This is a genomic window from Noviherbaspirillum sp. L7-7A, assembly GCF_019052805.1.
In the GTDB taxonomy this organism is placed as follows: Bacteria; Pseudomonadota; Gammaproteobacteria; order Burkholderiales; family Burkholderiaceae_D; genus Noviherbaspirillum_A.
In genome coordinates this window covers 3939964-3990985 of sequence record NZ_JAHQRJ010000001.1, presented here as the reverse complement: position 1 = coordinate 3990985, position 51022 = coordinate 3939964, and the positions used below count along the sequence as shown (strand labels likewise).

At 64.4% G+C, this 51022-nt stretch carries 47 protein-coding genes and 2 tRNA genes (1 of these 49 cut by a window edge); 19 read left to right on the top strand and 30 right to left on the bottom strand.

Features of this window, described 5'->3' with window-relative positions; all coding sequences use genetic code 11:
* Together KTQ42_RS18195 and KTQ42_RS18190 are read left to right on the top strand one after the other, a co-directional pair.
* On the top strand, positions 1-258 hold a 258-nt coding region (locus KTQ42_RS18195; RefSeq protein ID WP_217346745.1), incomplete at its 5' end, for a hypothetical protein.
* Positions 245-1192 (top strand): bestrophin family protein, encoded by a 948-nt coding sequence (locus tag KTQ42_RS18190; protein ID WP_217346744.1) that lies wholly within the window; start codon positions 245-247, stop codon positions 1190-1192. The genes KTQ42_RS18195 and KTQ42_RS18190, both read left to right, overlap by 14 nt.
* 37 nt (positions 1193-1229) lie before the next feature.
* Here the strand turns inward: KTQ42_RS18190 and KTQ42_RS18185 are convergent, their stop codons facing one another.
* Entirely contained in the window at positions 1230-2510 is a 1281-nt protein-coding gene (locus tag KTQ42_RS18185; RefSeq protein WP_217346743.1) for a hemolysin family protein, read from the bottom strand.
* Between the two features lie 96 nt (positions 2511-2606).
* Positions 2607-3425: a metal-dependent hydrolase gene (locus tag KTQ42_RS18180; RefSeq protein ID WP_217346742.1), complete on the bottom strand. Its 819-nt coding sequence runs from the start codon at positions 3423-3425 to the stop codon at positions 2607-2609.
* A gap of 115 nt (positions 3426-3540) precedes the next feature.
* Between KTQ42_RS18180 and KTQ42_RS18175 the strand changes: the two genes are divergently transcribed.
* Positions 3541-4137: a TetR/AcrR family transcriptional regulator gene (locus KTQ42_RS18175; RefSeq protein ID WP_249222815.1), complete on the top strand. Its 597-nt coding sequence runs from the start codon at positions 3541-3543 to the stop codon at positions 4135-4137.
* Between the two features lie 19 nt (positions 4138-4156).
* Here KTQ42_RS18175 and KTQ42_RS18170 read toward each other — a convergent pair whose 3' ends face one another.
* From KTQ42_RS18170 to KTQ42_RS18150, 5 genes are all read right to left on the bottom strand, one after another.
* On the bottom strand, positions 4157-4612 hold the full coding sequence (locus KTQ42_RS18170) for an acyl-CoA thioesterase (protein WP_217346740.1): 456 nt from the start codon (positions 4610-4612) through the stop codon (positions 4157-4159).
* A gap of 4 nt (positions 4613-4616) precedes the next feature.
* Positions 4617-5258, bottom strand: coding sequence for a GTP cyclohydrolase II (ribA, locus tag KTQ42_RS18165; protein WP_217346739.1), 642 nt, complete (start codon positions 5256-5258; stop codon positions 4617-4619).
* 69 nt (positions 5259-5327) lie between these two features.
* Positions 5328-6314, bottom strand: a complete 987-nt coding sequence (locus tag KTQ42_RS18160; RefSeq protein WP_217346738.1) for an LLM class flavin-dependent oxidoreductase — start codon at positions 6312-6314, stop codon at positions 5328-5330.
* Positions 6315-6386: 72 nt separating this feature from the next.
* Entirely contained in the window at positions 6387-7235 is an 849-nt protein-coding gene (locus KTQ42_RS18155; RefSeq protein ID WP_217346737.1) for an alpha/beta hydrolase, read from the bottom strand.
* Entirely contained in the window at positions 7232-7417 is a 186-nt protein-coding gene (locus KTQ42_RS18150; protein WP_217346736.1) for a hypothetical protein, read from the bottom strand. The genes KTQ42_RS18155 and KTQ42_RS18150 overlap by 4 nt, the downstream gene beginning before the upstream one ends.
* 131 nt (positions 7418-7548) lie before the next feature.
* Here KTQ42_RS18150 and KTQ42_RS18145 point away from each other — a divergent pair, with 131 nt between their 5' ends.
* Entirely contained in the window at positions 7549-8460 is a 912-nt protein-coding gene (locus KTQ42_RS18145) for a LysR family transcriptional regulator (RefSeq protein ID WP_217346735.1), read from the top strand.
* Positions 8461-8508: 48 nt separating this feature from the next.
* On the opposite strand, the gene ybaL is transcribed toward KTQ42_RS18145, so the two are convergent.
* The 4 genes from ybaL to KTQ42_RS18125 all read right to left on the bottom strand — a co-directional run bounded on the left by ybaL (position 8509) and on the right by KTQ42_RS18125 (position 12271).
* On the bottom strand, positions 8509-10182 hold the full coding sequence (ybaL, locus tag KTQ42_RS18140; RefSeq protein ID WP_217346734.1) for a YbaL family putative K(+) efflux transporter: 1674 nt from the start codon (positions 10180-10182) through the stop codon (positions 8509-8511).
* A 147-nt stretch (positions 10183-10329) separates the two neighbouring features.
* On the bottom strand, positions 10330-10890 hold the full coding sequence (locus KTQ42_RS18135; RefSeq protein ID WP_217346733.1) for a metal-dependent hydrolase: 561 nt from the start codon (positions 10888-10890) through the stop codon (positions 10330-10332).
* A 118-nt stretch (positions 10891-11008) separates the two neighbouring features.
* Positions 11009-11311 carry an HNH endonuclease gene (locus KTQ42_RS18130; protein WP_217346732.1) on the bottom strand — a complete coding sequence of 101 codons (303 nt, stop codon included), beginning with the start codon at positions 11309-11311 and terminating at the stop codon, positions 11009-11011.
* Positions 11312-11353: 42 nt separating this feature from the next.
* Complete coding sequence (locus KTQ42_RS18125; RefSeq protein WP_249222977.1) at positions 11354-12271, bottom strand: MBL fold metallo-hydrolase; 918 nt, start codon at positions 12269-12271, stop codon at positions 11354-11356.
* 187 nt (positions 12272-12458) lie between these two features.
* Between KTQ42_RS18125 and KTQ42_RS18120 the strand changes: the two genes are divergently transcribed.
* The 3 genes from KTQ42_RS18120 (at position 12459) to hmpA (ending at position 14444) form a co-directional block, all read left to right on the top strand.
* Positions 12459-12653, top strand: a complete 195-nt coding sequence (locus KTQ42_RS18120; RefSeq protein ID WP_217346730.1) for a hypothetical protein — start codon at positions 12459-12461, stop codon at positions 12651-12653.
* Between the two features lie 71 nt (positions 12654-12724).
* The gene (locus tag KTQ42_RS18115; protein ID WP_217346729.1) at positions 12725-13195 is read left to right on the top strand and encodes an Rrf2 family transcriptional regulator; all 471 of its coding nucleotides are present in this window, start codon (positions 12725-12727) and stop codon (positions 13193-13195) included.
* 55 nt (positions 13196-13250) lie between these two features.
* A complete protein-coding gene (gene hmpA / locus KTQ42_RS18110) occupies positions 13251-14444 on the top strand; it encodes an NO-inducible flavohemoprotein (protein WP_217347040.1) in 1194 nt (397 codons plus the stop codon).
* A 17-nt stretch (positions 14445-14461) separates the two neighbouring features.
* Here hmpA and KTQ42_RS18105 read toward each other — a convergent pair whose 3' ends face one another.
* Positions 14462-15247: a hypothetical protein gene (locus KTQ42_RS18105; protein WP_217346728.1), complete on the bottom strand. Its 786-nt coding sequence runs from the start codon at positions 15245-15247 to the stop codon at positions 14462-14464.
* Between the two features lie 201 nt (positions 15248-15448).
* Between KTQ42_RS18105 and KTQ42_RS18100 the strand changes: the two genes are divergently transcribed.
* Positions 15449-15844 (top strand): TraR/DksA family transcriptional regulator, encoded by a 396-nt coding sequence (locus tag KTQ42_RS18100; protein WP_217346727.1) that lies wholly within the window; start codon positions 15449-15451, stop codon positions 15842-15844.
* A gap of 2 nt (positions 15845-15846) precedes the next feature.
* Complete coding sequence (locus KTQ42_RS18095) at positions 15847-16284, top strand: universal stress protein (RefSeq protein WP_217346726.1); 438 nt, start codon at positions 15847-15849, stop codon at positions 16282-16284.
* Between the two features lie 161 nt (positions 16285-16445).
* Here the strand turns inward: KTQ42_RS18095 and KTQ42_RS18090 are convergent, their stop codons facing one another.
* Together KTQ42_RS18090 and KTQ42_RS18085 are read right to left on the bottom strand one after the other, a co-directional pair.
* Positions 16446-18272: an alpha/beta fold hydrolase gene (locus KTQ42_RS18090; RefSeq protein ID WP_283093278.1), complete on the bottom strand. Its 1827-nt coding sequence runs from the start codon at positions 18270-18272 to the stop codon at positions 16446-16448.
* Positions 18273-18364: 92 nt separating this feature from the next.
* On the bottom strand, positions 18365-20008 hold the full coding sequence (locus KTQ42_RS18085; protein WP_217346725.1) for an ATP-binding domain-containing protein: 1644 nt from the start codon (positions 20006-20008) through the stop codon (positions 18365-18367).
* 392 nt (positions 20009-20400) lie between these two features.
* Here KTQ42_RS18085 and KTQ42_RS24270 point away from each other — a divergent pair, with 392 nt between their 5' ends.
* Positions 20401-21723 (top strand): hypothetical protein, encoded by a 1323-nt coding sequence (locus KTQ42_RS24270; RefSeq protein WP_283093277.1) that lies wholly within the window; start codon positions 20401-20403, stop codon positions 21721-21723.
* A gap of 104 nt (positions 21724-21827) precedes the next feature.
* Positions 21828-23192 (top strand): erythromycin esterase family protein, encoded by a 1365-nt coding sequence (locus KTQ42_RS18075; protein WP_249222813.1) that lies wholly within the window; start codon positions 21828-21830, stop codon positions 23190-23192.
* Between the two features lie 92 nt (positions 23193-23284).
* On the opposite strand, the gene KTQ42_RS18070 is transcribed toward KTQ42_RS18075, so the two are convergent.
* The 3 genes from KTQ42_RS18070 to KTQ42_RS18060 all read right to left on the bottom strand — a co-directional run bounded on the left by KTQ42_RS18070 (position 23285) and on the right by KTQ42_RS18060 (position 26222).
* A complete protein-coding gene (locus KTQ42_RS18070) occupies positions 23285-24178 on the bottom strand; it encodes a hypothetical protein (RefSeq protein WP_217346724.1) in 894 nt (297 codons plus the stop codon).
* A gap of 248 nt (positions 24179-24426) precedes the next feature.
* A complete protein-coding gene (locus KTQ42_RS18065; RefSeq protein WP_217346723.1) occupies positions 24427-24699 on the bottom strand; it encodes a hypothetical protein in 273 nt (90 codons plus the stop codon).
* A gap of 134 nt (positions 24700-24833) precedes the next feature.
* Positions 24834-26222 carry a hypothetical protein gene (locus KTQ42_RS18060; protein ID WP_217346722.1) on the bottom strand — a complete coding sequence of 463 codons (1389 nt, stop codon included), beginning with the start codon at positions 26220-26222 and terminating at the stop codon, positions 24834-24836.
* 302 nt (positions 26223-26524) lie between these two features.
* Between KTQ42_RS18060 and KTQ42_RS18055 the strand changes: the two genes are divergently transcribed.
* Positions 26525-27223 carry a hypothetical protein gene (locus KTQ42_RS18055; protein ID WP_217346721.1) on the top strand — a complete coding sequence of 233 codons (699 nt, stop codon included), beginning with the start codon at positions 26525-26527 and terminating at the stop codon, positions 27221-27223.
* Positions 27224-27307: 84 nt separating this feature from the next.
* On the opposite strand, the gene KTQ42_RS18050 is transcribed toward KTQ42_RS18055, so the two are convergent.
* The 3 genes from KTQ42_RS18050 to KTQ42_RS18040 form a co-directional block, all read right to left on the bottom strand.
* The gene (locus tag KTQ42_RS18050; RefSeq protein WP_217346720.1) at positions 27308-29059 is read right to left on the bottom strand and encodes a tannase/feruloyl esterase family alpha/beta hydrolase; all 1752 of its coding nucleotides are present in this window, start codon (positions 29057-29059) and stop codon (positions 27308-27310) included.
* 133 nt (positions 29060-29192) lie between these two features.
* Positions 29193-31331 carry an elongation factor G gene (gene fusA, locus KTQ42_RS18045; protein WP_217346719.1) on the bottom strand — a complete coding sequence of 713 codons (2139 nt, stop codon included), beginning with the start codon at positions 31329-31331 and terminating at the stop codon, positions 29193-29195.
* Positions 31332-31339: 8 nt separating this feature from the next.
* Positions 31340-31780, bottom strand: coding sequence for a CBS domain-containing protein (locus KTQ42_RS18040; RefSeq protein WP_217347036.1), 441 nt, complete (start codon positions 31778-31780; stop codon positions 31340-31342).
* A gap of 306 nt (positions 31781-32086) precedes the next feature.
* Between KTQ42_RS18040 and KTQ42_RS18035 the strand changes: the two genes are divergently transcribed.
* Positions 32087-32389, top strand: a complete 303-nt coding sequence (locus KTQ42_RS18035) for an HU family DNA-binding protein (protein ID WP_323744872.1) — start codon at positions 32087-32089, stop codon at positions 32387-32389.
* 87 nt (positions 32390-32476) lie between these two features.
* On the opposite strand, the gene KTQ42_RS18030 is transcribed toward KTQ42_RS18035, so the two are convergent.
* Together KTQ42_RS18030 and KTQ42_RS18025 are read right to left on the bottom strand one after the other, a co-directional pair.
* Entirely contained in the window at positions 32477-33364 is an 888-nt protein-coding gene (locus KTQ42_RS18030; RefSeq protein WP_217346718.1) for a hypothetical protein, read from the bottom strand.
* A 215-nt stretch (positions 33365-33579) separates the two neighbouring features.
* Positions 33580-33656 (bottom strand) — tRNA-Arg (locus KTQ42_RS18025).
* A gap of 192 nt (positions 33657-33848) precedes the next feature.
* Between KTQ42_RS18025 and KTQ42_RS18020 the strand changes: the two genes are divergently transcribed.
* The 3 genes from KTQ42_RS18020 to KTQ42_RS18010 all read left to right on the top strand — a co-directional run bounded on the left by KTQ42_RS18020 (position 33849) and on the right by KTQ42_RS18010 (position 37579).
* Positions 33849-34364 (top strand): NUDIX hydrolase, encoded by a 516-nt coding sequence (locus KTQ42_RS18020; RefSeq protein WP_217346717.1) that lies wholly within the window; start codon positions 33849-33851, stop codon positions 34362-34364.
* Positions 34365-34703: 339 nt separating this feature from the next.
* A complete protein-coding gene (locus tag KTQ42_RS18015) occupies positions 34704-36104 on the top strand; it encodes a DUF2142 domain-containing protein (protein ID WP_217346716.1) in 1401 nt (466 codons plus the stop codon).
* Positions 36105-36163: 59 nt separating this feature from the next.
* Positions 36164-37579: a hypothetical protein gene (locus tag KTQ42_RS18010; RefSeq protein ID WP_217346715.1), complete on the top strand. Its 1416-nt coding sequence runs from the start codon at positions 36164-36166 to the stop codon at positions 37577-37579.
* Between the two features lie 27 nt (positions 37580-37606).
* Here the strand turns inward: KTQ42_RS18010 and rnk are convergent, their stop codons facing one another.
* The 5 genes from rnk to KTQ42_RS17985 form a co-directional block, all read right to left on the bottom strand.
* On the bottom strand, positions 37607-38011 hold the full coding sequence (gene rnk, locus KTQ42_RS18005; RefSeq protein ID WP_217346714.1) for a nucleoside diphosphate kinase regulator: 405 nt from the start codon (positions 38009-38011) through the stop codon (positions 37607-37609).
* Between the two features lie 577 nt (positions 38012-38588).
* Positions 38589-38664 (bottom strand) — tRNA-Thr (locus KTQ42_RS18000).
* 62 nt (positions 38665-38726) lie between these two features.
* The gene (locus KTQ42_RS17995; RefSeq protein WP_217346713.1) at positions 38727-39737 is read right to left on the bottom strand and encodes a class 1 fructose-bisphosphatase; all 1011 of its coding nucleotides are present in this window, start codon (positions 39735-39737) and stop codon (positions 38727-38729) included.
* Between the two features lie 51 nt (positions 39738-39788).
* Positions 39789-42461, bottom strand: coding sequence for an aminopeptidase N (pepN, locus tag KTQ42_RS17990; RefSeq protein WP_217346712.1), 2673 nt, complete (start codon positions 42459-42461; stop codon positions 39789-39791).
* Between the two features lie 107 nt (positions 42462-42568).
* A complete protein-coding gene (locus tag KTQ42_RS17985) occupies positions 42569-44290 on the bottom strand; it encodes an alkaline phosphatase D family protein (protein ID WP_217346711.1) in 1722 nt (573 codons plus the stop codon).
* A 381-nt stretch (positions 44291-44671) separates the two neighbouring features.
* On the opposite strand from KTQ42_RS17985, the gene KTQ42_RS17980 reads away from it, so the two are divergent.
* The 3 genes from KTQ42_RS17980 to KTQ42_RS17970 all read left to right on the top strand — a co-directional run bounded on the left by KTQ42_RS17980 (position 44672) and on the right by KTQ42_RS17970 (position 48353).
* Positions 44672-45760 (top strand): acyltransferase family protein, encoded by a 1089-nt coding sequence (locus KTQ42_RS17980; protein ID WP_217346710.1) that lies wholly within the window; start codon positions 44672-44674, stop codon positions 45758-45760.
* Between the two features lie 156 nt (positions 45761-45916).
* Positions 45917-46678, top strand: a complete 762-nt coding sequence (locus KTQ42_RS17975; protein WP_217346709.1) for a hypothetical protein — start codon at positions 45917-45919, stop codon at positions 46676-46678.
* 124 nt (positions 46679-46802) lie between these two features.
* Positions 46803-48353 carry a methyl-accepting chemotaxis protein gene (locus KTQ42_RS17970; RefSeq protein ID WP_217346708.1) on the top strand — a complete coding sequence of 517 codons (1551 nt, stop codon included), beginning with the start codon at positions 46803-46805 and terminating at the stop codon, positions 48351-48353.
* Between the two features lie 88 nt (positions 48354-48441).
* Here KTQ42_RS17970 and KTQ42_RS17965 read toward each other — a convergent pair whose 3' ends face one another.
* The 3 genes from KTQ42_RS17965 to KTQ42_RS17955 all read right to left on the bottom strand — a co-directional run.
* Positions 48442-49617, bottom strand: coding sequence for a hypothetical protein (locus KTQ42_RS17965; RefSeq protein ID WP_217346707.1), 1176 nt, complete (start codon positions 49615-49617; stop codon positions 48442-48444).
* Positions 49618-49879: 262 nt separating this feature from the next.
* Entirely contained in the window at positions 49880-50881 is a 1002-nt protein-coding gene (locus KTQ42_RS17960) for a UDP-glucuronic acid decarboxylase family protein (RefSeq protein WP_217346706.1), read from the bottom strand.
* Between the two features lie 23 nt (positions 50882-50904).
* Positions 50905-51022, bottom strand: partial view of a glycosyltransferase family 9 protein gene (locus KTQ42_RS17955; RefSeq protein WP_249222812.1) — the 3' portion only. Its footprint extends 956 nt past the window's final position; 118 of the gene's 1074 nt are visible here — the last part of the coding sequence; its start codon lies off the right edge, out of view — the gene reads right to left on this strand; its stop codon occupies positions 50905-50907.

Here is a 51022-nt window from a genome sequence, read left to right as displayed (position 1 = left end):
GGCGAGATTATGTGGCATTTGCTGTTTGGCGTCAACAGTTTTTTTCGCTTTGCTTCAAAAAAACCGGACCAGCATGCTGCCTTTTTCTGCCCCCGCCGCGCTGTTCTGCAGCGGGAGGCGAACTATAGCAAAGGCCGGTTTTGGAATGCAAGGGGTGGCAGGAAAAATTCTTTAGGATGTCACCACAGGCAGGCGCATGCCCTGGCTGGACGACAACAACGATCAAGACTGGGAGGAATGACTGATGATTCTGCGTGACCGCCCTTCAGGGCTGAAGTTGTTCTTTGCGCTGCGCGGCTCGGTGCTCAAACGCATACAGGCGGTGCTGCTGTTTAATATTGCGTTCGCCATCCTGATTACCGCTGCGCATGGGACTGTATTCGACCGCAAGATCACCCTGACGGCAATACCGTTCACTCTGATTGGCTTGCCGCTCGCTATTTTTCTGGGATTCCGGAATAACGCTGCCTATGACCGCTATTGGGAAGGCCGCAAACTGTGGGGCGGACTGGTGAGCGATACGCAAAACCTTTGCCGGCAATGTCTGGGCCTGATACATATGAATACCGGCCTGGCGGAGGAAACCAATGCGCGGCTGGACGATGTGCGTACGCGGATGATTTACCGGGCTATCGCCTACAGCCACGCCTTGCGCATGCGCCTGAGGGGGCTAGCGGATACCGTTGCGCTCAAGCCGTTTCTGCCGGCGGGCGAATGGAATGTGGTAACAAGCCAGGATAACTTGCCGGCATTCCTGATGCTGCGGATGGGACGGGATTTGCAGGAATGCCTGCAGAAGGGCTGGACGGAAGCTTGCCTGGCAGCGTCGATCGACGCCACCCTGTCGTCAATGACGGCGCGGGCCGTTGCCTGTGATCGCATCAAGAACACGCCCATTCCTTTTTCCTATACCTTGCTGCTGCATCGCACCGCCTATCTCTATTGCTTCCTGCTGCCCTTTGGCCTGGTGGATACGCTGGAATTCATGACGCCGTTCGTCGTGGCGATCGTGGCCTATACATTTTTCGGGCTGGATGCGCTGGGCGATGAGATCGAGGAGCCGTTCGGTGTTTCGGAGAATGATCTGCCGCTGGATGCCTTGTGCAGGACGATAGAAATCAACCTGCGCTCGGCCCTTGGCGATGCCGACGTGCCACCGCCGCTGAGCCCGGTGAACTATTGCCTGACCTAGACGGGCCTTTTCTTCAAGCTGCAGCGGCAGTCGCGTCTTACGCCTGGCGGATGGCGAGCACCTTGTCGATACGCATGCCATCGAGGTCGACAATTTCGAAACGCCAGCTTTCCCAGTCGCAGTAGTCACCGGTCTGGGGCAGCTTGCCCAGCAACTGCATCACCATGCCGCTCAGGGTATGGTAATGACTGCGCCCTTCCTCGGGCACCCTGCTCAGGTCGAGCAGGTCTTTGAGTTCCGGGATCGGAATCAGGCCGTCGAGCAGCCACGAGCCATCTTCGCGCTGCACCGCCCAGGCGTCTTCGGCATGCTGGGTCTTGAATTCGCCGGCGATGACTTCCATGATGTCCTGCGGCGTGATGATGCCCTGCACTTCGCCATATTCATCGACCACGAACGCAAATTGCACGGCCGAGTTGCGGAACTGTTCCAGAAGGTCCAGACCCGTGAGTATTTCAGGCACATAGACTGGCGGCTGCAGGTCGTCAAGCAGGCTGGGCTGCTGGCCGCGCAGCGTCTGGGCCAGCATTTCCCGCGCGCAGGCGACGCCGACGATATCGTCCCAGCCGCCGCGCAGCACCGGGAAGCGGCTATGGCGGCTTTGCCCGAAGCGCTGCAGGTTTTCTTCCAGGCTGCGGTTGACGTCGAAGTATTCGACGTCGCTGCGGGGAATCATGAAGGAGGACACCTGGCGGTCGTCGAGCCGGAAGATGTTGCGCACCATCTGGTGCTCCTGGCGCTCGATAATGCCGGACTGGGTGCCTTCGTCGAGCATCAGATGCAGTTCTTCCTCGGTCATGGCCTGCCGGCCGGCGTCGCGCACGCCCATCAGTCTCAATGCGCCCTCGGTGGAGACGGAAAGCAGCCGCACGAAGGGCTTGGCGGCAGTCGCCAGCCAGCTCATCGGGCGGGAAACGCGCCGGGCAATGGGTTCCGGCGATATCTGGCCCAGCCGCTTGGGCACGAGCTCGCCCAGGACGATGGAGAAATAGGTGATGATGACCACGACCAGGCCGGTGGCGACATAACCGGCGTAGGGCATTTCCATTCCCTGTACCTGCAGCCAGGCGCGCACCGGCCCGGCCAGGGTCGCTTCGCCGACAATGCCGTTGAGGATGCTGATCGAGGTGATGCCGATCTGTATGGTGGAGAGGAACTTGTTGGGGTCGTCCCCCAGCTGGATGGCGGCCTGGGCACCGTTGTCACCGGCTTCCGACAGCTTTTGCAGCCGCGCCTTGCGGGCAGTCATCAAAGCGATTTCGGACATGGCAAACAGTCCATTGAGAAGGACCAGGCCCAGTACTATCGCAATTTCCATTCTGTCAGCGCTCGCTCCGTAACGAGCGGACCATTCTACAGGCGCGGGCCGGTGCGCCTTCCTGCCGCGGGCAGCAAGCTTGATCCGGCGCCGCTATCAGGCGCCGACGGCGGTATAGGCGCTTGCATTGTCAGCCAGCCAGCGGCGCGACAGCTCGCTTTCCTGCTGGCTGGGATGGAAATCGCGGCGCAGATAGTCGCGCCATGGGCCGTAGCTGTTGCGCAGCAGGCCGCGACGGCCGAACAGGTAGCTGATGCCGCTCTTCCAGGTGCCCCACTTCCACAGCGTGCCGTCGCGACGCAGATTGTTGATGGTCTGACGCAGGGTGTCGCCAAGGAAAATGAAGGTGACGCGGCGGAACCAGCGGATGCGCCATTCATGATTGCCGCCCAGCGCCTGATACAGGTCAAAGGCGGTGCTCTTGTGTTCCGACTCTTCGGCGCTGTGCCACAGCCACATGGTCTTCAGGCGTGGCTCGGCGTCGTCCAGCAGGTCGCTGTTCTCCAGCATCCACTCGGCGAAGATCGCGGTGAAATGCTCGTTCGCCGCGGTAATGGCCAGCCAGTGCAGCGGATGCACGCCTTCCATCAGCTTCAGGCGGCGCTCGGCGCGCGGTCCCCATGCATTGACCAGGCCCTGTCGCTCCAGATGGGCGTTGAACAGGGAATGAATGCGGCGATGGGTTGCTTCCTGGCCTACGAATCCCTGCACTTCCGCCTTATACTTCGGCTGCTCTGCGGCAGGCAGCGCCTTGTAGCCGTTGCGCACCGAATCGATGAAGAACTGCTCACCGATGGGAAAGCTCATGGACAGCGCGTTGAAGAAGGCCGTCCTGAAGGCATCGCCGCCGCACCAGTGGCGGGCGAACGGGGCTTCCAGGTCAATGAGAAGACGGCGGACAACGAGATCGGTCATGGCGGATTCACTTGAAAAGGGATGCAATAACGGCTTTTTCTGCCGATGCGTGATGTGTCGGCAATGATGTTCTCAAACAGTGGTACTGTCAAGTACCAGCAGCATGGACCAGCTTATGAAACAAGAAAAACCAGTCATCGCGGAGGAAGCCAACAGCCATCGCAGGCGTTTGCTGGAAGGCATGGGGCAGGCGGTCGCGGAAAAGGGTTATGCCGACACCACCATCGCCGACATCGTGGCCGCGGCAGGCGTGTCGCGTCGCACCTTCTACGAACATTTCAAGACCAAGGCGCAGTGCCTGATTGCGCTTTATTCGGCAGCCAGCAGCAATGCGCTGGACGTGCTGCGCACCGCGATCGATCCGGCGCATGACTGGGAAACCCAGGTCGAGCGCGCGATTTCCGCCTACTTCAGCTGCCTGGGGCAGAACCCGGTGCTGCTGCGCACCCTGTTCATCGAGATACTGGGACTGGGAGAGGAAGGACTGGCGGCGCGGCGCCGGGTGAATCAGGCGCTGGCCGACTTCATGCTGCAGGTGATCAATGTGCCGGCGCGGGCGCGGCGCAACAAGCCGCCGCTGCAGCCGGAAATGGCGATGGCGGTGGTAGGCGGCATCAACGAGCTGGTGCTGGAAGCGATCGAGCGCAACCGCACGGACCGGCTGCAGGAGCTGGTGTCGCCGTCGCTTCAGCTGGTGCGGGCAGTGACCTGAACAGCTCCGGAGTATTCGACTAACTTCCCTGCGACTTGCGATACTCCCGGCGCTTTTCTGCTTCCAGGAAACGCCGTTTCTGTTCCTCGGTGTCGGCCTGCAGCGGCGGCACCTTAACCGGATTGCGGTCCTCATCCACCGCCACCATCGTGAAATAGCAGCTGTTGGTATGCCGCACCAGCCCCTTCTGGATGTTCTCGGTGACCACCTTGATGCCGATTTCCATCGAGGTGCTGCCGGTGTAGTTCACCGAGGCCAGGAAGGTCACCAGTTCGCCAACATGGATGGGCTGGCGGAACACCACCCGGTCCACCGACAGCGTGACCACATAGCTGCCTGAATAGCGGCTGGCGCAGGCATAGGCCACGCTGTCGAGATATTTCAGGATCGCGCCGCCATGCACGTTGCCGGAAAAATTGGCCATGTCGGGCGTCATCAGCACCGTCATCGAGAGTTCGTGCTTCAGGGCATTCATGCGCTCAGACATCCTCGTCGGGGATCAGGTGGCCGAGCTTGGACGCCTTGGTCTGCAGGTAGCGCCGGTTGAACGGGTTGCGGTTGACGATCAGCGACACCCTTTCCGCCACCGCCACGCCGTATTGGGTGACGGCGTCGATCTTGCGCGGGTTGTTGGTCATCAGGCGCAGGCTGACGATGCCCAGCTTTTCCAGCATGGGCTTGCAATGGCTGTAGCTGCGCTGGTCGGCCTGGAAGCCAAGCTCATGGTTGGCTTCGACGGTGTCGGCGCCGGCGTCCTGCAGGCGGTAGGCCCGGACCTTGTTGATCAGGCCGATGCCGCGCCCTTCCTGGCGCATGTAGAGCACCACGCCGCGGCCTTCGGCGGCAATGCTGCGCAGCGCGCTTTCGAGCTGGGCGCCGCAGTCGCAGCGCTGCGAGAACAGCGCGTCGCCGGTCAGGCATTCGGAATGGATCCGGCCCAGCACAGGCTTGCCGTCTGCCACGTCGCCCAGGGTCAGCGCCAGATGCTCCTTGCCGGATTTCGACTCGACGAATGCATGCAGCGTGAAAGTGGCCCACGGCATCGGCAGTTCGCAGGAGGTGACGTATTCCAGCGTGTCGGGCATGTTGCTGGCCGCGCTGGTATCTGGTTGGAGTTGCATGGCGCTTGACTGAGTGATTAACGGGAATTCGGCGAAACCGTCAATACTAACCGATCACGCCGCATTGCATCATTCCGCCCGTAGCCGGGAGGCAATCTCGAAGGAATGCAGGCGGGCCGCATGGTCGTACATCAGGGCGGTCAGCATCAGCTCGTCGGCGCCGGTGCTTTCCTCGATGGCGCGCAGTTGCGCCGCCACGGTGTCCGGCGAACCGACCGCCGAGCAGGACAGCGAACGGTCGATATGGCTTTTCTCGTCCGGCGACCAGAGGCCGTCCATGCTGTCGACCGGCGGGCTGAGCTGCCCCGGCACGCCGCGCACCAGGTTGAGGAACTGCTGCTGCAGCGAGGTGAACAGGCGCCGCGCGGTGGCGTCGTCGTCGGCGGCGAAGAGGTTCACGCCCACCGCCACGCAGGGCTTCTGCAACTGGGCCGATGGCTTGAAGCGGCTGCGGTAGATGTCGATTGCCGATTGCATGTAGGCCGGGGCGAAATGGGAAGCGAAGGCGAACGGCAGGCCCAGTTCGGCCGCCAGCTGGGCGCTGAACAGGCTGGAGCCCAGCAGCCAGATCGGCACGTCCAGTCCGGCGCCGGGCACGGCGCGCACCGCCTGGCCCGGCTGCACCGGCCGGAAGTAGGACTGCAGTTCGAGCACGTCCTGCGGGAAGGACTCGCCGCTGTCGCCCATGTTGCGCCGCAGGGCGCGGGCGGTGCGCTGGTCGGTGCCGGGCGCGCGGCCCAGGCCGAGGTCGATGCGCCCCGGGTACAGGGCCGCCAGGGTGCCGAACTGCTCGGCGATGATCAGCGGCGCATGGTTGGGAAGCATGATGCCGCCGGCGCCGACCCGGATCGTGCTGGTGGCGGCGGCGATATGCTGGATCACCAGCGCGGTGGCGGCGCTGGCGATGCCGCTCATGTTGTGATGCTCGGCGACCCAGAAGCGGTGGTAGCCCCAGCGTTCGGCATGCCGGGCCAGGTCGCGGGTGTTGTCGAGCGCGCCGGCGGCGTCGCCGCCCCTGACGATGGGTGAGAGATCGAGGATGGAAAAGACGGCCATGGCCTGTCTCCTTTCTGGAATCGGTGATGGTTGGTTCGGCGTGGTGGCTTAATGACTTAGTGACTTAGTGACTTAGTCGCCAATGCCGGGTATGCGCAGCGCGCCGATGAAGGCGGCAATTTCCTCCAGTGCGGTCTGTTCCCGGGCGCAGTTGCAACGGGCGACGCCGTCCTGCAGCGGCAGCGGCGGCAGCCGGCGCACCAGGGTGCGGGTGCCGGCGGCGATCAGGCGCGCGCCATATTGCTCGGCTTCGTCGCACAGCGGATCTTCCTCGGCCGACAGGATCAGCGCCGGCGGCAGCCCCTTGAGCCGGCTCGACTGCAGCGGCGAGGCATACGGATGCAGGCGGTCGGCCACGCGCGGCAGATAGCCGCGGTAGGCGGCGGCGCAGGCGTCGGCCACGCCGGCCACGTCCGGATTGCTGTTCATTGCGCGCATCGAGCAGGTGGTGAGCCCCGGGTCGAGCATGGGCATGATCAGGATCTGTCCGGCCAGCGCCGGCTCGCCGCGGTCGCGCGCCATCAGCGCGGAGGCGGCGGCGAGGTTGCCGCCCGCCTCGATGCCGGCGCACAGCAGGCGCTCGCCATTCCAGCCCAGGGAGTTCGGCCGTCGCGCCACCCAGCGCAGCACGGCGTAGGCATCCTCGACGGCGGCCGGAAATGGCTGCCGGCAGGCCAGCGTGTAGCTCGATGCCAGCACCGGCAGGCCGGCGCGCAGGGTCAGCGCCCGAACGAATTCGTCGCATTCATCCAGGCTGCCGCCGACGAATCCGCCCTGATGAAAGAAGACGATCAGGCCAGGCGCGGGTTTCCCGGCATTGACCGGGCGGTACAGCCGGGCCGGCAGCTTGCCCAGCGATCCCTGCGCCTGCAATTCCTTTACCACTATTTTGCTGCACTGCAATTGTTGCCTTTCCGTCATTTCTTCGGAATATCCTTGATGCCACCGAACAGGTGCTGGGCAAGTGCATCGAAGCCGGCGTATTCAGCCTGTACCTGCTGGCTGCCGTGGACATTGTCGGTCAGCGCGGCCGCCAGCATCAGGCTGGCAAGCAGCACAACAATGACAAACAAGGCGGCGATGGGTTCGTGTTCGGACATCATGATGGCACTCCGGAAGCAGGCTATTTTGCTGCATAGCACAAACTATAGGACTGATTTATCATCGGATAAAGACTAACAATTGGAATTGACTGTTCACATTTGTGAACAATCATCAAGAACAGTGGATGCGCATGGACAAGTTGCAGGCGATGGAAGTGTTCGTACATGTGGTCGATGCGGGCGGCTTTACCCGCGCCGCCGAGCAGTTGCACATGCCCAAGGCAACCGTGTCCACCCTGATACAGGCGCTGGAGAATGCGCTGTCGGTCAAGCTGCTCAACCGCACCACCCGCCAGGTCAATGTGACGGCCGATGGCGCGGCCTATTACGAGCATTGCCTGCGCATCCTGGCCGATATCCGCGATACCGAGGACACCCTGTCGCGCACCCATGCCAGCCCGAGCGGCCGGCTGCGGGTTGAAGTGCCCAGCGGCATCGGGCAGCGCCTGATCATTCCGGCCCTGCCCGACTTTTACCGGCGCTACCCGGACATCACGATGGAAATGGGCTGCGGCGACCGCCCGGTCCACCTGATCGAGGAAGGCGTGGATTGCGCGGTGCGCGGCGGCGACCTGCCCGACTCCAGCCTGATCGCGCGCCGCATCGGCGTGCTGCACTTCATCACCTGCGCCACGCCGGCCTATCTGGAGACGCATGGCAGGCCGAGCCATCCGGATGAACTGACCCGGCACCAGTGCATCAATTACATCCTGTCGTCGAGCAAGCAGGTGCTGGCCTGGGATTTCGACCGGGAAGGCGTGAGCCTGCGCAAGACCCATGCCGGCCGCTTCGCGGTCAACAGTTCGGAGGCGCTGATGATCGCCGGCCTGGCCGGCCTGGGCGTGATGCGCTTGCCGTCCTTCCTGGCCAACGAGCATTTGCGCAGCGGCCGCCTGGAGCGGGTGCTGGGCGACTGGGACACCGCCCCGGTGCCGCTGCATGTGGTGTATCCGCAAAGCCGGCACCTGTCGGCAACGGTGCGCGCATTCGTCGAATGGGTGGCGGAACTGTTTGCCGGCAATGTTGACATGGGCATGGCATGAGCGCCTGCGTGGCTGCGCCCTGCCCTCGTATTTGCGGCTGAGAGGCGCCTAGACGCCGGTCTCCGGCAGCGCCTCGCCCAGCACGCAACCCGCCATGCCGGCGGCGATTTCATGTTCGCCCATGATGGTCTGGTTGGCGCCCTGCTTTTCCAGGTGCAGCCGCTCGGCATTGGAATGGGCGCGGGCGATGATGTCGATGCCAGGATTCTGCTGCCTCGCCTGGGCGATCACATGACCCGCTTCCAGCGCGTCCGGAATGGCCAGCAGCAGCCAGCGCGCGCTGGTCACCCGCGCCAGGTCCATCATGCCGGGCGCAACCGCGTTGCCATACAGTGCCGGCACGCCGTCGCGGCGCAGCGCCTGCACCACGGACAGGTCATCCTCGATCACCACGAAGGGCTGGTTGCGCTCGGTCAGCGCCAGCGCAACCAGGTGTCCGACCCGGCCGAAACCCACCAGCACCACATGTCCCGCCATGTCGGGCAGGGCCGGGCCGGCCGGGTCGGCCGCATGTGCCTGCTCGTGCGGGCTGCCCTTGCGGCTGCGCAGGCGGTCCAGCACCACGAACAGCAGCGGATTGAGCAGGATGGAAATGATGGCGCCGCCCAGGATCAGGTCGCGCCCGGTCTGCGACAACAGGCCCAGCGATACGCCCAGCGTGGCAAGGATGAAGGAAAACTCGCCGATCTGGGCCAGGCTGGCGGCGATGGTCAGCGCGGTGCTGGCCGGATGTCCGAAGGCACGCACGATGGCCAGCGCCGCCAGCGACTTGCCGACCACGATGATGGCCACGGTTGCCAGCACCAGCAGCGGCTCGCGCACCAGGATGGACGGGTCGAACAGCATGCCGACCGAGACGAAGAACAGCACCGCGAAGGCATCGCGCAGTGGCAGCGACTCTTCGGCGGCACGATGGCTGAGGTCGGATTCGCCGAGGATCATGCCGGCAAAGAAGGCGCCCAGCGCAAACGACACGCCGAACACATAGGCCGCGCCCAGTGCAAAGCCAAGGGCAATGGCCAGCACCGCCAGTCGGAACAATTCACGCGACCCGCTGGCCGCGACCCGCTCCAGCGTCCACGGTATCAGGCGCCGCCCGATCAGCAGCATCGCGGCGACGAAGGCGACCACCTTGCCCAGCGTGGCGGCCAATGTCCACAGCAGCGCATTGGTCGACAGCGATTCGCCGCTGCCGCCGAGGATGCCTGACAGCGCCGGGATCAGCACCAGCGCCAGCACCATGGCGATGTCCTCGACGATCAGCCAGCCGATCGCGATCTGGCCGCGCCGGGTTTCCACCAGCCGCCGTTCCTGCAACGCCGTCAGCAGCACCACGGTGCTGGCCACCGACAGCGCCAGGCCAAACAGCAGCCCCTGCCCCAGCGGCCATCCGATCAGCCAGCCCAGGCCCATGCCCATCAGCGTGGCAAGGACGATCTGCGCCAGCGCGCCCGGAATGGCAATGCCTTTCACCGCGAGCAGGTCCTTCAGCGAAAAATGCAGGCCGACGCCAAACATCAGCAGGATCACCCCGATTTCCGCCAGTTGCTGCGCCAGATCGACATCGCCGACAAAGCCCGGCGTGAAAGGCCCGATCGCGATGCCAGCCAGCAGATAGCCCACCAGCGGCGGCATCTTCAACCGGTAGGTGATGCTGCCGAAGATGAAAGCCAGGACCAGGCCGGCAACGATGGTGGTGATCAGGGGTATGTCATGTTGCATGTGGGCGCGGCATCCTTTTCTCGACAAATAATTATTCCGGCGCATTTTAACCAACGCCTGGCATTGCTCGAATTAAAGGGACTGCCGGGTCGCTGATAAAGTTCGCGGCCCGGCTGCAGGACTTCAGGACTTCAGGACTTCAGGACTTCAGGACAAGGCAGGATAGCCGGCGCGGATCAGCCAGGCATGAATCGGCAGGGTCTTGACGAAATTGATCGCATGCAGGGTATGGATGTCATCGAACCAGACATGGTCGCCGACCATGAAGGCCGCCAGCCATGCCAGGCCGACGATGATGATGTCGCAGCGTCCGCTGTTCCACAGGTTCAGGGAATGGCGGGTGGCGATCCATGGCACGCCGAGCGGATTGGGCCAGTCGGCCAGCAGGTGCATCAGGCCGCCGGCGGCGAAGCCGAATGCGGGCACCGCCATTACATGCTGGCCGAGCGCGTGATAGGACCAGTACAGCAGGGCCAGCCAGCCCACGCCCCAATGGGTCAGGGTGCGGTGCGCGATCCAGAGGCGCTTCTTGCGGGTCCACCAGGCCACTTCCATCCAGTCTGGCGCGGTGCCGCCGCAGATGCCCATGCACAGGGCCATCAGCGTGCCCAGATGGTAGTCGCCGCCGGCGCCGGAATGCGCCACGATTGCCGCTGCCATCAGTCCCGCCGCCCAGCCTGTGGCGTGGTGTGCTTTGTTGGAGGCCATGATGCGGCGATCGGGGAAAGAAGAGGTTGAAAAGGGAGTGCAATATTGGCAGAACGTTGCACAAAAATACAGCAGCGAAAGCTTTAAATCGAAAATATAGTTCGATTTATTCGATGTTTTAGCGCCGATGCGACGGCTTGCGGTTGCGGTCGAAGTATTCGGGGTCCTTTTTCCTTACCCAGCTGACGAATTTGCGTATCTCCTCACGCTCCATCAGGCGTTCGATGGTGTGGTAGTAGGTGGCCAGCTCACGCTCGGAAAACACCGAATGGATCTTGCTGTGGCAGATGCGATGCATGGTCACGGTGTCGCGGCCGCGATGGCTTTTGGGCACCATGTGATGCTCGTTCAGCGAAGGGCCCGGCACCATGGGACGGCCGCACAGCGGGCATGCGGGCAGCGCGGATTGCGAATCTTTCATAGGCGCATAGACGTTCGGACCGCGGCCATCGGCGCCCGTGCCTTATCTGGGCACCGTGTAATTGACCGGCAGCCAGACATAGCCGCGGCCGCTGGCGCGCACCCGGCCAATGCCGGGAAAGGAAAGGTGGGCGCCGGCAACCAGGTAATTGCCGGTGGCGGCATCGGCAAAGGCGCGCTTGCGCTCGATGGCGGCGGCGCGGGCATTGGTATCGAAGGAGATGGTCACCGCGGGCTGATCGAACTGCACCGCGGCCACATGGATCAGGTCGCCCCACAGCATCAGGCGCTGGCCGCGACTCTGCACCAGGTAGTTGGTGTGGCCGGCGGTATGGCCATGGCGCGGCAAGGCGCTGATGCCGGCCGCCAGCGGCGTCGCGCCGCGAAAGGGGCGAAAGCGGTGCGCTTCGATATACGGCTGCAGCGCCGACTTCGCGGCTTCGAACGCCGGCCTGTCTTCCTTCTTCGCGCGCGACAGGTTGGTGTCGTCGAGCCAGTAGTCGGCGTCGGCGCCATCGGCGCGCACCACCGCATTGGGGAAGGCCATGCGGCCATCGCTGGCGAGGCCGCCCACATGGTCGGCATGCAGATGGGTCAGATAGATTTCATCGACCTGTTCGGGCTGGTAGCCGGCTGCCTTCAGGTTGGCGGCCAGCCTGCCCAGCGTCGGGCCGAACAGCGCGGCCGCGCCGGTATCGATCAGAACCAGCTTTTCACCGGTATTGATCAGGTAGGCATTGACCGAGGTTTCCAGCGGGCTGGACAGGCCGGAGCGGGCCAGCGCGCGCCCGACCCGGGCCGGGTTGGTATTGGTCAGCAACCGGTCCACCGGCAGCGCAACGGTGCCATCCGACAAGGCGGTAATCTCGATATCGCCAAGCATCATGCGGTAAAAACCAGGCGCCTGGGTTTTCGCCATGGGCGCGGCGGCGTGGCCGGCGCCGGCCAGCAGGGTCGTCATGGCAAACACGGATGAACGCAGCAGTCGGGACAACAGCATTGCAGACTCTCCTCGAATCGTGATCGGACGGCAAGGAACGGAGCACGATTATGCCGGCAAAGCCATCATGCCGTCCTGCCGTATCCCTGGCCCGGAACATCCTGGGTCAATGGCTTGTCGAACCGCCATTCATTTCGGGAGAGCAGCGATGGACTCCAACGACAACAAGGGCATTGCGGCACCGGCCGGCCAGCGCAATCCGGGCGATGAATCCGAACCCGGCGCGCCCCAGACCGCCGAAGACATCTGCCCCGAATGCCAGGGCAGCGGACGGCAGGGACAGGCAGCCTGCGCCAATTGCGGCGGCACCGGGCGCATCGTGAAGATCATCGGCGACGCCTGAATTAAATATGCTTATTTAATGCATCTTTGCTAGAATGGCGGCCGTTCATGCTCTGGAGCAGCGGTCACGCCATGCGCCTTACTCGTTTTTCCGATATCGGACTACGCGTCCTGATTTATCTGTCGCGCACTGACGCCAGCCGCACCACGGTGACGGTGGCCGAGGTCGCCAGCCAGTTCGACATACCGCAGAACCACCTGGTGAAGGTGGTGGGCCATCTGGCACGGGCGGGCTGGGTGCAGGCGCTGCGCGGCCGCAATGGCGGCATCAGCCTCCTGGTCGAGCCGGCCAGCCTGCGCATCGGCGTGGTGCTGCGTGAACTCGAAGGCGATCCGGAACTGGTCAACTGCGAGGCCCTGTCCTGCCGCCTGAGCGCCGACTGCCTGCTGCGCGAGGCGCTGCGGGCCGGCATGAACGCGTTCTACGAAACGATGAACCGGTACAGCCTGGCTGACCTGGTTACCGGCAATACCGGCGAACAGATCATCCGGATGCATCGCAGCTTCACCGCTTCCACCCTTTCCGCAGCGGCCGCAGGCTAGGCCGCTTTTTTTGCCCTTAAATATGCATCTTTGATGCAACATATCAGGAGTCATGATGGTTTCACCCGCTTCCCGCCCCTACATCGATGCCAGCGTCCCGGTCCTGCGCGAGCATGGCGTGACAATCACCCGCCGCTTCTACGGCAACATGTTCGCTGCCCATCCGGAGTTGAAGAATCTGTTCAACATGGGCAACCAGGCCAGCGGCGCGCAGCAGCAATCGCTGGCCGCGGCCGTGTTCGCCTATGCCGCCAACATCGACAATGCGGCGGCGCTGGGGCCGGTGGTCAATCGCATCGTGCACAAGCATGCATCGGTGGGCATACGGGCCGAGCACTATCCCATCGTCGGCCAGCATCTGCTGGGCGCCATCAAGGAAGTACTGGGCGACGCCGCCACCGAGCCGCTGATCAATGCCTGGGCGGAAGCCTACGGCGAACTGGCCGACCTGCTGATCGACACCGAGCGGCATCTGTATGCCAAGGCCGGCGTGCAGCCGGGCCAGCTGCGCGACATGCGGGTGGCCGAAGTGCGCCAGCAGAGCGAGAACGTGCGCTCCTTCACCTTGACGCCCATGGACGGCGAAGCCGCCTTCGACTTCAAGCCGGGCCAGTACATCAGCGTGTCGGTCAGCTTCCCCGATGGCCATGTGCAGCTGCGCCAGTACAGCCTGTCGGACGCGCCGGACGCGGACTATCTGCGCATCTCGGTCAAGCGCGAGCCGGCCGGCCATGAAACGCCGCAGGGCGAAGTGTCGAACTGGCTGCATGACAATGTGCAGCCGGGCACCATCCTGCGGGTGACCCATCCGTTCGGCGAATTCACGCCGGACACCGAGTCGGACCGTCCCATCGTGCTGCTGTCTGCCGGCGTCGGCATCACGCCGATGATTTCGGTGTTGAAGCGCATTGCGCAGGTCCATCCGCAGCGCCAGGTCGTGTTCGGCCATGCCGCGCGCGATGCCGGCCATCATCCGCACCAGGAAGACATCAAGGCAGCCCAGGCCGCAATGCCGCAACTGAAGGTGGCAACCTTCTACGAGCATGTGGCAGCGGCGGACCAGGCCGAGCCGGGCTTCATGCAGGTGGAAGCGCTGCCCGACTGGCCGCGGCATGAAGCCGAGGTCTATCTGTGCGGCCCGATCGGCTTCATGCGGGCGCAGTGGAAGAACCTGCTGACGGCCGGCGTGCCGTCGGCCAGGCTGCACCGGGAAGTGTTCGGCCCGGAGATGCTGGACTACCTGGACTGACGGCCGGCAGTCCGTCCTTAATCAAGCGAGCGCTGGAAGCCGACCACCAGCCGCACCGGCGGCGCGCCATGGTTGAAGCCATGGCCGACCGAACCGGACAGCATCAGCTTTTCCGACAGCTTCCAGCGCGCGCCCACCTCGCCCATGTTGTACGCGGCGCCGCGCTCGCGCTGCTGCTCCCGGAACAGGCTGCCGGCAAACAGCCAGCGCTGATTGAGCTGCTTGCTCAATGCCGCACCGGCTAGGTAACGGTCGCGGCGTTCATTCACATCGGGCCGCAGGTTGTGGCGCGCCATCACGTTCAGGTGCAGCTGGGCCGGGCGGTTGGCATCCTGCACCACGCCCAGCGACTTGGTCATGATGCCCTTGGCCATCACCTCGGTGCCGCCGCTGTCGGCGCCATAGGGGCGCTCGATGCCGGCGCTGACCGCAAACGCCGGCAGGTAGCCGCTCTCGGTATTGAACCTGTAGAGGCCATCGACCCTGAATTCGCCCTGGCTGGTGTCTTCCGCATTGCCCACGCGGTAAGGCACGGCCACCGACATCTGGAAGTTGTGGGCCACGCCGAACTGCATGCGTGGCGTCAGCTGCAATTCATTGCGACCCGCGTCCGGCGTGGACGGGCGCATGCGCTGGTAACGCGCAACCCCGTTGAACTGGACCGAGCCGGGCTGGCTGGGCGTGGCATCCTCGATGGTCAGCGACAGATCCTCCTCCAGATCCTTCACTTCATCGGCTTGCACGTGGATGCAGGGGGCAAGCATGGCAAGCACGAGGCCGGCCTTGATCAAAGCATTGTTCATGTCATTTGTCGTGCTGATGTTTTTTTAATGGCAACAAACTAGAGAATGGAATACAGGAAAAGTTCCGCCGCCGGCAGCATGGCTTACGTGGTTCGAAACCGCGTCACCGACAGACCGAAGGCAGCCGGGCCTCATTGATTGAAGTCAACCGGCCTGCCAACCGTGCTCGCTACAGTAGTGCAAACACTTGATGGAGCAAGCATGGAAGCACTGACGAAGGAACAGATCGGCAAGCTGCAGGCGCGGCTGCAGCAGGACCGCGCCGCTGCGCTGGGCACGGTGCAGGACGAGATCCAGCGCACCAGCGACCCGGACGACCTGTCGCTGGAAAAGATCCCCAGCGATGCCGGCGACCGCTCGGAAGCCGACCTGGAAACCGACACCACCATTTCGATGGCGCAGCGGCATGCGGCCGAACTGCAGGAAATCGATGCCGCGCTGGCGCGCATCGCCGACGGCAGTTACGGCGTGTGCGAGGAATGCGATCGCAACATCGGCGCGCCCCGGCTGGAGGCGCAGCCGACCGCGCGCCGCTGCATCGCCTGCCAGGAACAGCTGGAACAGCGGCCAGACGCGCCGCCTCGTCCCACCATGTAGCCGTGAACGCCGGCCCCGCCCGATTCCGCACTCTGCTGGTGCCTGTCGACGGCTCGCCGCTGTCGGACAAGGCGCTGGCCGCGGCGATCGCGTTCGCGCAACCGCTGCATGCGAAGGTGATTGCGCTGGCGGTGGCCGAACCCTATCCGGAAAGCCTGGCGCCGGTTTCCGAAGAATTCAATGACAGGGCAATGGCCCGGGCTCGCGGCCATGTCGGGCAGGCCGAGCGCCTGCTCCACGAAGCCGGACTGACCTGCGACGGCTATTGCGTCGCTTCATACGAACCGCACCGCGAGATCCTGGATACCGCACGGCGCCTGGGCTCCGATGCGATCTTCATCGGCCTGCATGGCGGCGACCCGCTGGGCCGCTTCTTCTTTGGCAGCCAGGCGCAGAAGGTGCTGGCCTACAGCCCGGTGCCGGTAATGGTGCTGCGCTAGGAGCCTGCGCGGCAGAAGGGTCGGCGGCTGCAACGCGCGAGAAAACGGTCCAGTTCGGTATCACCACCTGCGCCCAGGGGACCACCCTGGGCTTGTCGGCACTACCGAACTGTCCTCGTTTTTCGCGCGTTTCGCTGCGCCGCCTTCTGCCGCGCAGGCTCCTAGCTTTCCATCACATACCTGCCCGGCGCATCGCATAGCGCCTCGCCCATGGCGGGCGGCGCGACCATGTCGCCCGCATGGTTGGCCAGCCAGTATTCCCAGGCCGGCCACCACGAGCCCTGCTGTTCCGGCACCGAATTCATCCAGGTTTCCGGGTCGACGTAGGCGTCGCGATGCTCGCGGGTGGCGATCCGGTAATGGCGGTTGGCCTTGCCGGGCGGCGACACCACGCCGGCATTGTGGCCGCCGTTGGTGAGCAGGAAGGTGACTTCGGTATCGGTCAGCAGATGGATCTTGAAGGCCGAGCGCCAGGGCGCGACGTGGTCGGTCAGCGTGCCCACCGAAAAGATCGGCGCCCGGATGTCGGTCAGTGCAATCGGCCGGTTGTCGATCAGGTAGCGGCCCTCGGCCAGGTCGTTTTCCAGGAACAGGTGGCGCAGGTATTCGGTATGCATGCGGTAGGGCATGCGGGTGGCGTCGGCATTCCAGGCCATCAGGTCGTTCTGCACATCCGGCTGGTTGAGCAGGTACTGGTTGACCAGGCGCGACCAGATCAGGTCGTTGGAACGCAGCAGCTGGAAGGCGCCGGCCATCTGGGTGGTGTCCAGGTAGCCCTGCTGCCACATCGCCGCTTCCAGCATTGCCACCTGGCTCTCGTCGATGAACAGCGACAGCTCGCCCGGCTCCTTGAAATCGACCTGCGAGGCGAACAGGCTGATGCTGGCCAGCCTGTCGTCCTGGTCGCGCGCCATCGCCGCCGCCGCAATCGCCAGCAGCGTGCCGCCCAGGCAGTAGCCGACCGCATTCACCTTTTCCTGGCCGGTAATGGCATTGATGGCGCCGAGCGCGGCCATCACGCCCAGCCGCCGGTAGTCTTCCATGCCCAGGTCGCGTTCTTCCCTGCCCGGGTTTTTCCAGGAAATCATGAATACCGTATGGCCCTGGCCGAGCAGATAGCGCACCAGGGAATTTTCCGGCGACAGGTCGAGGATGTAGTACTTCATGATCCAGGCCGGCACGATCAGCAGCGGCAGCGCATGCACTTTCGGCGTGGCGGGCTCGTACTGGATCAGTTCCATCAGCCGGTTGCGCAGCACCACACGGCCCTTGCTGACCGCCACATTCATGCCGGGCCGGTACAGGTCGCTGGCGGGCGGCCGCTGGCCGCTGAGATGCTGCATGGTATCGAGCCAGAACTGCGCCGCCCCCTGCAGCAGGTTGGCGCCGCCGGTGCTGACCGCATGCCGCAGCAGCACCGGATTGGTGGCGATGAAATTGGAGGGCGCCGCCATGTCGAGCAGCTGGCGCACCGTGAAGGTGACCACGTCCTCATGATGCGCCGCCACGCCGCGCACGCCGAAGGTGGCGCGGTGCCACCACTGCTGGTTCAAAAGGAAGCTTTGCGAGATCACGTTGAACGGCCATTGCTGCCAGGCCGGATCGTCGAAGCGCCTGTCCTGCGGCAGCGGCGACACCGGCGCGCAGGGCGGCCTGCCGGGCTGCGCGCAGGACAGTGCATACAGCCCCAGCCGGGCGAAGCGGCTGCCGGCCTCGGCCAGCAGCTCCTGCTGCTTGGACGGCGAGATCTGCAAATGCACGACCCAGTCGAAGAAGGCCATGGCCAGCGAGGCCGGCGAGATGGTGCCGGAAAAACGCGCAATCCAGGCATGCAGCATGCGGTCGATATCGCTGGCGGCAACCGGCGGCTCGGCATGCGCGGGCGCGCCCAGCCAGGCGCTGGCCTTGCGCTCGGGCTGCTCATGCACAGGCAATGCGGTCGGCTTGGTCAGCGCCTGCGAAAGCGGCGGGGAAGTCATGTCATTCATCGAAGGCTCCTTGATCCTTACTGCCGGATCGGCGCACCTTAACCCCGATCAGGCCGCAAAAAATTGACCCATGTCAAGCCGGCCAGACAGCCTCAACCTGCCTGCAGCCGCGCACGCAGCAGCGCCGCCGCGCGCTCGCTGATGACCAGCACCAGCTTGAGCCGGGCGCGCGTCATGCCGACGAACAGCTTGCGCACCACACGGTCGTCCAGCGCCTCGAAGTCGATCTCGGCAAAGATCACCGCCGGCGCCGACTGGCCCTTGAAGCGGTACACCGACTCCGCCAGCAACTGGCCGTCGCGGTAGACCGGATTGCCCAGCAGGTCATAGCCGCCGGTGAAGGAGCGCAGGGTGTGCTGCCCGAGCCGGTCGGCCTGCAGCAGCGTGGAATGGGCGCGTCCCTGGAAGGACAGCAGCGCGATGTCGGTGCGCGCGAAATTGGCCGCCAGGCAGCGGGTGATGCCCTGCTTGGCCGCTTCGGCCATGGCGACGGCATCGTTGTCGGGATAGACCAGCCAGTCCACCTCCACGCCCAGGAAAGGGCTGGCTGCCTGGATGCGCTCGGTGTCGGGGACGATGGCGGTGAGCAGCTCGACGATCTGGCGCGGGCTGCGGTAATTGGACTGGGAATGCAGCGTGACCCAGCCCGGCAGCGGCACCGGCGAGCGGCCGTACAGGTTCTGCAGCGGATCTTCCAGCCACAGCGCCCGGCCTTCCGTCCGCAGCAGGCGCAGCATGGCGTCGCGCCAGGGCTCGGCGAAGTCCTGGCCTTCGTCGATGATCAAGACATCGTGCATCCAGGATGGCGGGATGGGCGTGCTGTCGAAGGCCTTTTCCATCTGGGCCCAGGCGCCGGGCGCGCTGTAGTCGGGCGTAGCGCCCGACTCGCGGGCAAAGGTGTCGCACAGCATGTGAAAGGTGCCGACCCGGCCGCCGGCCGGCACCAGGTGCTGCACGCGGTCGGCCAGGGGCCGGTTGTAGCAGACATAGAGCGGCCGCAGCCCCGCTTCCACCGCGGCATGGAATTCGGCCAGCGCCAGCTGCGTCTTGCCGCTGCCGGCGGTGCCGACCACGCGCAGGCGGAACGGCGAGAATTCCAGCTGGCGCGCCCACACCGCCAGGCCCTGCGACAGCCTCGTTACCAGTTCCTCGGCACGGCCGACCATAGCGCTGGCATCGGGCGTCAGCTGCAGCACATCGCCCAGGAACTTGCGCACCCGGCCATGCTGCGGCGTCTCGGGCGTGATTGGCAGCAAGGCGGTGATCAGTTCGACCAGCCGGGTCCGGTTGCCGGCATCGACCACGCGCGACGGCTCGATGCCGGCCAGCGCCGGGTTCTTCACCTTGTAGTCGGGAAAGTACAGCAGGTAATCCGCATCCAGCCTGTCGCCGCCGGTCTTGTTGAAGCGCGCCGCCAGGCCTTCGACCATCTGCAGCATCTGCTGGCGCACGTGCTCGGTGCGGCCCGGATAGTTCTTGACCAGCCCTTCCGGCGTCTCCGACAGGAAGCCGGCCTTCTGCTCGATCAGCAGCATGCGGCCATTGGGCGCGACGATGATGAAGTCGATCTCGCCATAGACCGAAAAGCCGTTCTCGATCTTGGTCCAGTGCACGCCATGGTAGACCGTCAGCGCATCCGGCAGACGCGCCGCGAACAGGTTCAGGGTTTCGATTTCACGGGCGGCGGCGCCCGTGACGGCCAGCTCGCGCCAGCCGGAAGGATAGATCTGCGGCATGCGTTCGGGCGCCTGCTGCGGCGCAATGTTGGAATGGCACGATTGTATTGCAGGCGCGGGTTAGGAGCCGGAACCTGCTTTATTCGATGAGAAGCAATGGCCCCTTGCACGCTTCCCTCGCACATCAGGATGCGCAAGGACTTTCCAGCTGCCGCAAGCCATCTGGCATTTCGGTTCCGCTCGCATGCTGTGAAGCCATGAACAAGCCGTGCGACCGCCAGGTTTGCACCGAACCCGGATCACGCCCCACGGTCAAAATCCATGCGGGTTTACCAAGCGCTCCACTCCTGAAATTTCCTCCCTTTGTCCTACACCAACACAGGCCAAGCGCCGACATACCTGCTCAACTGTATTGTCTAAACTGCAATCCTTCATTCAACAAGGAGATCGACATGGCTGATACATATCAGAACAAGAATCCACGCATGGTGACCGGCCTCTTCAACGACCGCGAGAGTGCGGAGCGTGCCTATAACGCAGTGTCGGAACGCGGCTATACCAAGGATGACGTGAACCTGGTGATGTCCGATGAAACCCGCAGCCGTTACTTTGCAGGCGACCAGTCGATTGAAACCGAACTGGGCAGCAAGGCAGCCGAAGGCGCAGGCATCGGCGCAGGCATTGGCGGTACGCTGGGCGCAATCGCAGCCGCCGTTGCGGCAGTGGGCACCACGATCGCCCTGCCGGGCCTGGGCCTGGTGATTGCCGGTCCGCTGGCGGCCGCACTGGCCGGCGCCGGCGCCGGCGGCGTAACCGGCGGCCTGCTGGGCGCGCTGATCGGCTCGGGCATCCCCGAGGAACGCGTGAAGCATTATGAGGAAGGCATCCGCCGCGGCGGCATCCTGATGGGCGTAAATGCACGCTCGGACGAGGATGCCATGCACCTCGAGCAGAAATGGCGTGAAAGCAGCGGCGAGCATGTGGTCGGCACGGGCCTGGGCGCCACCGGCGGTGCGCTGGCCGGTGCGGCAATGGGTTCCCCGGCTGGCCCGATCGGCATGGCGGCAGGCGCAGCCATCGGCGCGGTGTCGGGCGGCCTGGCTGGCAAGGGCGCAGCCGAAGTCGTGAACCCGAAAACGGGCGATGACCTGGGCGACCACAACATGGCCAAGGGCGTCGGCGCCGGCGGCGGTGCAATGGCAGGCGCGGCAGTCGGCGCGGCCGGCGGCCCGATCGGCATGGCGGCAGGCGCTGCGGTTGGCGCGGTTGCCGGCGGCATGGCTGGCAAGGGCGCCGGTGAGGTAGTCAACTCCAAGCCGCAGGATGACCGCGGCGAGCACAACCTCTCCACCGGCGTGGGCGCAGGCGGCGGTGCCATGGCAGGCGCTGCAGTCGGCGCAGCCGGCGGCCCGGTGGGCATGGCGGCAGGCGCTGCAATCGGCGCACTGGCCGGCGGCGCAGTCGGCCATGGTGCCGGCGCCATGGTCAATCCGGCCCAGGAAGATGCCTACTGGCGCAGTTCGTATGAGCGCGAGCCGTACTATGCCTCAGGCTATTCCTACGAGGACTATGCACCGGCATACAGCCTGGGCTACAACAGCCGCGGCCGCTACAACAGCGACTTCGACACGGCCGAGCCGCAACTGCGCAGCGAGTGGGAAAACGTGCGTGGCGCTTCCCGCCTGAGCTGGGACCAGGCCAAGCACGCCAGCCGTGCCGCATGGCATCGCGTCGAGCGCGCGATTCCGGGCGACCTGGACCGCGACGGCAGGTAAGCAAGCCGCATGCAGAAAAGCCGGCCTTTACAGGCCGGCTTTTTTTCGTCCGCATCAAACCTCCTCGATGCGATGACGGCACTTCCCCGGGATGCCGCAGTCACATGGCCATCAAGCTTTCAGGAGAACAGGCCATGTTCGACCGCACCGTGATCAAGGCCATCAAGGCCGCCGCCGTGCCGCTGCACGGCGTTACCGACACCGACGCCATCCTCGATGCCATCGGCGACGCGTCCATCGTGCTGCTGGGCGAAGCCACCCACGGCACCCACGAGTTCTACCGTTCCCGCATGGAGATCAGCCAGCGCCTGCTGCGCGAAAAAAACTTCGCCGGCATTGCCGTGGAATGCGATTGGCCGGACGCATTGCGGGTCAGCCGCCATGCCCAGGGCCGCGGCAGCGATGCCAGCGCCCAGCAGGCATTGGGCGACTATAAACGCTTCCCGCGCTGGATGTGGCGCAACCATGATGTGCTGGACCTGGTGGCATGGCTGCGGGAGTTCAATCGCGGCATTGCCGAGGAAAGGCATCAGGCCGGCTTCTACGGGCTGGACCTGTACAGCCTGCGCCGCTCGATGTCGTCGGTGGTAGAGTATCTGAACCGGGTCGACCCGGAAGCGGCGCGGCGCGCGCGGGAGCGCTACAGCTGCTTCGATCACCTGGCGGAGGACCCGCAGCGCTATGGCTATGCCACCACCTTCGGCATGAAGAAGGATTGCGAGGCGGAAGTGATGCGCCAGCTGATGGGCATGACGGCCAACCTCGAAAAATATGCCGGCATCGACGGCGTATCCGGTTTCGATGAAGCGTTCTATGCGCACCAGAATGCCCGGGTGGCGCAGAATGCCGAAGCGTATTACCGCGCCATGTTCGAGGGCCGCAATGCGTCCTGGAATGTGCGCGACACCCATATGGCCGACACCCTGGATGCGCTGCGCGAGCACTTGAGCCGGCGCCGCGGCGACGAGGCCAGGCTGGTGGTCTGGGCGCACAACTCGCATATCGGCGACGCCCGCTGCACCGAGATGGGCTGGCATGGCGAGGTCAACCTGGGCCAGCTGGTGCGCCAGCGCCATGGCGAGCAGCAGACCTTCCTGCTGGGCTACACCACCCATGCCGGCACGGTGACGGCGGCGTCGGAATGGGACAGCCCGGCCCAGCTGAAGAATGTGCGGCCGTCACGCGAGGACAGCCATGAAAACCTGATGCACCGCACCGGCCATGATTTCCTGCTTCCGCTGCGCGGCAATGCCGACCTGCAGAAGCAGCTGGGCCAGCGGCTCGAGCGCGCCATCGGCGTGGTCTACCTGCCGGAGTCGGAACGGGTCAGCCACTACTTCCAGAGCGAGCTCGGCCGGCAGTTCGACGCCATCGTGCATTTCGATACCACCCGGGCCGTCAAGCCGCTCGATGCACCCGCCGACATGGTGCATGACGACGTCCCGGAAACCTATCCGACCGGCATCTAGCAACCTGCGCGGCGGAAGGTCGCGCAGACAGGGCGGAACGCCTTGCCGGCAGCGCAACCGCTGCCTTTCTGCCGCATTGCCGTGGGGAGCGCCTAGAACGGCATTGACATGCGCGCGATTTCCCAGGCGAGTGCTTCCTCGGTTTTTTCGAGAGGCACCGCCCGTTGCCATTGCCTGAGCGTGCTCCAGGCAATGGCGCGATCACCGATCACCGAGATCCGCTCCGGCTCGACGGTGGTCAGCAGATTGGCATCCCAGCCCTGTTCGCCGGGCTCGTCGCAGCGCCGGTTTTCATGGCCAAACCATCCCCAGTAACGCTGCCTGGCAAGGCCCGCACAGGTGCCGGCCAGCTCGCCATCGAATCCGTGCAACATGCCTTTGGCCAGGCTCAACTGCACCAGGCATTTGCCGGGAAAAACAACTTCGGCACAACGGATGCGCTCATGGCTGATCACGCGCAGGTCAAGCCCGCCCAGCACGAGGCGCCACGGACGGTCGGAAATCAGGGTGTAGTTCAGCGCCATGCTGCGGGCATGAACCGCTTCGCGCCCTTGCAGCGAAAACCGGGCAAGCCAGAGTTTCTCCTGCCTGTGCTCTTCATCCGGATCGTAGAGCGACACGACATTGGCAAAGCGTGAGGCACCAGGATTGCCTGGCGCCAGGTTCGCCGGTCCGGCAACAGGCTCATCATGGCTTGCCTGCATGAGCAACTGCGCCTGAATGTCGGCAACGGGCTGGCCGACGCGGCATGCCATGCCCTTGGAGACCAGCAATACCTGCTGGATCTGATGTGGCAGCAGATCGCTGGCGCGCGGACGGGGACTGGTCCGGGTGGCAGCGCTGGCCATGCTGCCGGCGCCGGCCGTACTGGAGGTATCGACTGTGCCAGCGACCTTGTCCAGCCCGCTGCTGAAGTCCAGGCTGTAACAGCGCTGCACTACGGGCCGCGGCCTTGGCAGGACATTGGTCCGAGGGGAAACAAGCATGGCCTTGCGGTGCTGTACCGGCGCACGGCAAGCGGGCCGGCCACTACGTTGCAGGGATTGGATGGTGGCTTGTATGGATGGCTCCTCCTGATGATGGGAGGCCCGATGCTAGCGGCAGACAGGCTGCCAGTGGCATCAACCAACGCCCGGGCTGAGCCAGCTCAGGCGGCGTGTGCGGATATCACATCGTTTCAAGGAGGTTGCGCCAAGCAGGGACAACATTGCCTGGAAAGGCCTGCCCTAGCGCTTCAGGCACCACCGCCACTACCATTACCGCCACCGGCGCCGCCGCGCCTTCGATGCACCACCTGCACGAAGCAGGCCCATTCCCATTCCTCGCGATAGACATCGCAGCCGTGCTCGATGAAGGCATGCACCGGGCCGCAGCAATCCGGACAGTCCAGCTCGGCCAGCGCCTGCGCCATGCGATAGGCGAGTTGCCGCACCTCCTGCTCCAGCGCCTCTTCCCTGCTCTGTTTCCGGGCCGGGTTCTGCTCGTCGTTATGCTGTTGATTCATCATGGACTCCGATTGCTTTAACACGCAGGTATGGGCGGGATGGGCTTATACAACCCGTGACATGGCCAGAGACGTTCTGCACGGGCCAGATGCGCTTGCCCTCCCGCAACAGGCTTGTCGTACCGGCCATGCCCGCATCATGGCCGGTACAGCAGGATGACCGCTGCCAGGAGCACCACATAGCCGATGGCATACGGCAGGTTCCACCAGGCCAGCCGGTAGCTTGAAATCCGTGTCAGCGACTGCATCAGGCCCAGCGTGCCGCTGAATGGCCCCAGCATGTAGGTCAGCACCGAGCTGCCGATCAGGGTCACGGCCAGCAGGTTGACATCGATGCCCAGCACATCGGGCTTCAATGATTCGCCCAAAAGCGCGATCGCCACCAGCGGATGCACGCCCAGCATCGCAACGGCAAGCGCCATGAAGGGCATCGAAATCAGGAACAGGCGGGTGCCCAGCGTGTTGTGCAGCGCGAGGAATGCCTCGTTGACCGCATGATCCACGCCCGAAAGATGCATGGCGCTGACGAAGAAACCAGCGGCCAGGAAGATGGCGAACTGGTCGGCCATGCGCGGCAGGCGCGAGGCCATCTGCACCCTTGCCGCGCGCAGGAAGTCGCGGCCACGGCCCAGGGTCATGCTCCAGGCCAGCGCAAACGGAATCGCCAGCAGCGTCACCACGGCCAGCATGCCGATGCGCAGCAGGCGGTCCAGCACGCCGATGGCGGCCACCATCAGCACGATGGCCAGCAGCATCTGGCCGAGATGGCGCAGGGCCGGCCGCCATTGCGGCAGGTCGGCCGCCGGCTGCGCCGGCGCCCTGATCGCGGCCGGCTGGCCGCGCAGTTCGAACAGCCAGAACAGCAGCCAGTTCAGCAGCAGGCCGGCCAGCGAGATCGCCATCAGCAGGGGCAGCAGCGCGGTCCATTCCAGCTTCAGGCCGTGCAGCACAACGCCGACCACGCCCGACACCGGCGTCCAGAGAATCGGCAGCACATAGCCGAACACAGTGGACACCGTGGCAAAGCGCACCGGATCGCGCAGCGGATAGCTGCCCGTCACTGGCGAAATGCTGGTCATCATGATGGGCACCGCCGCCAGGCTCATGAAGGAGCCGCACAGGAAGGCCAGCACCGTGACCACGCAGTTCAACTGGAACAGCCCGGCAATGCGGGCCCGCAGCACCGCCTCGATCGAATGGCCGTAACGGCCGAGCTGCACCGGGATCGACAGCAGCGGCAGCACCGAGAACAGCGCCATCAGGTAGAGCATGCTGCCATGGGCCAGCAGATAGTCCGGCCAAGGCCGGCCGCTGCGCCACAGCATGAGGTAGCCGCCGCCCAGGAACAGCAGCGCCAGGATGCGGGCAATCGGGCCGCAGGAAGGCAGGGACGCGAGGATGGACAGCAGCGCCAGCAGCGCGGCCGCCGGCAGCAGCACCGGCAAATGGGCCACCGTGGCAAGCAGGAAGGTGACAATGGCGGCGAGATAGAGCAGCCCGCGCCATGCATCGGACGTCGCTTCCATGCCGGCCGCGCCCGCCCTATCCGGCGCCAATGCCATTACCACCAACCATGCCGAGCCGCATGCCGTATTCTCCCTGCGTTGCGCTGATCCTGTGAGCAAGGCGCATGCCGCGCCACCCCGCGACCATAGAGGCTGGTGCATGGGGTGTCAACGCGCCCGCGCGCATGCTGCCGAATCGAGCAAGCACATACGGAATATGCGCCCGCCGGCATGTTGTGGCGGCGGCGCGCCTGACTTACCATTCAATGCGTCAACATGGTTGACGTTTGCCTTCCACCGCCGCACACAACAGGAGACACTCCATGCGTCTTACCCGCAACCGCCATGCCCGCCTCGCTCTCTGCCTTACCCTCGCCGCTGTTGCCGCCGGCTGTGCCGGCAGCCGTTTTGCTCCGGGCGGCAACGCCTCCGCACAGGCTGGCAGCCCGATGACCTTCTTCGTGACCAGCGCCGGCAGCGGCAAGGGCGCCAACCTGGGCGGCCTGACTGGCGCCGACCAGATCTGCCAGAACCTGGCCGCCAAGGCAGGCGCGGGCGACCATACCTGGCGCGCCTACCTGAGCACGAGCGCCAACGGCATGGGGCCGGCGGTCAATGCGCGCGACCGCATCGGCCGCGGCCCGTGGCAGAACGCCAGGGGCGTGGTGATCGCGCAGGACGTGGAAAGCCTGCATGGCACCAACAACCTGAACAAGGAAACCGCGTTGACGGAAAAAGGTGAAAAGGTCAACGGCCGCACCGACCAGCCCAACTTCCATGACATCCTGACCGGCTCGCAGCCCGATGGCCGCGCCTTCAGCGGCGACAAGGACATGACCTGCAGCAACTGGACCAGCAGCGGCGAAGGCGCTGCGATGGTGGGCCACCATGACCGCATGGGCTTGAATACCGAGCCGCCTGCGCTCTCATGGAATTCCTCCCATCCTAGCCGTGGCTGCGGCCAGGAAGCGCTGCGCGGCACCGGGGGCGCCGGCCTGTTGTACTGCTTCGCGGCCAAATAACCCAGGCAGTCCGGGCAACAACAAGGCCGGGCGGGGCGCGATGCGGTTTGCGCCCTGCCCGGCCTTTTACGATGCGTTACCCGCTTATTGCGGTGCGCAGGTAAAGCTGGCCGCTGCGTTGATGTCACCCGTCAGGTTGTAGCGCGGGAAAGTCGGATACTCGCACAACGGCCGGGTGCGGCCCGGCACGCCGGTGCGGTCGGCCACCACCTGGGCCGGCGGCGCAATGCCTTTCTCCACCCAGTTCTCCAGCGTCGTCACCGAGTCCCATGCGGCATTGAACACCGTGCTGGTGGAATGGCCATAGCCCGGGATTTCGTAGTACCGCATGAAGCCGTTCACCGCCGCGACGCCCATGGTGTTGCGGATGCGGCCGAAATACTGCTCGGTGGCGCGGGTGCTGACCAGCGCGTCGTGCGAGCCATGCGCCATCAGGATCTTGCCGCCGCGCGACTGGAAGGCCGACAGGTCGGTCCGGTTTGCATCCTGGATGCCGGTCAGCTCCACGATCCGGTTCTGCCAGATGGTGGGATTTTGCGGGTCCAGCTGCAGTGAGTTGAAGTTGGGATTGCGGGTGACGAAATACTTCACCCACTGGTCCCAGAATGTACTGAAATACGGCGGCATGCTGGCGGCGGTGACCGCCGGCATCGGGTTGGCTGGCTGCTCGGTACCCATCGAAAGCGTCAGCACCGTGGGCTGCAGCGGGTCGGCGCCGGGGTTGCCGAAGTCGGTGCCCCAGGTATTGAAGCCGGGATAGCTGCGCTCGCCGCTGGCCAGCGCATAGTTCAGCTGCAGCGGCGTGTTGATCACATTGAAGGACGCGATCTGCATATCCGACAGGCAGGCGTCGCCGGTATCGGCCCCGTTGGCGCAGCGTACCGGCTGGCCGCCCGGCGACGCGTCAACGGTGGCGGTCGCTGGATTGAAGCTGGCATTGCAGGCGACCACATTGCTGATCACGCCATCGCGCGCCCCGTCCAGGGTGTCGCAGGCGGCGATGGCGGCGTCATACAGCACGCGGCGCTTGGCGCGGTTGGGATAGGCATTCGGCTGGGCCAGCTGGCGGGTGATGCGGCCGAACTGCAGGTCCAGGCTGGCCGCATTCCAGGCCGGGTACAGCACGATGGCGCCGTCGAAGTCGGACGGCCAGTTTTGCACCGCCAGCAGCGCTTCCCGCCCGCCGGTGGAGCCGCCGGCGAAATAGCTCCTCTGCACCGTGTCCGCATAGCGCGCCCTGATGATGGCCATGGCGGTATCGCGCGTCTTCTTGATGGCGTCGCCGGCAAAGTTGCGCAGCGCCTCGTCGTTGGCGCCGAAGGTGCCGTCGCGGCTGCCGTTGGCGTTGGCCTGGTGGCCGGAATCGCTGCCGAAGGTGGCATAGCCGCGCCCGAGCGGCACCTGCCTGTCGGTCGGGCCGGCAGGCACATTGGCCACGCCGGTGGCGATGGTGCCGTTGTAGCCGCCGCCGCCGAACATCATGGCCTTGCGGTTCCAGTTTTCCGGCAGGTTGACCTGGAACTTGATCTTGGGAGCGGTCGCATCCACCGGATTGATGTCGCCCAGCACCCGGCAGTATTCGCCGACCGCGCTGGCGCCGCTGCCGGCAGCCGGGACCACGGTTGCACTGGTGACGGCGGCGCCGGTGGTGGCCAGGCCGATGCCGGAAGCCGGTATCGTCATGCCGGCCAGCTGGGCGCAGGTCATTGCCGCCTGCGTGGGCGCCAGGCTGCTGTCGTGCCTGTTCCCGCCGCCGCCGCAGGCGGACAGGCCCAGTGCCGCCAGCACCGCGACGGTGACGGGCGTGGCGTGGCGTTTCCTTGTGTTGAAGGTCATGTCTCCTGCTCCTGTTCGTATCGTTATGGCCGCGATGGCGACAGTAGCATCATAGGAAACAAACACCCGGGAAAGATTGAGTCGGCGCAATGTGTGCAGAGGGCAAACGGCGCCCGTCCGGCGCCTGAAAGCCTTACCGGGCCTGCCTGCCGCCAGCCACCGCCTGCGCCAAGCCGACGGGCAGCTTCGCATAGCGCAGGAACTCCATGCTGAAGCTGGCCCTGCCCTGCGTCAGCGAGCGCAGCGTGGTGGCGTAGCCGAACATTTCCGCCAGCGGCACTTCGGCCCGCAGCAGCCGGCCGCCGCCGGCGATTTCATCCATGCCGCGCACCTGGCCGCGCCGGCTTGCAAGGTCGCCCAGCACGTCGCCGGTATCCTCGTCCGGCGTTTCCACGCCAACCGCCATCACGGGTTCGAGCAGCACCACGCCGGCCTTCCTGCAACCATCGCGCAATGCCATTGCGGCCGCGACCCGGTAGGCGTTTTCGCTGGCATCGACCTCATGCCAGGAGCCGCCGGTCAGCATGACCTTCAGGTCCGTGAGCGGATAGCCTGCCAGCACGCCGCCGGCCATTGCGTCGCGCACGCCCTTTTCCACTGCGGGAATGAATTCGCGCGGAATGGCGCCGCCCTTGACCGCCTCGGCGAATGTAAAGCCGCCGCCAGCCGGCAAGGGCTCGATCCTCAGCACCACATGGCCGTACTGTCCGTGCCCGCCCGACTGGCGGATGAACTTGCCCTCGCTGGCTTCGCAAACGCCGCGCACGGTTTCACGGTAAGCCACCTGCGGCGCGCCGACCTGGGCATCGACGCTGAATTCGCGGCGCATGCGCTCCACCAGGATTTCCAGGTGCAGCTCGCCCATGCCGGAGATCACGGTCTGGCCCGACTCGGGGTCGATGCGCACATGGAAGGACGGATCTTCCTGCGCCAGCCGTTCCAGCGCATGCGCCATGCGGTCATGGTCGGCCTGGGTGCGCGGCTCCACCGCTTGGGCAATCACGGGCTCGGGGAAGGCGATCTGTTCCAGCAACAGCGGATGCGCCGGGTCGCACAGGGTGTCGCCGGTCGATACCGTCTTCAGGCCGACCGCCGCGGCAATGTCGCCGGCATGGACTTCGCTGATCTCGGTGCGGTGGTTCGCATGCATCTGCAGCAGGCGGCCGATGCGCTCGCGCTTGCCGCGCAGCGTGTTCCACACCGTGTCGCCGGAATGCAGCGTGCCGGAATACACGCGGAAGTAGACCAGCTGGCCGGCGAACGGGTCGGTCATGATCTTGAAGGCCAGCGCGGCAAACGGCGCCTTGCCGTCGGGCGCGCGCTCGACCGGCTTGCCCTCGCCGTCGATGCCGACCACGGGCGGCAGGTCCGATGGCGCCGGCAGGTAGTCGATCACGGCGTCGAGCAGCGGCTGCACGCCGCGGTTGCGGTGAGCGCTGCCGCACAGCATGGGCATGATCTCGCCGGCGATGGTGCGGCGGCGCAGCGCCTGCTTCAGTTCGGCGATGGAAATCTCCGCGCCGTCGAGGTATTTCTGCAGCAGCGCGTCGTCGTTCTCGACCGCCGCTTCCACCAGTCCGGCGCGCCACTGCGCAGCGCGCTGCAGGTCCTGCGCCGCAATCTCGGCCACATGGAAGCGCTGCCCCTGCCCTTCCTCCTCCCAGACGACGGCGCGCATCGTCAGCAGGTCGATCACGCCATTGAAGCCGGCGCCTTCCTCCAGCGGCAGCTGCAGCGGCACCGGCGTGCCCTTGAGCCGCTCGATGATCTGCTGGCGCACCCGGAAGAAATCGGCGCCGGCCCGGTCCATCTTGTTGACGAAGGCTATCCGCGGCACCCGGTATCTGGCAGCCTGGCGCCACACGGTTTCCGACTGCGGCTGCACGCCGCTGACAGCGTCATACAGCATGCACACGCCATCGAGCACCCGCATCGAGCGCTCGACCTCGACCGTGAAATCCACATGGCCGGGCGTGTCGATGATGTTGATGCGGTGGGCCGGCCGGCCGCCATCCATGCCGGTCCAGTAGCAGGTGGTGGCGGCGGCGGTGATGGTGATGCCGCGCTCCTGTTCCTGCTCCATCCAGTCCATCGTGGCCGAGCCTTCGTCGACCTCGCCGATGCGGTGGCTGATGCCGGCGTAGAACAGGATGCGCTCGGTCAGCGTGGTCTTGCCGGCGTCAATATGGGCGGAAATGCCGATGTTGCGGTAGCGCGCGACCGGCGTGGCCGCCGCTGCGCCATCCGACCGCGTGATGGGACCGGTGGCCATGCGTCACCTCAGGCATGCTGGCCGCTGATGTAGTGTTCCAGCTGCTCGATGGTGAACTGCTGGTCCGAGATGATGTCCTTGACCAGGTCGCCCATCGAGATCAGGCCGATCAGCCGGCCGCTCTCCATCACTGGCAGGTGGCGCACCCGGCTGTTGGCCATCAGCGCCATGCAGTCCTCATTGCTCTGCTGCGGCCGCACATACAGCACCGTGGGACTCATGATCTCGCGCACCGCGGTCTGGTCGGAATTGCGGCCCATCAGGATGACCTTGCGCGCATAGTCGCGCTCGCTGACCATGCCGACGATCGCGCCGCCCTCCGTCACCACCAGCGCGCCGATGCCGTGCTCGGCCATGCGGCGGATCGCCTCCAGCACGGTTTCACCGGGACTGATGGTATGCACTTCGGTCCCGCCCTTGGCATGCAGTATCTGGGAAACGGTCTTCATCATTCATCCTTTCGCTGGGTTGATCATGCGGAAAATGGCCTTGCCTGCAGCGTGCTGCCGCGCCGAAGGAAAGCGGTGTTCCGCCGGCGCATGACGAATCGGATGGAAGCAGTATAGACACTATCGCCCGCTTCATGGGCGGCGATGAGGCGCTGTTGGCGCGGATCAGGCCGGCGACTGCGGTGTTTTTGGGCTTGATCAGGCTTTCATGCGGCCAGATAGGCACATCCGGCGTTTTATTTGCAATAAATGCGTGCTGACGGCTACTGTTTGCGCTTGTTATTCCGCTAAAATTCAAGCCCCTCTATCTCACAGGCAAGTACCATGAAAAAATCAGAAATGATCGATCACATTGCGCAGACCCATACCCTGACCAAGGTGGAAGCCAACCGCGTGCTCGACACCGTGATTGGCATCATCCACACCGACCTGAAGAAGGAAGGCCGTTGCTCGATTCCTGGCCTGGGAACCTTCAGCGTGACCAAGCGCGCAGCCCGCACCGGCCGCAACCCGGCCACCGGCGAAAAGCTCAAGATCAAGGCATCCAAGAACGCCCGCTTCAAGGCCGCGCCGGCCCTGAAGGAAATCATCGCCAAGGTAAAGATCTGAGCCAGGCTTGCTGAGCAGTTCATGCGCGGCGCACTGCGCCGCGCAGTTTTCCCCGGCCGCGCAAGCGGCTTAAAAGGCTGAACAGGCTTAACGCGCTTCCCGCTGCCGCTGATATTCAGCGCGCTTCATGTCCATGTATTCCTCCCGCTCGACCTCGCGCAACTGGCGCGCATACCGTTCCGTTGCGCTGAACCAGTCCTTCAGCCGCCGCTCGAACTGCTCGGTCTTGGGCGCGTCCACCTCCTTCAGATAGGAATCGATCGCCAGGTAATAGCGCATGGTGTTGCGCTCGACCACGCCGCGCACGCCGCCGATATAGGCCGGCTTGCCGCCCTCGTCGCCGGTGACGGTGAAGCCGACCTTGCTCGCGCCAACGGTCGCCAGGTAGCCCTGCATGCCCAGCTTGCCGGCCATGCCGTAGGAATAGGAATAGGTCAGGTGCAGCAGCGTCCTGCGGCTGTCGACCGCGCCGGCTTCCACCAGGATGCGGTAGTCGCTGGTGCCCACCGGCCCCTTGTCGGCCGACATCCTGACATCGAGGTACTCGGGCGTGCTGTCGGCGCGATAGGCGAAGTCGACCCGGTAGGCCTGGTCCAGCGGCTGCGGGTCCTTCTTGCCGATATAGACGGTCAGGCCCGGTCCGCCGCCCACTTCCGCGGCGTGGCAGTACTTGGTGTTGAGATGCAGGATCAGCACGTCGCACCATTGCTCGCGCGTCTTCAGCGCGGCCGCTACCTTGTCCAGCGGATAGTCGAGCAGCGCATAGGCTTCGCCCTTCAACTGCTTCGGGCTTTCGGTGGATTCGATATACAGCGGCTGCCCGAACTGGTTGCTGGCAAGCCGGGGCTTGAGTTCCGTGTATTTCTGGCGCAGCGCCTCGGCGCCGTCGGCGGCATGGGCAAGTGCAGCAACGGCAAGGCTGGCGGCAAACGAGATGGCCTGGAGCAAACGCAGGCGGCGAGGACGATAGGCCATGATGGTGGCGGCACAGGGCGCGAGAGTTTGCTCAAGGCAGCGTGCCGCAGGATGTGTTTGAAAACCCTATCTTAAATCCGCTACGGCAGAGCATCAGTACGACAGCGCACATCCTTTATTGAGGCACCTCCAACACGGCAACTGACAGGAAGGCGGAGATGTGCGGGGAAGCATGAGAAGAAAAAGGGCCAGATCTTTCGATCTGGCCCTTAAATTGGTGCGGCTGGCAGGAATCGAACCCACGACCCCTTGGTTCGTAGCCAAGTACTCTATCCAGCTGAGCTACAGCCGCTTGGTAATGCACCGTCTTTTTAAAACGGTTTGTCCGGTCTTGACGGCAAGGCCATCAAAAATGACTGTTTCTGCGACTCGCTAACTGCTCTTCGTCGTCAGGAGCCGGGATTCTAACAAAGGTTTTCACGATCGGCAATGCCCAGGGAAATTTTTGTGCCGAGGTAAGTCATGTCTGCCACATCACAAAACCATGCAGACCGGCCGCCGTCTGCCTATAGTAACGCCAGGCCATTCCACTCCTATCGTTGCCATCGACACCATGCCTCCCAGGTCCGCTTCCAGCAAACCAATTTCCACCTCCTGCGGCACGCTGGTCATCAACCAGCGCGGCCAGGTCCTGCTCTGCCATGTCACCGGCACCCGCAACTGGGACATTCCCAAGGGAATGCAGGACCCCGGCGAATCCACGCTGCAGGCGGCCATGCGCGAACTGCTCGAGGAAGCCGGCCTGGCCTTCGACAGCGGCGCCTTCGAGGATCTCGGCAGCTTTGACTACCGGCCCGACAAGCGGCTGCATCTCTACCGGGTCCGCGCCCCGGACACGCTCGACTGCCTCGACCATCTCTGCTGCACCAGCCACTTCCCGCATCACGTTACCGGCAAGGCCACGCCCGAAGTGGACGGCTTTTGCTGGGCCGACCGCGATCAGGTCCGCAGCCTGTGCTGGCCGCGCATGGCGCAGCGGTTGCTGTCACTGGACTGGTAGGTCGCTTCGTGTACCATTTCCTCCCCGCGGCGGCCAAAGTCAATCATCCAACTGTTGAGCGCAATCTTCTCCGGTGCGCGCTGCAGCAACTAAAACAGGGACGCCTTGTCAGACTGCCATGTTCGCCTGGCAAGGCGACAGCCGGATTGACACCGCATAAGTCCTGTAAACACTGACAAGTGCAATGGCTGTCCCCGGCTGGTCTCTGGCGAACAGTTATTGCCGCACTCAGGCCTGCGCGGATAGGCGCCGGTAAAAGCGCTTCGTCGCCAGCCGCTTGCATGGCTGTGGCGAATGCCCGGCAGGCAATGCCTGGCATTCGCGCTTGACAACGACAACATGAATACACATATCGCCACATTCCATTCCATCCGAACAAGGAGCATCCGTCTTCTGAACCGAAGAACGCAGCTGATCGCCTGCCTGATCTTCATCGGCACCATGCTGTCGTCGATCATTCCGCCATTCCAGTCGCCGGATGAATTCGACCATATCAAGCGCGCCTACCTGCTGTCGAAGGGGCAGTTGACGCTGGTCAGCCCGCCCAACACCAGTTCAGGCGGCTATATCGACAAGGGCCTGCTGCAGTACATGGATGGCTTCACCCATCTGCCGTTCGAGGAAAAGCACACGGTGGCGCGCGAGACCATAGAGCATGCCAGGCAGTCGCGCTGGCAGCACACGGCCAACTTTTCGATCGCGCCCGGCACCGGTTATTACTTCCCGCTGGTCTATCTGCCGCAGGCTGCAGGCCTGCTGATCGGGCAGGCGCTTGATCTGTCGGTGGACCTGTCCTATCGCCTGGCGCGGCTGCTGGCACTCAGCGCCACGCTGGGCCTGCTGTTCTTCGCCGCGCGGATCTACCCGACCAACTTCCTGGCGCTGGCCCTGCTGGCCTTGCCGATGACGGTGTTCCAGATGGTGTCGGCCACGCTGGACGGCACCACTACGGCGCTGGCGATCCTGTGCCTCTCGCTGTTCATGCGGGCCTGCGACCGCAGCATGGCTTTTCCAAAGTGGATGTCCTGGCTGCTCGGGATTGCGCTGCTGCTGCTGGTCAACAGCCGCACCCATCTGCTGCCGCTTCTGGCACTGCCGCTCGTGATCTACTTTTACCGCAGGCGCGCGCTCGACCTCGCCTTGTGTGCCGGCCTGACAGTGGTGGCGCTGGCATGGCTGTTCATCGCCATGCGCTACACGATAGACCTGCGGGTGGCGCGCAGCAGCTCGCTGGGCGAAGTCATCAGTTATTACCTCAGCAAGCCGCTGGCCTTTCCTTCCGTGCTGTGGGCTACCCTGATGGATAGCGAGACCAGACAGGTCTATCAGCAGACCTTTATCGGCAAGCTGGGCTGGCTCGACCTGCAGTTCCAGGACTGGTTCTACAACCTCTCCCTGCTGTTCTGCGCCGCGATGGCCGCGCTGTCGGTGCAGTGGTCCACGCTGCGCCAGGACTGGCGGGTGCGCATCTGCCTGCTGGCCTGCGCCGGCGCCTCGCTGCTGCTGGTGTTCTTCCTGCTGCTGGTTACCTGGAGCAAGCATCCCGCCGCATTGATCGAAGGCGTCCAGGGCAGGTATTTCCTGGTGCCCTGCATCCTGCTTGCCTATGCGCTCAAGGGCCAGGCCACGCTGGTGTCGGGCAATCGCAGGATCATCGGGTTGTCGCTGCTCTATCTCTATCTGCTGATGCTGTCCATCGTCCTGCCGCAGGAACTGATCTACCGCTATTTCGCCATCTGACCCCGTCAGGGCGGCCCCGACCTGCCCTGGCACCCATGCTCTCCAACCCTTACCGACCTATGGATGCACATCTCCGAGAAGCCGCCAGCCCACGCGGCAATGCCAGAAGCGCCGGGCTGGCCTGCCTGATCGCACTGGCCTGCGCGCTGGCCCTGGCCTATGTATTTTCCCCGGGCTTCATGTCCTTCGACACCCTGTACCAGTACCGGCAGGCAAAGGGACTGGCCACGCTCAACGATGCGCACCCGGTCATCATGGTGATGCTGTGGCGCTTCTTTGCCAGCGCCAGCGACAACACCGGCGCCATGCTGCTGTTTCACCAGATCCTCTACTGGCTCACCGTGGCGCTGTTTGCGCTGCTGGTGGCGCGCCGCCTGGCCTGGCGCATCGCGCTGCTGCTGGCGATTGGCTTCTGCCCGCCGCTGGTGATTACCTCGCTGCACATCTGGAAGGATGTCGGCATGATGTGCATGCTGGCGCTGGCCTGCGCGGCCCTGCTGGGCTATCTGCGCCATCGGCACTGGGGCTGGCTGCTGCTTGCCGCGCTGGCGCTGTTCTATGCCATTGCCGTCAGAATTAACGGCTTCATTCCCGGCGTGTTCCTGATGGGCTTTCTTGCTTATTCGATGGTGACGCGCTCGCGACTGCCGGCGTTGAAGAAGGCCGGCGCGGCCCTGCTTGTCGTGGCGGCGCTGAGCCTGGCTTACTTTCAGGGCATTGCCGCGCTCAATGCGAATGCCGAGAAGAGCAATGGCCTGGGCACCCTGCTGGTATGGGACCTGGCCGAGATCTCGCTGGCGCGCGGCGAGGACGTGATACCGCCCTACATTCCGCGGGTGAGCGGCGGCCCGCTGCTGCAGGACCTGACGCGGGTACGCGTGCCGGACACCAATTATCCTTACTGGGCCGTCGTCTGGCCTTTCCCGCCGGAGCCATTCCAGAGCCGCCTGCTGCCCGACTGGGCCAAGGTGGTAGCAGCCAATCCCGCCATCTATCTCAAGCACCGCGGCCACCTGTTCCTGACCATGCTGGGCATCGGCGTTCCCAAAATTTATTACCCCTACCATCCGGGCATCGACGACAACGAGTTTGGTTTTCGCTTCAACCACATCAGCGAGCAGCGCGCCGGCAGCTTTTTCCGCGCCTTCGACCGCCTGGCCGCAACCCTCTTCTACAAGCCCTGGCTTTATCTGCTGCTATGCATCGCCACGCTGGCGCTGGCCTGGCAGCGCTTGCATGGCGCACGCGGCAACCGGGATGAGAACCTGCTGGCCGCCACAGTCGCCCTGAGCGGCATCGCCAATATGGCGTCGCTGTTTTTCCTGGCGACGGCAGCGGACTATCGCTATGTGATCTGGACCGTGTTCGCGGGGCTGCTGGGCGGCGTGATGGCGGCGGCGGACATGCTGCGGGAACGCCGGGTGAGGATGGCTGGCGCCCGCGCCATGCCGCATGGGGAACGCGGCATGGCCTGAGATACGCACAATGCAGCGGCAGGCTTCCTACCGGGAGAAATCACCCGCGCGCTCGGGCTGGTAGAGCACCTCGACGATCCTGACCCTTACCAGCTGACCGTCCGGCCGCGGCCAATCCATGCTGTCGCCCACCGTCAAACCCAGCAGCGCTGTGCCGATCGGGGTAAGGAGGGAAATGCCATCGGGCACATCCGGCATTTCCCTGGGATAGGACAGGGTCAGGCAAAAGGTTTCCGGCGACTCGTCGATCTGGAATCGCACCGTCGAGCGCATCGTCACCACGGATGGCGGCACCTCCTGCGGCGGCAGGATGTCGGCCCGGTCGAGTTCTTCGCGCAGGGATTGCGCAGCCGGGGAATCCGGCGGCAGGGTGTCGAGCAAGGCCTCGATACGTTCAAGGTCCTGCGACGATACGGTGATGGATGGTTTCATGGTTGGCACTCCTGGCAGGCATTAAGCCTGATTACGCATTAAGGGAACTGACTGGCGGCGGCACTCCCTGTGCGGCTTGCACGGGACGAAATTTAGTCAGTCAGGTGGGGCTTGCCGGCGATGCGCGACAAATGTCGTCGCAACGCCGGCAAGGCGGCAAGCTGTTGCAGCGGGGCAGGCTCGGGAGGCTGGAAAACCGGGGGTTGTCAGGCGCTCACCGAGCCCAGGAAAGGCAGGCAAGATCCCGGACGGACAAGGATGCGCTGCCGATCCGTGGCACCGACACCGGCACCGCAGGCGCAGCCAGGCAATGCATGGGAAAATCAGCGGCAAGGGCAAAAGCAGACAGGCGCGGCTTCCCATGGCTCATGCAAGAACCATCGTCATTCAGGGGAATGCGGGGCTTGTTCACTGTGAATTCTGCGGCTGCGGGCTGGCTGGACCGGGTGGAGTATATAGGCTTCGCCGGTATCGTCAACGATGGGCTCGGCCTGGCGTGACCGAGACCCGGCCGCTACCGACCACCTGGTCAGAAACGAAAAAGGGAGCTGGCTTCAGGCCAACTCCCTTTAATCCCTGGTGCTGATGAGACGAATCGAACGTCCGACCTACTGATTACGAATCAGTTGCTCTACCGACTGAGCTACATCAGCGAAGACGCGTATTCTAACAAGAAATCCGCGCAACTTGCCACATCAATCTTGATCGGCGCGGATCAGGCGTCGCGGTGGTAGGACGTTACCAGGTCCACCTCGTTTTTCGAGCCCAGGAACACTGCCACGCGCTGGTGCAGCTTTTCGGGCTGGATGTCGAGGATGCGCTGCTTGCCGTCGGTGGCGGCGCCGCCGGCCTGTTCGACGATGAAGGCCATCGGGTTGGCTTCGTACATCAGGCGCAGCTTGCCCGGCTTGTCGAGGTCGCGGGCATCGGCGGGGTACATGAAGATGCCGCCGCGGGTCAGGATGCGGTGCACGTCCGCTACCATCGAGGCGATCCAGCGCATGTTGAAGTCCTTGCCGCGCGGGCCGGTCTTGCCGGCCTGCATTTCGTCGACATAGCGCTTGACCGGTTCATACCAGTGACGGGCATTGGAGGCATTGATTGCGTATTCCCTGGTATCTTCGGGAATCTTCGCCTCTTTCTGCGTCATCACCCAGGAACCCATCTCGCGGTCCAGCGTGAAGGATTGCACGCCGTTGCCGGTGGTGAGCACCAGCACGGTCTGCGGGCCGTAGACCGCATAGCCGGCGGCGACCTGCTGGCTGCCGGGCTGCAGGAAGGCGTCTTCGGTCGGGACCGTCATGCCGTGCGGCGCCTTCAGCACCGAGAAGATGGTGCCGATCGAGACATTGACGTCGATGTTGGACGAGCCGTCGAGCGGGTCGAACAGCAGCAGGTACTCGCCCATCGGGTAGCGGTTGGGAATCGGGTGGATGGTTTCCATTTCCTCGGAAGCCATGGCCGCCAGGTGGCCGCCCCATTCATTGGCCTGCAGCAGGATGTCGTTGGAAATGATGTCCAGCTTCTTCTGGATCTCGCCCTGCACGTTTTCGCTCTCGGCGTCGCTCGTGCCCAGCACCTCGCCCAGCGCGCCCTTGCCTACCGCGTGGCTGATGGTCTTGCAGGCGCGCGCGACGACTTCGATCAGAAGCCGCAGTTCGGCGGGAATGGTGTTGTGCAGGCGCTGCTCTTCGATGAGATGCTGGGTCAGGCTGATACGTTTCATAGTGGCTTTCGTGATGGCTTTAATCGTTAATCGTTAATTGTTAATTGTTGATCATTCATCGGCGGCGAGTGCCTTGCTGATGACCTCGAAGACATCCTTGGACAGGCGCGGCGTGGCGGCAACCCGCTGCAATGCTTCCTGCATCTGCTCCTGCAGCGCCGGCGCGTACTTGCGCCAGCGGTCCAGGGTGCGGGCCAGGCGGGCGGCGACCTGCGGATTCAGGGTGTTCAGTGCAATCACCTGCTCGGACCAGAACAGGTAGCCGCTGCCGTCGGCGGCATGGAACTGCGCCGGGTTGCCGTTGCAGAAGCTGAAGATCAGGCTGCGCGCCCGGTTCGGGTTCTTCAGGCTGAAGGCCTTGTGCTTCATCAGTGCGCGCACCGCATTGACATCGGTGGCGGGCGCCATCGCCTGCAGCGAGAACCACTTGTCGATCACCAGCGGCTCGTCCTCGAATTCCGTGTAGAAGCGCTCCAGCGCATCCTTGCGGCCGGGCGCGCTGCTGTTCTGCAGCGCGGCCAGCGCGGCGATGCGGTCGGTCATGTTGCCGGCCTGGTCGTACTGGGACTGGGCCATGGCGTGGCTGTCGGTGTCGTCCAGTTCGGCCAGGTACTGCAGCGCGACGTTCTTCAGGCCGCGCTTGCCGGCCGACAGCGCATCCGGGCTGTACTCGCCTGGCGTCTGGCTCAGCTGGTACAACTGCACCAGCTCGTTGCGCAGGGTGCGCGCCAGCAGGCGGCGCATGAACTGGCGGGCGGTGTGGATGGCCTGCGGATCGATCACCTCCATCTGCTCGGCCAGCACGCCTTCGCTGGGCAGGGTCAGCACCAGTTCGCGGAAGGCCGGGTCCAGCGTGCTGTCGGCCAGGGTCTTGTGCAGCGCCGCCGCATAGGTTTCCAGGTTGGCGGTGGATTCGCGCATCGGCTCCTGGTTCTGCACCATGCGGGTCAGGGTCAGCAGCCGGCGGGTGGCCAGGCGCTGGCCGGCTTCCCAGCGGTTGAACGGGTCGCTGTCATTGGCCATCAGGAAGGCCAGTTCCTCGTCGGTGTATTCATAATCCAGCACCACCGGCGCGGAAAAGTCGCGCAGCAGCGAAGGCACCGGCTTTTCCGGCACGCCGACGAAGCGGAAGGTCTGGCTTTCCTCGGTCAGTTCCAGCACCCGGGTGGCGGGCGCGTCGGCAACATCCTCGCCTTCCAGCGTCAGCGGCAGGTCGGCGCCAATGGCATCCAGCAGGCCGACCTTGACCGGGATATGGAACGGCAGCTTGGTCTTCTGGCCGGGCGTGGGCGGGCAGGACTGGCTCAGCGTGATGTCGTAGGTGCGGCTCTCTTCGTCGAAGCGGGTCTTGACCGTCACGCGCGGCGTGCCGGCCTGGCTGTACCAGCGCTCGAACTGGTCGAGGTTGCGGCCGTTGGCATCGGCCATGGCGGCGCGGAAGTCGTCGCAGGTCACGGCCTGGCCGTCATGGCGCTTAAAGTACAGGTCCATGCCCTTCCTGAAGCCGTCGCGGCCCAGCAGGGTCTGGTACATGCGCACCACCTCGCTGCCCTTTTCGTAGATGGTGACGGTGTAGAAGTTGCTGATCTCGACATAGCTGTCGGGCCGCACCGGGTGCGCCATCGGGCCGGCATCTTCCGGGAACTGGGCCTGGCGCAGCACCCGCACATCGTCGATGCGCTTGACCGCGCGGCCGCTCTCGGTGCCCACCATGTCGGCGGAAAACTCCTGGTCGCGGAACACGGTCAGGCCTTCCTTCAGCGACAGCTGGAACCAGTCGCGGCAGGTGACGCGGTTGCCGGTCCAGTTGTGGAAGTACTCATGGCCGACCACGGCTTCGATGTTGGCGTAATCGGCGTCGGTGGCGATGCGGGAATTGGCCAGCACATACTTGGTGTTGAAGATGTTGAGGCCCTTGTTTTCCATCGCGCCCATGTTGAAGTCGCCGACGGCGACGATCATGAAGCGGTCCAGGTCCAGTTCCAGGCCAAAACGCTCCTCGTCCCAGCGTATGCTGTTCTTCAGCGAATCCATTGCATGCTGGGTCTTGTCGAGGTTGCCCTCCTCCACCCAGACCTGCAGCAGCACCTCGCGGCCTGACTGCAGGGTGTAGCGCTCTTCCTGGCAGACCAAGTTGCCGGCCACCAGGGCGAACAGGTAGGACGGCTTCATGAACGGGTCTTCCCACAGCGCGTAATGGCGGCCGTCGCCCAGGTCGCCCTCCTCGATCAGGTTGCCGTTGGACAGCAGCACCGGATACTTCTGCCTGTCGGCGCGCAGCATCACGGTGTAGCGCGCCATCACATCCGGCCGGTCGGGGAAGTAGGTGATCTTGCGGAAGCCCTCGGCTTCGCACTGGGTGAAGAAATTCCCGTTGGACACATACAGGCCCATCAGCGAGGTATTGGCGTCGGGATGCAGCGCGGTCTCGATTTCCAGCGTGACATTGTCCGGCGCGCCGGGGATCACCAGTTCGCCGCCGTTCAGGCGATAGGCGCGGCGGTTCAGAAGCTTGCCGTTCATGCGCAGCGCCACCAGTTCCAGCGTGTCGCCATGGAGCACGATGTCGTTGGCGCGGCCATCGGGATTGCGAGTCATGGTCAGGCGCGCCGCGACCCGGGTCAGCTTGGGATCGAGGTCGAAGCCCAGTTCGACGGTTTCTACACGGTAGTTCGGCGCGGCATAGTCGCTGCGATAGATTGCCTGGGAAGTATCGGTTCGCATGGGATGTCGGGACGGGTGAAAAGGCGAATGGGCATTTTACCAATGCACGGCGGGCGTGCATTGTTTTTATGCCCGTCCCTTGCGGCGGTGCGGTGCCTGCTACCGCATCAGGGCGCCAGCGCCGGCGGATTCGGCCGCGGGGCGGTCTGGGCGCCGCTGCTCAGGTGGTTGGCGCCGGCCAGCACCTGCACCGCGCGGCCGAAGGCCTGGTTGGCGCTGCGGCCGGCGATGGTGTCGACATACCACCATTCCGCCACCACGCGGCTGGCATTGATGTCGAGCAGCATGTAGCCGCGCTTGTCGAGTTCGACATACTTCACATGCGGATTGACCAGCTTCAGCGCCGCGGCGATCACGCCCCGTTCATCATCGATCGCCGGCGAGGTGACCGAGGTGGTGATCAGTTCCACCGCATGCGAGCCGGCGCCGGTGTCGGGGTCGTAACCGCCCTGGGCCACATTGCTGTTGCTGGGGTCCTGGCTCAGGTCCGCCGCCCATGCGCTGTGGATGTCGCCGGTGAGAACCACCACATTGCCCACCGCGGGCGCGCCGGCATTGCCCTTGATGATGTTGTAGACCCGGTCGCGCGCCGGCTGGTAGCCGTCCCACTGGTCGGGGTTGAGAAAGGTGCCGCCATCGGGCAGCACGCCGGGCCTGGCCTTCAACTGCGCAAACATCACGCCTTGCCCGATCAGTTTCCATCTGGCGCCGGAGCCGCGCAGGCGGGTGCCCAGCCAGTCTTCCTCTTCCGTGCCCAGCATCTGGCGCGTCGGGTCGGTAAAGGCGCCGGACTGGGTGAAGGTGGTGCCGGCGTTCAGGGTATTGGCATTGATGTCGGGCGTCGGCTGCGCCTGCTGCGACCGGGCATTGAAACGCTCTTCCAGCATGATCAGGTCGGCCAGCTTGCCCAGCGCGAAGCTGCGGTTGTTTTTTTTCAGGTTGGCCGGGTCGACTACCCGCACCGGCATCCATTCATGGTAAGCCTGCAGCGCGGCGGCCACGCGCGCGCTCCAGCTGCCTTCCACGCCTTCGGTATGGTTTTGCGCGCCGCCGGCCCAGGCGTCATTGGCCACCTCATGGTCATCCCAGATCGCCACCATCGGGTGCTGGCGATGCACTTCCTGCAGGTCGGCATCGCGCTTGTACTGGGCATGCCTTGCACGGTAATCCGCCAGCGTGATGGCTTCGGTGGCAGGCTCGTAGGAACGCAGGCTGCCATACTGGCCGCTGCCGTATTCATAGATGTAATCGCCCAGGTGCACCACCAGATCGAGGTCGGCACGCTCGGCGACGCGGCGGTAGGCATTGAAGAAGCCGTGGGCCAGGCTGGCGCAGCTGGTCACGGCGATGCGCAGGTTGCCCGTGTCGCCGGCGGGCAGGGTTCTGGTGCGGCCGACCGGCGACTGGCCGCCGGGCGCGGAAAACCGGTAGTAATAGCTGGTGCCGGGCTGCAGCCCGCCGACGTCGACCTTGACGGTGTAGTCGCGGCTGGCATCGGTGCTGGCGCTGCCGCGCTTGACCACATTACTCAGGGCCGGGTCGGTGGCCACCAGATAATCGACGCTGACCGCGGCATTGCCGGCGGGGCTGACCCGCGTCCAGAGCAGCACCGCATCGGACAAGGGGTCGCCGCTGGCCACGCCATGCAGGAACCGGTTGCTGCCGGAAGGCGTCGTGCCGCCGGTGCCGGTGTTGCTGTCGTGATCGTCGTCCTTGCCGCCGCAGGCATCGAGCAGCGGTATGGCCAGCATGGCTGCACCGGTGCGTCTGAGGAAATCGCGGCGGCTGGGGCCGCGGCGGCCGGGTTTGAGATTGCGGGGGCGTCCCATGGCATTTCCTTCCGAAGCCCTGTCTGGCGCCTTGCGACGATGGGGCGAGTCCCAACGCTAGCCTGTCCGTAACGGGCCCGGTTTAAGGTTGCGCAAAGGTCGTGGCGGGCCGGCTGCGATGTTCTGCCCTGGCTTTGGGTTGCATGGAATTGGCCAGGCATCACCGTTCAGCAGATACCAGCTGCAGTGTCGGGCTGCAATTCGATGGCGTCGGCCTGAAGGCCGGATGCGCATTTGCCTGAGGCATTGCCGTTGCGCATCCACGGCCAGCCAAGGGCGAATCGATCAATATCCCTGTCCGAAGCAGTCGCTGCTTGTCTGAATAATAAGTATCCTTTGGCGCTTCATGGCCCTGCCCTCATTTCTTACCGAACAGAAACAATGCCGCTGAATTTCTCTTCTTACCTGGACATGGTTCGCTTCCTGGCTGCCATGGTCGTCTTTCTCGGCCACGCCTCCGGCATCCACTGGACTGCCGGATTGCTGTGGCAGCTGGGTGACTATGGCGATACCTGCGTGGTGATCTTCTTCGTGCTGTCGGGCTTCGTGATTGCCTATGTCACCGATGTGAAGGAGCGCACCTGGCAGGTCTATCTGAACAGCCGCGCGGCGCGGCTATGGTCCGTCGTGCTTCCGGCGCTGGCGCTGACCTTCGTGATCGACTGGTTTGGCGTGCGGGTGGCGCCGGCGCTTTACCTTGGGCAGCCGTGGTTTGCGGGCGACCATCTGCTGCTGCGCTATCTCGCTTCGCTGCTGATGCTGCAGGAAGTCTGGCATCTCGAGCTCGTGCCAGGCATCAACGCGCCATTCTGGTCGCTGAGCTACGAGGCCATCTATTACCTGCTGTTCGGCGTCCTCTTTTTTTCGAAACGGCCCACCCGGTGGTTATGGGTGGCGTTGCTGCTGGCCCTCTCCGGCCCGGTGATTGCGGCGCTTTTCCCGATCTGGTGCCTGGGCTTCGTGGCCTACCGGTTCTGCATGAAAACGACGCTGCCCAGGGCATGGTGCTGGTTGCTGGCCATTGCCGGGCTGATGCTGCTCGTGGCATCGCCTCATGTGCGCTACCTGGCGCCGGCACAGTACCGCATCATGGATGAGGAAATCATTGGCCGCTATATCGATGCGCTCGCCTTCCTGATGCATCTGCTTGGCATGTACGGGCTGTCGAATGCCTTCCCGGCCTTGCCGGGGCGTTTGCGCTCGCTGATCACAACCGTGGCCGCAACCACCTTCCCGCTGTATCTGCTGCATCGGCCGCTGATCCAGTTCTTCAGCTATGCCGGGCCGGAAGATCCGTCGAGCTGGCAGCGCAGGGCCCTGGTGATCGTCGGCAGCCTGCTTCTGGTGTTCATTGCAACGCCTCTGATTGAACGATCCCGCCTTCTCCTGAAAGCGGGCTTGTACAGCCTGCAGGAAAGAGCGCGCGCACGCAGGCAGCATGCGGCGGCGTCGGCCCGCCCAGGCAATTGAGAACAAGGCAGCTTCGGCTGGTTTGACGACAAGCAAGGCAAGCGTGCGATGCAGGCGCAATGACGGTTGGCAGCGAAACGAATTTTCCCTGCGCAAGTCCCATGCTCAAGACCTCATTTCAACTGCCGCTGTTTCTCCTGCAATGGAAAGAACCGCATGCCCGCTCTCGCTCTCTCAATCTCGCCAGACCTGCAGGCCAAGGCGCTGGAAATTCATCGGCGGCTATGCGGACACTATCATTGCCCCCTCAAATACTTCCACACCATCGATCCGCTCAGCGAGCTGGTGTCGTCGCTGCTGTCGCACCGGACGCTCAACCGCGACTCCGGCATGGCATTCCGCGCGCTGCGCGAGCGCTTTGCCGACTGGGAAGCCATGCGCGACGCGCCGGTGGCCGAGGTGCAGGAAGCCATCTCCGCCTGTACCTGGCCGGAGCAGAAGGCGCCACGCATCCAGCAGGTGCTGCGCGAAGTGACCGCGCGCGGCAATGGCGTGATGTCGCTGGAATTCCTGCGCGACTGGCCGGTTGCGGAGGCGCGCGCCTGGCTGGAAAGCCTGCCGGGCGTCGGCCCCAAGACCAGCGCGGCGGTGCTGTCCTTCAGCAACCTGCGCGGCAGGGCGCTGCCGGTGGACAGCCATCACCACCGGGTGGCTGCCCGGCTCGGGCTGATTCCGGCCACGATGGCGGTCGGGCCATCGCACCGCGTACTGGAAGCGCAGCTTCCCGAAGAATGGGATGCGCAGCAGGTCTATGACAACCACCAGGTGCTGATGCGGCACGGCAAGGACACCTGCACCTGGCGCGCGCCGCGCTGCGGCGCCTGCATCCTTCTCGACCTCTGCCCGCATGGCCAGGCGCGCCTGGGAATGGCGGGCAGCCAGGGGCTGGCGGAACAGGCCAGCGACCAGCCGGTTTAAGTTTCCTTTTTTCACGCCGTTAACCCTGTACCACGAGGCAGGGACGGCTTTGGCTGTCTCCTGCCGCGTTATTTTTCCGACATCTGCCTGGGCCACGCGCCCGGGCTTTCATTACGAGTCTTCCATGAATGTTTTGCAGAACATGAAAGTCGGCCGGCGCCTGGCACTGGGCTTCGGCCTGTTGCTGGCACTGTCGATCCTGATTACCCTGATCGGTGTGATGAAGCTGGCCGCGGTCGGCCAGGCTTCGCGGGAAATGATGGCGCTGCCATTGATCAAGGAAAGGCTGATCAGCGACTGGAACAAGAACATCAGCAATGCCGTGGTGCGCACCACGGCAATCTCGAAGAGCGCCGATCCGGCCCTGGCCACCTTCTTCAAGGACGATGCGGCGGAAACCACCAGGAGCTCCAGCGAGTTGCTCAAGAAGATCGAGCCGCTGCTGGCCGACGAGGACGAGAAGGCGCTGTATGCAAAGATCACCGAGGTGCGCAAGAGCTATGCCGCCGCGCGCGACGAAATAATGGCGAAGAAGGCCGGCGGCGACGCCGACGGCGCAGCCCGCGTGCTGGAGACGTCCTATCTGCCGCAGGCGAAACAGTACAGCAAGCTGACCGGCGAACTGCTGCAGATGCAGCGCGACCATCTTGACATCAAGGCGGCGGAAATCCTGGACATCGAACGCGCCAGCCGCAAGCAGATGATGGCGCTGGCCGCGGCCGGCGTGCTGCTCGCCGTCCTGTGCGCCTGGTTCATGACCGTCAGCATTACCCGCCCGATGGACATGGCGGTGGAAGCGGCGCGCCGGGTGGCCGCCGGCGACCTGACCGGCGAGATCGAAGTGCGGTCCACCGATGAAGCCGGCGCCTTGCTGCAGGCATTGAAGGACATGAACGGCAACCTGCTGCGCATCGTGTCGCAGGTACGCCGTGGCACCGAGACCATCTCGACCGCATCGAGCGAGATCGCGGCCGGCAACCTCGACCTGTCGTCCCGCACCGAGCAGCAGGCCAGCGCGCTGGAGGAAACCGCATCGTCGATGGAAGAGCTGACATCGACCGTGCGCCAGAATGCCGAGAATGCGCGCCAGGCCAACCAGATGGCGATCAGCGCGGCCGATGTGGCGGCGCAGGGCGGCGTGGTGGTGTCGCAGGTGGTCGACACCATGGCCGCGATCGATGCCTCGTCCAAGCGGATTGTCGACATCATCGGCGTGATCGATGGCATTGCCTTCCAGACCAACATCCTGGCGCTGAACGCGGCGGTGGAAGCGGCTCGCGCCGGCGAGGAAGGCCGTGGCTTCGCAGTGGTGGCCACCGAGGTGAGAAGCCTGGCGCAGCGTTCCGCCGCGGCAGCGCGCGAGATCAAGGAATTGATCAATGAATCGGTTGCGCGGGTAGGCGATGGCGCCGAACTGGTGAACCGGGCAGGCAGCACCATGGAGGACGTGGTGACCAGCGTGCGGCGGGTGACCGACATCATGGCCGAGATCAGCGCCGCCAGCAATGAACAGAGCGCCGGCATCGAGCAGGTCAACCAGGCCATCGCGCAGATGGACCAGGTGACCCAGCAGAATGCGGCGCTGGTGGAACAGGCCTCGGCGGCATCGGCCTCCATGCATGAGCAGTCGCAGCAACTGGCGCAGGCGGTCAGCGAGTTCCGGATTACGGGCTAAGGCGGGAACGCCAGTAGAGTGGCCACCGGCAGCAAGGTCTGGCGGCCGGCTGGAATCTGGCCTGGCCGCCCTGCACTGTAATGGCCAGTTACAGCGCGCTCAACAGGTCTTTCCAGAGCAGGGTTTGCGAAGCCGCATAGCTTCCGTCACTGCGCGTGGCCTGTACGGTCAGGCGCGCAAGGAAGCGGGGAACCTGATCGCCAGACTTTTCCGCTTCCAGGGTGGCATTGCTTGCCGCGCCGGTGATGGTCATCTGGCCGGAAGAGGGATACACATCAACCTGACGGATGCCGTCCCCCGGCGGCGCGCCATCCGGCGGCGTAACCGGAATCGCATCCTCGATATTGACGGTAAAGGGCTTACCGGTGGAGACGCCGACGAGCAACGTGCCTTCACCTGGCTTGATGGTGCTGAAGGTGAAGTTGCCGCCCAAGGAAAGATTGTCGCCAGACTTGCGGATGTCAGCCCGGTAGTCACGCAGTACAAGCTCCTGCGCGGCCTTACCTGGCGCCTGCTGCGTCAGCCGCAACTCCTTCCCCGTTGCGGCAAGCACCTGGTTCTCTCTCGCAGACTGGCTGATATTGACCTGCGCATCTCCGTTCAGGCTTTCGGTGCCGGTGTCAGACACTGAGCCCAGATTGTCGTAGCGGACCGCAATGATGCCTGACCAGACTGAATCGGGGCCTGGCGTGCCGTTGAGCTCCTTTACTGACAGGCTCATATTGCCGTTGATGAGATCGCCGGCGACATCGGCGGGCCCATCCGGACGTCGGCAGTTTTCCATGACGACCCTGACCTCATCGCCTTGCGTGAGGCGGTTCTGATTTGCCATTGCGCCCGAGAGGGTGATCGAGCCGCCGAATTCGCAGTCGAATTTCTGGGGAACGCCTGCCACCAGTTGGAAGCCTGCCGTTTTCATCGCAAGGCCGAGCAATGGGACCGCAGCGCTGCCGGCACCCATATCGCTGCCGAGCAGTCCGGGAAGCTCGAGTGCGCCTGGAAAATCCGCCGCGGCGACACCAACGCCCTCTGCCATTTCGGCCAGGTTTTCCAGTCCAAGGTAAGCAGATGCACTGAGGTAATCGAAGTTCGCTGTCGTAATGGGGGAAAGAAGCGGCGTCAATGGGACTGGGTTTTTACCAGAGTCGCCGCTGTCGGCATTGCTATTGTTGCCGCCGTTGCTGCCTCCTCCGCAGGCCACCAGAAATGCTGCAAGACCAAGACAGAAAATGCGAAACAGATTCCGATACCATTTTTTTATCATTGCATTCCTCCTAAGTAATCATCGGCGCCGCGATGTTTTCGGGATCAGGTCCACTGTGAAAGGCCATCAGGACCTTCCTCGATTGCAGCGACGAATCAGGGGCGATGTGGCGAGTCCACCGCATATCCGGCCTTGGCAAACCGTCCACAGGACACTCCTGTAGTGAAATTTCCCGCCATTTGGTTGCAATGCACGCCGCTTGACCCAAATGCAAAAGGCGCCCGCCACGGGCGCCTCACAAATCGGTAATGCGCAGAGATGCTCAGTGATGGGCAAGGCCCGGAACGGCACTGGCCTGCTGCTCGCGCCCCATCGCCAGGCGCAGGTCCCTGAAGTAGGCAATGGTGCGCTGCAGGCCCTGTTCCAGCGGGACTTTCGGCTCCCAGCCCAGGTAGGTGCGCGACAGCGCGATGTCGGGCTTGCGCCGCACCGGGTCGTCGCAGGGAATCGGCCGGTGCTCGATGACCGAGGCGGAGCCGGTCAGCCGGATCACTTCCTGCGCCAGCTGCAGCATGGTGAACTCCACCGGATTGCCCAGGTTGACCGGACCGCAGAAATCATCCGGCGTCTGCATCAGCCGCACCAGGCCGTCGATCAGGTCGTCGACGAAGCAGAAGGAACGGGTCTGCATGCCGTCGCCGTAGATGGTGATGGGCTCGTTGGCCAGCGCCTGCATGATGAAGTTCGATACCACGCGGCCGTCGTTGGGATGCATGCGCGGCCCGTAGGTATTGAAGATGCGGGCGATCTTGACCGCCATGCCGTGCTGGCGCCGGTAGTCCATGAACAGGGTTTCGGCGCAGCGCTTGCCTTCGTCATAGCAGGAGCGCGGCCCGATCGGGTTGACGTGGCCCCAGTAGCCTTCCACCTGCGGATGCATCTCGGGGTCGCCATAGACCTCGCTGGTGGAAGCCTGCAGTATCCGGGCCTTGACCCGCTTGGCCAGGCCCAGCATGTTGATCGCGCCATGCACGCTGGTCTTGGTGGTCTGCACCGGGTCATGCTGGTAATGCACGGGCGACGCCGGGCAGGCCAGGTTGTAGATCTCGTCGACTTCCACATACAGCGGGAAGGTCACGTCATGGCGCAGCAGCTCGAAGTTGGGCCGGGTCAGAAGGTGGCAGATATTGAGCTTGCTGCCGGTGTAGAAGTTGTCCACGCACAGTACGTCATGGCCCTGGTTGAGCAGGTGCTCGCACAGATGCGAGCCAAGGAAGCCGGCGCCGCCGGTCACCAGAATACGCCTGCAATGCAGTTCCTTCATGATGGAAGCCTCCAGTTTGCATGTCACGGTTGAAGTGCCGCTTCACGGCACAGGGCCTCGGCGCTGGCCAGCACGCTGGCGCTGGAAACGCCGGTGGCGCAAGGGTGCCCAATCATTGGGCAGACCCGATGCGCGCAGGGA

Coding starts and splice junctions, on each gene's coding strand:
- KTQ42_RS18085 (WP_217346725.1), bottom strand. CDS start 20,008: ATGCCGCAGATCTATCCTTCCGGCTGGCGCGAGCTGGCCGTCACGGGC.
- KTQ42_RS18125 (WP_249222977.1), bottom strand. CDS start 12,271: ATGACGACCCTGCTGGCCGGCGCCGGCCACGCCGCCGCGCCCATGGCG.
- KTQ42_RS18160 (WP_217346738.1), bottom strand. CDS start 6,314: ATGGCCGTCTTTTCCATCCTCGATCTCTCACCCATCGTCAGGGGCGGC.
- KTQ42_RS18100 (WP_217346727.1), top strand. CDS start 15,449: ATGGAAGCACTGACGAAGGAACAGATCGGCAAGCTGCAGGCGCGGCTG.
- KTQ42_RS18105 (WP_217346728.1), bottom strand. CDS start 15,247: ATGAACAATGCTTTGATCAAGGCCGGCCTCGTGCTTGCCATGCTTGCC.
- KTQ42_RS18115 (WP_217346729.1), top strand. CDS start 12,725: ATGCGCCTTACTCGTTTTTCCGATATCGGACTACGCGTCCTGATTTAT.
- KTQ42_RS18070 (WP_217346724.1), bottom strand. CDS start 24,178: ATGCTTGTTTCCCCTCGGACCAATGTCCTGCCAAGGCCGCGGCCCGTA.
- ybaL (WP_217346734.1), bottom strand. CDS start 10,182: ATGCAACATGACATACCCCTGATCACCACCATCGTTGCCGGCCTGGTC.
- KTQ42_RS18150 (WP_217346736.1), bottom strand. CDS start 7,417: ATGATGTCCGAACACGAACCCATCGCCGCCTTGTTTGTCATTGTTGTG.
- KTQ42_RS18190 (WP_217346744.1), top strand. CDS start 245: ATGATTCTGCGTGACCGCCCTTCAGGGCTGAAGTTGTTCTTTGCGCTG.
- KTQ42_RS18130 (WP_217346732.1), bottom strand. CDS start 11,311: ATGAAAGATTCGCAATCCGCGCTGCCCGCATGCCCGCTGTGCGGCCGT.
- KTQ42_RS24270 (WP_283093277.1), top strand. CDS start 20,401: ATGGCTGATACATATCAGAACAAGAATCCACGCATGGTGACCGGCCTC.
- ribA (WP_217346739.1), bottom strand. CDS start 5,258: ATGCAACTCCAACCAGATACCAGCGCGGCCAGCAACATGCCCGACACG.
- KTQ42_RS18065 (WP_217346723.1), bottom strand. CDS start 24,699: ATGATGAATCAACAGCATAACGACGAGCAGAACCCGGCCCGGAAACAG.
- KTQ42_RS18060 (WP_217346722.1), bottom strand. CDS start 26,222: ATGGAAGCGACGTCCGATGCATGGCGCGGGCTGCTCTATCTCGCCGCC.
- KTQ42_RS18145 (WP_217346735.1), top strand. CDS start 7,549: ATGGACAAGTTGCAGGCGATGGAAGTGTTCGTACATGTGGTCGATGCG.
- rnk (WP_217346714.1), bottom strand. CDS start 38,011: ATGAAACCATCCATCACCGTATCGTCGCAGGACCTTGAACGTATCGAG.
- KTQ42_RS18010 (WP_217346715.1), top strand. CDS start 36,164: ATGGATGCACATCTCCGAGAAGCCGCCAGCCCACGCGGCAATGCCAGA.
- KTQ42_RS18155 (WP_217346737.1), bottom strand. CDS start 7,235: ATGACGGAAAGGCAACAATTGCAGTGCAGCAAAATAGTGGTAAAGGAA.
- KTQ42_RS17970 (WP_217346708.1), top strand. CDS start 46,803: ATGAATGTTTTGCAGAACATGAAAGTCGGCCGGCGCCTGGCACTGGGC.
- KTQ42_RS18075 (WP_249222813.1), top strand. CDS start 21,828: ATGGCCATCAAGCTTTCAGGAGAACAGGCCATGTTCGACCGCACCGTG.
- KTQ42_RS17965 (WP_217346707.1), bottom strand. CDS start 49,617: ATGATAAAAAAATGGTATCGGAATCTGTTTCGCATTTTCTGTCTTGGT.
- KTQ42_RS18090 (WP_283093278.1), bottom strand. CDS start 18,272: ATGAATGACATGACTTCCCCGCCGCTTTCGCAGGCGCTGACCAAGCCG.
- hmpA (WP_217347040.1), top strand. CDS start 13,251: ATGGTTTCACCCGCTTCCCGCCCCTACATCGATGCCAGCGTCCCGGTC.
- KTQ42_RS17985 (WP_217346711.1), bottom strand. CDS start 44,290: ATGGGACGCCCCCGCAATCTCAAACCCGGCCGCCGCGGCCCCAGCCGC.
- KTQ42_RS17980 (WP_217346710.1), top strand. CDS start 44,672: ATGCCGCTGAATTTCTCTTCTTACCTGGACATGGTTCGCTTCCTGGCT.
- KTQ42_RS18050 (WP_217346720.1), bottom strand. CDS start 29,059: ATGACCTTCAACACAAGGAAACGCCACGCCACGCCCGTCACCGTCGCG.
- KTQ42_RS18020 (WP_217346717.1), top strand. CDS start 33,849: ATGCAGACCGGCCGCCGTCTGCCTATAGTAACGCCAGGCCATTCCACT.
- KTQ42_RS18175 (WP_249222815.1), top strand. CDS start 3,541: ATGAAACAAGAAAAACCAGTCATCGCGGAGGAAGCCAACAGCCATCGC.
- KTQ42_RS17975 (WP_217346709.1), top strand. CDS start 45,917: ATGCCCGCTCTCGCTCTCTCAATCTCGCCAGACCTGCAGGCCAAGGCG.
- KTQ42_RS18180 (WP_217346742.1), bottom strand. CDS start 3,425: ATGACCGATCTCGTTGTCCGCCGTCTTCTCATTGACCTGGAAGCCCCG.
- KTQ42_RS17995 (WP_217346713.1), bottom strand. CDS start 39,737: ATGAAACGTATCAGCCTGACCCAGCATCTCATCGAAGAGCAGCGCCTG.
- KTQ42_RS18015 (WP_217346716.1), top strand. CDS start 34,704: ATGAATACACATATCGCCACATTCCATTCCATCCGAACAAGGAGCATC.
- pepN (WP_217346712.1), bottom strand. CDS start 42,461: ATGCGAACCGATACTTCCCAGGCAATCTATCGCAGCGACTATGCCGCG.
- KTQ42_RS18135 (WP_217346733.1), bottom strand. CDS start 10,890: ATGGCCTCCAACAAAGCACACCACGCCACAGGCTGGGCGGCGGGACTG.
- KTQ42_RS18120 (WP_217346730.1), top strand. CDS start 12,459: ATGGACTCCAACGACAACAAGGGCATTGCGGCACCGGCCGGCCAGCGC.
- KTQ42_RS18040 (WP_217347036.1), bottom strand. CDS start 31,780: ATGAAGACCGTTTCCCAGATACTGCATGCCAAGGGCGGGACCGAAGTG.
- KTQ42_RS18055 (WP_217346721.1), top strand. CDS start 26,525: ATGCGTCTTACCCGCAACCGCCATGCCCGCCTCGCTCTCTGCCTTACC.
- KTQ42_RS18185 (WP_217346743.1), bottom strand. CDS start 2,510: ATGGAAATTGCGATAGTACTGGGCCTGGTCCTTCTCAATGGACTGTTT.
- fusA (WP_217346719.1), bottom strand. CDS start 31,331: ATGGCCACCGGTCCCATCACGCGGTCGGATGGCGCAGCGGCGGCCACG.
- KTQ42_RS18030 (WP_217346718.1), bottom strand. CDS start 33,364: ATGGCCTATCGTCCTCGCCGCCTGCGTTTGCTCCAGGCCATCTCGTTT.
- KTQ42_RS18170 (WP_217346740.1), bottom strand. CDS start 4,612: ATGAATGCCCTGAAGCACGAACTCTCGATGACGGTGCTGATGACGCCC.
- KTQ42_RS17960 (WP_217346706.1), bottom strand. CDS start 50,881: ATGAAGGAACTGCATTGCAGGCGTATTCTGGTGACCGGCGGCGCCGGC.